This is a genomic window from uncultured Pseudoteredinibacter sp. (assembly GCF_947500695.1).
GTDB lineage: Bacteria > Pseudomonadota > Gammaproteobacteria > Pseudomonadales > Cellvibrionaceae > Pseudoteredinibacter.
Map to the genome: position 1 here is coordinate 1 of NZ_CANMSS010000016.1, position 57671 is coordinate 57671.

Sequence of the window (57671 nt, forward strand, 5' to 3'; positions counted from 1 at the left end):
AACGAGCCTAAGCCATCCGGAGCACTGATCGTAAATGTATTGCCAGTTGCCGTACCATCTTCTTGAACGCTTTCATCACCTGTAGCGCCAGCATTATTGTCATCAATGGTAACAGTTGGCGCACCGTCACTTGTTCCAGTGACAGTAATCGTTACGGTGGTAGTCGAGAAGCTTCCGTCGTTATCTTTTAAGGTGTAGCTGAATGTATCGGTGGCTGCTGCGCCTTCAGCAAGTGCTGCCGCACCTGCACCTGGGGTGTAAGTATAAGAGCCATCCGCTTGAAGTGTTAACGAACCAAGCGAGCCTGCAATTGAAGTATTAACACCACCAGAGATATCGCCGGTTTGTGTACCGGCAACTACGCCGGTAATCGCTGCTGGATCAGCGCCATCTACATCGGCACCACCAACATCGGTACGAACATTACCAGTTGCATTAGTTACAGCGTTGGTTGAATCCGAATCGGCATTAGCAACAGGCGCGGTATCTGTAACTAAAATATCCAACACGCCTGAAGCCGTGCTGCCCGCTAAGTCTTCAATGGTAACCGCAAAAGCGTCAGTAATTTCTCCACCTGCATGGTCTTTTGCTGTTCCGCTCGGATCGTAGTTGTAGGTCACTACGCCGCTAGGTGGATCGTAATTGGTGATAGTCAAAGTGCCTTCGCTGCCCGCAACATTAATGTTACTGGACGATGCATTCGCCAATGCTGCAGCACTAATAAGCTGCCCGGCAATGGTAAAGGTTGCCAAGCCATCTGGCGCACTGATAGTAAAAGTATTGGCGGCAATGTTCGAGTTTTCCGCCACACTTTCATCACCAGTAGCTGCGCCATTGTTGTCAGAGATAGTGACACTCGGATCACCATCATCTACAGGGTTAATGGTTATTTGTAACTGAGAGTTAACTGTGGCGACTCCATCAGTGACCTGATAATCCACCGTAGGGCCTGCACCGTTATAGTTTGGTGCAGGACTAAATGTATAACTGCCGTCACTGTTTAAAGTGAAATCACCAATGGCTACACCAGCCTGAGTAACAGGAACTGTTGTGCCTACTGCGTAGCTTGTGCCACCGATACTAAAGCCAGTTACAGTAGCTGGGCTTGGCCCATCTGGGTTGCTGCTATTATCTAGAACATTGCCACTGGTAGGAGTGTCTTCGTTGGTACTGACACTTTCGTCGCCATCCGTTAAATCGTTTACCGCTCCTACACTCAAATTCAAAGTTGAGTTTACCGACGATGCACCATCACTTACCGTGTAGTTAACAGCCGGAACAGGGCCGGCATAGTTGCTGGCAGGATTAAAGATAAAGCTGCCATCACTGTTAAGCGTAAGCTCGCCTACGGTTACACCACCATCAACAATAGTAGCAGTATCACCGGCCACATAATTTGTACCGCCGACCGTAAAGCCTGTAACTTCAGCTGGCCCAGGGCCATCTGGGTTTACGCTATTAGTAAGGACGTTATCTGACAAAGGTGTGTCTTCGGGTGTAGAAAGAATTTCGTCGTCATCACTTAAATCATTCACCGCACCAACGGAGATAGTTAAAGTAGAAGAGACCGTATCAACTCCATCGGTTACGGAGTAACTGACCACAGGAACCGGGCCGTTATAATTTGGCTCTGGTGTGAAGGTAAACGAGCCATCGGTATCAATAAATAAACTACCAACACCGTTTATCGTGGCTGTTTGACCAGGAGTATAGCTGCTGCCATCAACAGTGAAGCCCAGCAAAGTTTCGGAAGGTCCATCTGGGTTGACAAGATTTGCCAAGATATTTCCGGTACCCACAGTATCTTCAGGTACCGTCACAACTTCGCTGCCGTCGCTTAGAATATTGGGCGCAATAACCGTGATATTTAAGGTAGAGGTAACCTCGTTAACGCCATCACTAACTGTGTATTGAACTGCTGGCACTGTGCCCGCAAAACCAGAGCTAGCACCAAAACTGTAACTGCCGTCGGCGCTAATTGTAAGCGAGCCTACTCCTGCAATAGTGACCGACTCACCGGCCTGATATTCTGTTCCGTTAAAAACAAAACTAGTCACCACCGCCGGATCCGGACCGTCTGGGTTATCGGTATTCGCTAGAACGTTACCCAAATTAGTTTCGCCAGATAAAAGCGTAGCGGTTTCGTTACCGTCATCCAAAATATTGGCCGCATCTACATTGATGATCAACGTCGCAACATCAGTAGAGCCGTCCGCGTCTTGCATTGTGTAAGAGAATGTATCTTCCCCAAACGCACCAGGGTTAGCAGTGTATTGATAACTGCCATCAGCATTTAAGACCAATGTTCCCTTGTCAGAAACAATTGTTTGCCCTACTCCGGTATTGCTCTGTTCAGCGCCGTCGCCACTGACAACACCTACTACAACTGCGGCGCCCGCGCCATCGGCGCCAAGCTGATCAGCCACACCATCAGTATTGTTTGCATCACCAGCTGCTACATCCTGAGCTGTAATTACATTGCCCGTAGCCTGTAAACTCACATCAACAGCATCGTTCTGGTCTTGCGCTATCGGGGTATCATCAATAATCTCGATAGTTAAAGTCGAGCTGATATCGTCAGCTGTATTGCCATCACTGTCACTGATCAATACGGAAAAGTTTTCTTGTACCGTTCCTAGACTATGATCTGCAGCCTGATCAAGTTCGTAACGGTAATTAATACTATTAGCGTCGACTGATGTGATTATTAGTCGCCCGAATTGGCCTTGCACTTCGGATACTTGCAACTCGCCATTGACGATAATATTAATACCAGAAATTTGCACAGTGGCAGCACCATCACCAGCGAAGTATTGAATCGCACCTGCTGTGATGTTCGAACCATCTCCCGCCGATGTGCCGCTGGGCAAACCAGCTTCGCTAACTGTATTCTGATTCGCACCTGAGCCATCAGGGCCCGGAGGTGCAATGTCTAAACTTGGAATTGCATCGATATTGATCGTGAGGGTTGCTGTGGATAGATCACCATCCGCATCACTGACTGTGTAACTGAATACGTCTTGGCCAGTTGCCTCTCTAAATGGCGTGTATTGGTAGGAGCCATCAGCATTTAAAATCAAAGTACCTTTATCAGAGCTAAAGGCTTGACCGACATTGCTGCCATCGCTGACCTCAGCGCCCGCTCCGGTCGCAACACCCACAACAACGGAAGCGGCAAAGCCGTTTATCCCTCCGTCATCAGCATTGCCATCCTCGGTATTGCTATCGCCATTGGCGGTATCAATACCTGTCACCACATTACCTGTAGCTACTCCTAGACTGTTTACAGAGTCGGTATCATCAGTAGCCTCAGGTACGGAATCAAAGGCATCGGACTGCTGATTGGGGTCAGTAAACTCAGTGCCAGGAGCATTAGTTTCAAAGCCGGCCAAAGGGATTGTTTCTTCGCCAGTAAGCACGAAGCGCACACCCGCACCTGCTGCGCTACCTGATCCTGAAGAGGTAGGAGCCGTGCCAGCCGCCGTTGCTGGCAGCAAATCCTCTAGGTTTAGCCCTTCTTCTAGGGCCTGCTCCAAACGGTCGAAATCCACGCCTTCATCAATTGAATCATCAACTTTGTTTGACTTAATCAGGTCCAATAAACGCTGATTAATATCGATTTGTTGCTCATGACCTAGCACCAACATTCCGCCAGCAAACTTTACCAATACCGCTGAATCTGGGCCGGTATGCAGAATTTGCCCCTTCGTGACGCTGTCGCCCACAGAGATGGAATTGCCATTTTGATCTACGGTTTTGCCCTTTACTGCAAAAACAACCCCCTTTTGATCACTTATTGGCAAATTTTGAACATCTTTAGGTGCAATACTAGTCACTGCAATTCCCTCTAAAACAGGTCAGAACTCTCAAAAACACTTCAGCTAGATAACAAGGCGACATAACAAGCAATTGTTGTTATAGCAATATACATTTTATAGCCAAAATGTGATGCACGCCACAAAGTGGTAGTCCGTCCATCCGCTCACTAAACCAAATGTACGTTTTTATAAGAACTTTAGTGTTAACGAGGGTTCGAGTAGCCAGAGTATACTTGGTGCCTGATAATATGATGCACTTCCAAGAAGCAAAGCTCCTGTTGAACAGCCAAAGGGCCTTATCAGCCCCCAGCCACTCGCTAACCTGCAGCTAACAACATCTGCATAGATTGCCACTTCGCTTCACCTAATCTTATCAGCTACTGCAAGGCTCTAATCCCGCACAGAACCTAATCTCAAAGCAATTTCACGATCCAAATCAACAAAACGCTATATAAAACTCAGCGTAACTGGAATTCCCAACACCATAGCCGAAACTACCCCAAGCCCCCTTTAACCTGGAGTATCACAATGCCCAAACAGCAGAGCGGCACAGCACAGACGTTGCAGAACAAGGAAGTGATGCTTGATGACGATGAATTTATTGTCAGCAAAACCGATACCAGCGGTAAAGTCACCTATGTGAACCGCACCTTTATGTTTGTATCGGGATACCTTGATACAGACATTGTTGGTAAACAACACAATCTGGTCCGCCACCCAGATATGCCGCGCGGCGTGTATCGCCAAATGTGGGCCGAGCTTAAAGCCGGAAATGAATTTTTTGGTTTTGTGAAAAATCGCTGCAAAGACGGCTCGTTTTATTGGGTTTTTGCCAACATCACACCCGACCATGACGAAACAGGAGCTCTTCGCGGATACTATTCTGTAAGACGAAAAGCTAACCCTAAAGGCATTGCTTTTATGGAGCCGATCTATCAAGCCATGCTTGAAGAAGAAACAAAAGCTGACAAGAAAAGTGCGCCTGATAGATCCTGGCAAATAGTTGAAGATTATTTAAAGGAAAAAAACCTTAGCTACAATCAGCTGGTGCTATCACTGGATGAATAGAAAACGAAGGTAGGAGAAAAACACTCGAAGGTAGAGAACCCACCTTCGAGTTAAGCTGTGTTTAGCTCACAGCTTGTGAGTAAGAATCTATCGCACTCACCACTTCACTCGAAGCAGTTTGAATCTTATTAATAACCTCACCCGTCTCTTGGGCCAATTCAACACCGTGTAGAGCTTGCTCTAAGGTTTTACCCATACTGGTCGATGCTGAAGATGTATCCTCTTGGATGGAGTGAATCATTGTTGATATTTCAGAGGTAGATTGTGAGGTTCTCGCCGCCAATTGCCTTACCTCATCAGCAACTACCGCAAAGCCCCTACCCTGCTCACCTGCACGGGCCGCTTCAATAGCAGCGTTTAATGCTAGCAAATTAGTTTGATCTGCAATCTCTTGGATGGTGCTAATAATAGAGTTAATTTGAGTAGAGCGTGCGTTTAGACTTTCGATATGCTCAGATGATTGCTTCACGGAACCCGCAATATTATTCATCTCTTGGGCGGCGTTTTCGATAACAGTGCCGCCTTGCTTGGCGATATCTAAAGTTTCACCAGAAATCTTTCTGGCGATTGACGCGCTCTCTTCAGTGCGGTGCGCCATCTCAGTTTGCTTTGTAATATCAGAAGCAAACTTCACTACACGGAATAAACGCCCCTTGGTATCGTAAACCGGATTATAAGAAGCCTCTAACCACAATACACGACCGCTAGCATCAACACGTTTGAATTGCCCAGCGGCAAACTGGCCATTATTTAGCTGCTGCCACATCTGCTTATATTCATCGCTAGCAACCAATTCGGCATCGCAAAACATACTGTGGTGCTTACCCACAATCTGTTCTTTGCTGTAGCCCACTGTGCTTAAAAAGTTCTCGTTACAATCGATAATAGTACCGTCGGGTTCGAATTCGATAATGGCAGAAGATCGGCTAAGAGCATCCACTTTGGCCTTAATTGACTGCTGCTCCATCACGCGAGCTGTAATATCAGCAGCGAATTTCACTACCCGTTCGACCTGACCGTTATGACCACGAATTGGATTATAAGTCGCCTCAAGCCAGACCACTTCACCCTCTTTATTTACCCGATCGAAACGTCCGGATACCAGCTGACCTTTGCGCAGATCTTCCCAGAATTGACGATACTCTTCGCTCTGAGCATAGTCTGGCGCGCAAAACATACGATGATGCTTACCCAAAATTTCATTGAGCGAGTAGCCGGTTGTTTTTAGAAAATTATCGTTAGCCTTCAATACATTACCGGCAGGATCAAACTCGATCACCGCCATAGATTGATCAAGCATTCCCAGCACAGATTTGCAGGCTCGCAGCTCTTCCTTTAGCTGGTTGTTTTCTCTCTCTAACTCTGCAGAACCAAATCCAAACATTGTCGAACACCCATATTATTAAAACGTGATATTAAGTTATCGCTTAAATCCACCATAACTTTAGGTTATTTGCTTAATTATTGCGCACCATAACCGTGCATATACCCAAGCAGCCAGAAGCGGAGCGCCCTTCAGTAAGATTTCACTTTGTGCCATTGCGTCTAAAGCAACTTTTAATGGCCTATATATTCACTCTAGCAGTTTCTGGGACAAGTATTTGCCGTTCGTCAAGTGGTCGTTCTAATTTGAATGCGTTATGCATTACCACCAGAAACAGGCAATTTGATAGCACATTGGGCATGTGCCAAGGGTGTTGTAGGGCAGCAGCTATTCAGCCTTAGATGGCATAACTGATACAACTGCACTAGGAGTGATTAGCGGGCACGATCAGAAAAACAAGCTAGGGGCTTAACCTGTCTTGCAACACATAACCCAAGGTGCGAACCGATTCCATTTGCCATGTTTTAAAAATTGTCTAGCTCACTAAAGGCAACAACTTTTGCTCTAAACAAGTTGCCATTAAAAAACTCAAACACATGAGTCATGAGCCACATTGTTAAAAACGATTTTCATTCTCAACAACTTTTAGTAATTTGAACGTCTGCCTACTAATACTAGTAATGCAAGCACTACAGCCCTCGTTAGATAATTACATTTTTACCTTTTAGACCTGCAGCCCAATTTGTGGAAATCCCATATTTTGCGGTAACAGCCTGTAATCGCCTTAGCCTAGAAAAACAGAATAAGGTTCGCCAATTATTTAAGTAGAACAATTTAGGGAAAGCAACATTATGTTTAGCCAGGGGTCATTAAATAGCAAGATTCTTCATCTGTTACTATTTCTTGGGGTAGGGCTTTTCAGTTCTGTTTCTAAGGCCGAGGATTATCAGGTTACAGGAACTACCATAAGTGGCGGCACCAGCAAAGTGATTGGTTCCACCATGACCTTTGAAGTGACTGTGGAAGAAGTGCCAAGCGGAAACTCCCCTAGCAGCGTGCCAGTTTCCCTAAGCAACACAGGAGGTTCAAGTTTGGGATGGAATGCCGGCCCCAATTGTACTCCAGACCTTACTCCTCCAACTACAGGCTTTACTTGTACCGCTCCGGTCGGCGTAGGCAATCCCATTACTTATACTTTTACCTCCGCAGAAATTGCACTTGCAGATAGTTATAACGTTTCTGCAGACATTAGTGGACCTAACTGTTCTTCAGGCTGTACTGGCAGCAGCGCATTTACAGTCTATGAACCAACAATAACAATTGCCCTCGCAAGCGGCGGCAGCAGTGTAGTAGAAACTGATTCAGGCAGTTCTAGCGTAGTAGTTGACTTTACACTTAGCGAGCTTCCCGCAGGAACAGGCTTTGTTACCAGTGCTTACGAAGTGCTTATTACAAACACACCGTTTGCCAGTAATCCAGCAGCAACTCAGACGAGTGATTACACACTGCCGAGTACGCCACCTTATCTCAGCTGGGACTCTAGTAGCTCACTTACGCAATCAATGACTATCGATATTGTTGGTGACACAATTCCGGAAACAAGCGAATCAATCTATATCGTACCGGGGGATATTTTTGGCATTCAATTCACAGGCCCAACGCCTCGCTTCGAGCTAGAAATACTTGATAATGATTCACCACCAGGTACTCCCGAGGTTAGTGTTACCTCTGCTAATAGTATCAATGAAGGAGCCGGCCCCCTCGTAGCTACCGTTAGCATCGATCAACTTCCTATTAGCCTTACCAATGTAGATTTGGTTTCTACATCTGGCACATCACCAGCCGCCAGTAACGATGACTTCGAGGAGAAAACGGTAACGATTCTTTTTGATGGCCCAGGCCCAATTTCTAGCCCGAATTACACTATTATCAACCCAACCACTGTACAGGTTAACTTTGGCATTACGGATGATAGCGACGTTGAAGGTAATGAAAATTTCGATATCTTTCTTAATCAAGCAACAGGGCTAACAATCAGCAGCACCGATGGCTTTCAAAATATCAGCATCATAGATAACGACGCTGTTGCTGCGCCGCCGCAAATTAATGCCAGTAGCCAAAGAAGCTTTGCGGAAAACTCTGGCCAAGCCAGTATTACTTTTACTCGCACTGGAAGTACGACAGGCGCCCTGAGTTTTGACTTTGCCACAGTGGATGCCAGCCCAATTATAAAATCGGCAGCTACCAGCAGCGGCATTGCAACTTCCGGAGCAGACTATACTAGCACCAGCACTACGGTTAGCTGGTCTGCCGGTGAGGCCGGCAACAAAACCGTTAACATTCCAATTATTAACGATAACTTATTTGAAGGTGATGAGACCTTCCAAGCTCTAGCAAGCAACCTAACAGGTTCCGCAAGTTTTAACTTCGACCCTGCAATGGTGCTCACTATCGAGGAAGATGATGTTGAACCTGGCGGAGAATTTAATTTTAGCGCTGCAAGCTATGACGCAAATGAGGATGCTGGCACAGCCACTATTACGGTAAGCCGCATTGGCGGCAGCAATGGAGCCGTCAGCGTAAACTACGCGACCAGCGATGACAGCGCCAGCGCCTCTAGTGATTACAACTCAAGCGCAGGCACTTTAAACTGGGCAGCTGGCGACACCGCAGATAAAACCTTTAGCATTGCTATCAACACGGATATTCTGAACGAGCCCACCGAAAAAGTAATACTTTCATTAAGCAGCCCTACTGGCTCGGCCACCCTTGGTAGTCAAGCCAGCGCCGTTTTAAACATTCTTAATATCAACGAACCTGGCTCCCCTGAAATTAGCAAGGAAGATATCAGTGTTACCGATTTTGATGGCGATGGTTTAGTCGAAGTGGTATTGGACGCTACCGGTAAAATTGTCAGTGACAACCCGATCAACGACGTCAACTGGATCAAAGATGGCGATACTATCGCCACAGGAATGACAACCAGTGCGAAACTTCCCATTGGTACTCACCCCCTACGAGTTGTAGCTACCGATAACAACGGCAAGATGGCGGCGGTAGATTTTATTGCTGAGGTGAAAGAGCTCGATCCAGAAACAACCCGCATGCTAAGTGACACCTCTGGCCTGAATACCGAGCAAGGCACAGTGGCCGGCGCCCTAGATGATCTTTGCCCACGCCTGTCTGAGCTAGGTCAGCAGAACGGTTTAACGACAGGGCAAAACAATCTCCGTAATCGCTGTGAGCAACTACGTGATCCTGACCTGGATGATGCTGATATTGTTGATGCTTTAGATCAAATAGCCGGTGAAGAAGCCGAAGCCATAATTATCACCGCGGCACGCTTTACTAATATGCATCAAAGCAATCTGCGCAACCGCTTTACCCAGCTACGTCGTGGCGGCAAGACATTGATTGATGTCAGCGGCTTAAATATGCGCCTTGATGGCGGCAGCTTAAACGGCAATATGTTTGCAGCCGTAGGGCGTAACTTAATTGGCGGCGGCGCTGCAAGTGGCGACGAAGCTGAGCCTGAAATTTATAGTGACTCACGCTTTGGCCTATTCATGAACGGCAATATTTCTTATGGCGAGCGAGACCCGACCAAAAACAACAGCGGCTTCAAGCTAGATATTGAGGGCATTACCGCAGGTATGGATTATCGCTTTACCGATAAATTTATTGGCGGTATTGCAATCGGCTACTCAAGCAGCGATCTCGATTACGCTAACGATGGCGGCGTTTTGGAAGGCAGCAGCACATTCTACTCAGCGTACACCTCCTACTATAGCGATAAGAATTATTATATCGACAGCAGCCTCACCTATGCGGATTCCGATTTTGATGTCACCCGTCACATCAAATATCGAGATATGTCTGGCTTAGTAGACTTACGACGTGGCGGCAGCACGAGCGGCGAACAATTGCTGGCCACTTTGGATTTTGGCTGGGATTATAACAACGGCCCTTGGACATTCGGCCCCAACGGTAGCTTCAGCTATAGCGACACTAGTATTGACGGCTATGCGGAACAAGGCGACTCGGGCTTAGAACTACAATACAGCGGGCAAGATAACGTCACAGGTACTCTAGGCTTAGGCTTCCATGGATCTCGTGTATTCTTGATGGACTGGGGCGTACTTATCGCAAACCTAAACGGCAACTACTACCGCGAGTTTAAAAACCAAAACGGTATTATTCGTGCTAGTTTTGTACATGATCCATTTAGATTAGATAGCACAAACCCAACTCAAGAAATGCTAATTGTTTCAGATATTCCAGACCGCAATTATTTTAGCTTAGGTCTCGGCTTAGCTGCACAATTTAAATATGGCTTATCAGGGTTTATTGACTACCAATCCCTTCTTAAAGCCGACAATATAGAATCAAGAGAGCTGGCCTTCGGCCTGCGCTATGAAGCAAAATTTTAAAACATCTTAGCCTCAAACAAAAAAAGGCCAGCAATTGCTGGCCTTTTTCATGGATAATGACTCAGCTTCGACGGTGATACCAATTTACAGGTTTAGAATATTTATCAACCTGGTCAGCGACATCCAGCACTAAGGCGAAAAGCGCCATGCGCACAAGCACACCGTTATCAGCCTGCCTAAAGATGGCCAAGTTTGGATTCTGGTTTAAATCATTATCCAATTCATTTGCACTTTCACGAGAGTCTCGCGGCAATGGGTGCATAATAACGGTATTGGGTTTACAAAACTGAGTGTAAACCGCTTGGTTCAGTCGAAAGCGCCCACGATAAAGATCGGCCTCTTCCTGACTAGAAAAGCGCTCTTCTTGGATACGCGTTGCGTAGGCAATATCTTGATCACCTAAACTTGCCGCCAAATCATCGGAGATAAGCACCGAATGCCCGGCTTCACGCAATTGCTCAATGATCGCCTCAGGCATAGCTAGCTCCGGTGGTGAAACCATGGTCAGCTGCACATTCTTATAAAGCATTAGTAACTTACATAGCGAATGCACTGTACGGCCATGCTTTAAATCGCCGATCATAGCGATACGCAAACCATCGATATCCCGATTGTTGGCCGCAAGCTCTTTCTTAATGGTATACAAATCCAGCAAGGCCTGGCTTGGATGCTCATTTGGGCCGTCACCACCGTTAATCACTGGCACTCGGCTAGCAGCGGCGAACTCACCCACAGAACCTGCTGCTGGGTGGCGCATACAGATCACATCACTGTAACCCGATAGAACCCTTGCGGTATCGTATAGCGATTCACCTTTTGCGATGGCCGATGATTCAAAGCCCGTAGTTTCACGCACCTCACCCCCAAGTAGGTTAAAGGCGCAGCCAAAACTTACCCTGGTGCGAGTACTGGGTTCAAAGAACATATTGCCCAGAATGGCCCCCTCCAGCACACGGGTTACCTTATGGCGCAATGCATAAGGCTCCATTTGGTCGGCTACTGAGAATACTCTTTCGATGTCGGCTCGTTCGAACTGACCGATTGAAACGATATTGGCGCCTTTAAAATCCACATAACCCCCTAAATTAGCCAAAACGCTGCCCTACAGGAGATCTATGCAACGATGCAGGCAGCGAAAAAGAAACCGGCGTATTGTAGCTTGTTGTAGCCACCTTCAACAGCATCCTATGGAAATGGCCGCTTCCACGCACTAACTGCGGAGCTTTGATTACTAAAGAGTCTAATGTTTTCGCTAAAGGCTAGTTTTATATGACCGATATACCCTACACAACTTTAATTTTTAAGAATCGTGACCTACAGTTATAGAGTAAAACAGCCTGTAGGCTGGGCCGAAAAGGGAATGCCCCATCTATGCGGCCCGCGCAGTATCGTTGAAAGGAACCAAAGTGGCTTTAAACCAAGAAAACCTCATCAAATTTTGCAGTGCCGGCTGCGCTGGAAGAGTTCTGAATAATCAGGAGCTGCGCTGGAGTGCGCCCAGCCTGTTTGATGACATTTTCGAGCTTTCATCAAGCTCTCAACTCACCTTTACCCATGGTGAGCTGCTAAAAGCCACTATTCAAATGGCCTCGTCAATGATTTTCGCCAAAGACGACCCAAAGGGGGTTTCCCCGCTCGCCAAGGCAATTCGCCGCTGGCGCGATGAAGAACGCTTCGACACCCCAGAAGAGGCCGAAGAGGTTCTCAGCGAACTATTAGTGCAAATGGTAGACCAGCGCTATAACGAGATCCAAACCATCATACAAGACTGGCGTGAGTACTCCCGCTCGGTGAGAATTTGCAGCTTCAGCGCTAAAGCAGAGAACATGAGCGCTTGGGAGCACTATGGCGCAGCGCACACTGGGGCCGCACTAAAATTTCGCGGTAGCGATCATGACGATAGTGACTTTAACTACCCAGAAAAGGTTAACTACAAGGGTATTTGCCCAGAAATTACCACGCTTAAGCAACAGCTCAACAACATTGTGACCGCCAATGCGGAAGATCACAAAGATGAGTTTAGGGGCAAGCTTCTACAAAAAGCTCCGCATCAAAAAGACGTCGCAGAATGGCGCTGCTTTCGCTACCAAGAAACCGAAAAAAACAGCGACCCTAAAACTTGGTTTGAAGATGTTCACTTTGAAACCGAAGACCTTGCCGCTGTTTATTTTGGCGCCTTTATGGACGAAAAGGCCAAGGATGTCCTAATGCGTCTTTTGCAAAAGCGTTATCGCCGAACCAAAATATTTCAAGCAAAGATCGTCACCGGTAAGTTCGAGCTAGAGTTCGAGCGCATTATGACAGTGTAGGTGATGGCTATGCCAGCAAGCCATCACCATAGGCTTCCAGCTGATCCAGCAGAGCCGCCTGTTTTTCACTAAGACCAGCTTGCTCTCGCCACCAAGCAATTCTCTCAAAAAAATCTTCTAAAGTAATGGATGCCCCAGCTTCTGACTCAGTCAAGCGAGCAAAGCGAAAGGCCTCCCACTCTTCGGCTTCCTCAGCCGTTAAACTGTTTGGAAAGTGCCTAGCCTTATAGCGAAACAAGAGCGCTTGCAAACGTTGATCTTGAAACTGGATACCGCTATCGGCTAGCTGATTTTCATCGGCCTTGCGCACCCGCTCCATCACGGCCTTATCGCCATCAGCAAAAAAGCCCTCGTAAAGCATTCGCTCGGGATCTGTCTGCGGAGAAAATTCATTATGGGAATATACGTTTTGTAGCGTTGCCAGCAAGCCACCTTGCAAAATAGCTTTATTAATCTTGCTCCAGTTTTGACGGCACTGTGCCAAATTGATTTGCAAGCGCTCTTCTTCGGCGTCTTTTACCATCGCAGCGGTAACCAACATTGGGCTTTTGTTCAAATGAACAAGTTTTAAAGCTATGCGATCGATACCTTCAGGCAGCTCTGCACTTGGCGCATACAAACGCTGAATTATTTCCTCGGCTGGCAAATTGAGCAAAGGCTCCGGATCAACCATAAGATCGTAGCAGATTACCGCGTTCTTATTTTTAGGATGCATCGCGATAGGCATTACCAGTGCAGAACAGAATCGTTCCGCAGGAAACATAGAAGAAATATGCAGCAGAGGCTTTCGGCTCTGTAAATCAATAAGCTCCATAACCTTGCGTTTATCTCGCAAGCCATAAGCATAGTTGTACAAGCCTGCCTGTTTTTCCTTCAATAATTTCGCCAATGCGATCGTGGCGTAAACATCACTTAAGGCATCATGAGCGGCCTCATGAGCAAGACCATTGGCGGCCGATAGATGCTCTAGTTTAAAGCTTGGTTTGCCATCCTCATGTTTTGGCCATTCAATGCCTTCCGGTCGCAGTGCGCAACACAGGCGCACGACATCGATTAAATCCCAGCGAGAATTACCGTTTTTCCATTCACGCTCATAGGGGTCGTAGAAGTTACGGTAAAAACCATAGCGGCTCACCTCGTCATCAAAGCGAATACTGTTATAACCCACACCGCAAGTACCTGGAGCGGCCAATTCTGCTGCAATAGCCGCCATAAACTCAGGCTCAGACAAGCCCTCTGCCAGAGCTTTTTGTGGGCTAATACCCGTGATTAAGCAGGCATCAGGCTTTGGCAGCGTATCGCTACTGGGTTTGCAATACACCATCAGGGGCTCACCAATGATGTTTAGATCTTCATCGGTCCTAATGCCTGCAAATTGGCTGGGCTTATCTAGGCTCGGCACTTCACCCCAGGTTTCATAGTCATGCCAATATAGTGTATTCAAGTGCTGCTCCCCTCGCTTAAAGCGGCAAATAGTTCATCGCTGTATTTTGCCATGACTAGATCGTTAAAGTGCAGACCTTTTACAAAGTGAGTGTGCCAGCGTATTTCGATTTGCCGATAACTAAAGTGGATTTCTGGGTGATGATCGCAATGCTCCGCCGCCACTGCTAAATACTGAACAAACTCCAAGCCACTTAAATAGTCACTTGGGCTATAACTACGACAGATTTCCAGATTATCCACAACACGCCATGCATGTTTCGATAGCTTTAGATCGTGAAATAGATCATCCACCTCTTTGACGTTGAGCGCCTTGGAGTTTTTGCTATAAGACTTTAACTTGGGCAGCTGAAGCCCGGGGAAGGGAGAGTAAAGATTGGGATCAACAGACATGGGGATAAGCTCGTTGTTCAGGCTAGCCCATAATGGCCCAGCACTATGCTGGGCCGATCAAAGCCAGGACTTAGATTGACTTACCCAACATGCGGCGTAAAGTGCCGTCTTTATCGATCACATGGTGCTTAACGGCTCCAATTACATGTAGGGCAATAGCTACAATTAAGATATCACCACCCCAGCCATGCAAGCTGTGAGCAAGACCCGCCAATGACTCATTGATCGGTGCAATTTTAGTAGGGTCAACAGCATCGAAGTTTTTACCAAATAACTCCAGGCCAAAGACATAGACACCACGACCACCCATAGCAGACATTAACACACCTGAAATAGGCATCAATAGCGTACCAACAATCAATAAATAGTGAGTAATTCTAGAAAGAATATTCTCAATCGCTGTGTACTGGCTAGCAGGCTCTGGCCAGCCATTGCGCATACGGTTAATAACTCGAGGCAACACCACCAAAAGAATCAGGACGCCTAAAGACTTATGAATAGGGTAAAGAGAATAAACCTCGTTCTCTTCCATATAAACGCCAACGGCCAGCAAGCCGATCATCATCAGGCCCACTACCCAATGTAAGGCAACTGTGGTTTTGCTTAGTTTTTGTGCGGTATCAGACATAGCTACTTCTCTTATCAAAGGTCTTATCTAAGGCTTTAAATCTATTGCGTTAAAACACTATTTTTAGAGGGGCATTATATGGCAAGAATGTGAAGTAAGTGTGCATTAGGCCTTATTTGACCTTACGAGACGAACAACCCATCGCATTCATACCCACCTCCACAGCAACACTATCGCCATATTTGATCATATTTGCAGCGCAAACTGGCCATTTTTGGGATTTAAATTAAGCAAAACAACAAAATTGACCCAAACTCTCAGGCTAAGACATGTTCAAATCACCCAGCTTTAAACTCATTCTGATGCTCTTTCTATTTTTGCTACTTGTTATTCCCATCACCATGGTGCAACTCAAAACCGAGGATAGGGCCAGTAGTCAAAACCAAGCTCAATACGCAGTGGCGCGACACTGGACCGGGAAACAGTGGCTCGGCAGCCCGGTGATAGCCATCCCATATCAAAGCAAAGCTATCGTCCAAGACAATGGCTATAGCTCGGCCCCACGCCAATTGTGGACATTGATACCCGCTCGAGAAGCCTCTCTTGAGGCAGAGTTATCGGTAGAGAATCGTAAAAAAGGTATTTATGAAATCCCTGTGTATCGCAGCAGCTTTCAATTAAACGGCAGCTTTCAAACAGAAGATATAAATGCCGCGTTAAATAAGCTCGCTAGCGATCCTACTGTTGGCCACATAGGCCAAGCAATTTTAAGTTTGAGTTTTGCTGACATGCGAGGCCTCGAACAACAAAGCCTGAAAGTTAATGAACTAAAGAGAGATTTTGAAGTAGGCAGCAAACTAAAGAACCTCCCTCAAGGCTTACACTACCCACTTAATGAACTAATCGATAATTCCAAGAACGAGACATTACGTTTTGAGCTTAGCCTGCAGCTAAAAGGCATGAGCGAGCTTTACTACCTCCCCCTGGCACAGAACAATCAATTTTCTCTGCAAGCTAATTGGCCTCACCCAAAGTTTATGGGGGCACAACTACCCAATGACTATCAGATTGAAGATGACTCCTTCTCTGCCAATTGGCAAAGCAACTACTTTGCTCTGGACAACATTAGCTATATCGAAAGCTGTTTAAAGCAAAATACCTGCGCAGTTATAGAGAGCAAAAACCGTTTATTGTTGGGTGTGGATTTTATTAACCCTGTCGACATTTATTTAAAAACCGAACGCGCAATCAAGTATGCTTTTCTTCTGATTGGCTTAAGCTTTATGGTGTTCTACATAATTGAACATATTAAAACGCTTTCCATGCACCCTATTCAATATGCTTTTGTCGGCCTAGCGATTGCTATATTTTATTTATTGCTACTCGCCTTGGCTGAGCATATTGGCTTTGCCTTAGCCTATTTTGTGTCCGTAACAGCTTGTTCAATATTGTTATACGGCTATCTGAGGAAGGTTCTAAACAGCAAACCATTAACACTTTCGTTTACCATTGGCATTATCAGCTTGTGGGCCTTGTTGTACATAATTATTCAAGCTGAAGACTTTGCCTTGCTTATGGGTAGTGTTTTAGTCTTTGTATTACTGTCGGCATTAATGTTGGGCACGAGAAACATCGACTGGTATAAACTAGGTCAAAATGCAAAAACAAAAGTGGACGAAAGCCTAAGCTAAGCAATACAAGAAGACAAAACAGAACCATCAAATCGCCAGGGGCTCTGCAAATACTTTTGCAGAGACTCTGGCTTAGAAAGAAAATAGCCTTGCAAGTGCTCGCAACCCAAATCCTTCAACAGCAAATACTGACCATGAGTTTCTACGCCTTCGGCAACCACTTCCACATTAAGGCCTTTAGCCATTGAAATGATAGCCTCTACAATGGCTAAATCTTCTTGATTTTCTGGAAGATTAGTAATGAAGCTACGGTCAACCTTTAAAACATCGATCGGCAACTTACTTAAGTAACTCAATGAAGAGTAGCCCGTACCAAAGTCGTCAATAGCAAATCGTGCTCCCATTTTTTTAAGGGCCTTAATAACTGACAAACTGGCTTCTACATCATCCATTACCACACTTTCTGTCACCTCAAACTCAAAGCAGGCCGGATCCACATCGTAGTAGTTAAGAATTACCGCGATATCATTAAGTAAGTGCCTATCATGTAACTGTCTAGCCGATAGGTTGACAGCCACTGATATATCAGCATTATTGTGCTTTTTCCAGCTAGCCACAAACTCAGCAGACATCGCTAGAACCTGGCGACCAAGATCTAAAATTTGGCCAGACTCTTCCGCTAGGGGGATAAACTTGTCGGGTGGTATAAAACCTTTTGTCGGGTGGGGCCAGCGAACCAATGCCTCCACAGAAAAGACTGCAGTGTCGAGGAGATTCAGTTTCGGCTGAACAGCTAAACTTAAATCCCTTTGTTGCAGAGCTTTAGCCAAATCCGATGTAATTTGTAGCTTCTGCCTTAGCAACCTACCTACGCTATCACTATAGTGCTCAAAGCCATTCTTACCATTAGCTTTGGCTTCATACATAGCTTGGTCAGCTTTTTTATCAACTCTAATGGCTCTCGACCATCTTTAGGACAACAAGCTATACCCACACTAGCACTTATGCCAACACTAAACTCAGAAAATTCTTTGCGTAATTGCAGTCGGCGAATAACTTTACGTGCTAATATTTCTACGTCGTCAACAGTAGAAAAATCACAAACTATAGCAAATTCATCACCACCGAGTCGCGAGATTAGAGCCCGATCAGGAACACAATGACGCAACTGCTCAGCAACCTCGGATAAAAGTTCATCACCGGCGCTATGTCCTTGACTATCATTAATTTGCTTGAAGCCATCCAAATCGATATATAAAACATACAAACTAGATTCGCCTTCAAAACTGCCGTTTGCTTTGGCGGTCAATTCACGTAGCAACAAGGTTCGGTTTGGCAAGCGGGTCAACTGATCATAGTGAGCTAGAAACTCCAATTGAGCTTCGTTCATTTTAATTTTGGAAATATCAGTGACCGTTATAATCACTCCATCATTATCACCCTGCGCATTTTTTATAACAGCAACCGATGCCACAACAGGTACATTGGGAGCGTTCTTTACAAGCAGCTCTGCCTCCCCCCTCCAACTGCCTTCTTTAACCACTCTTTCTTGCAGCTTACGAACGAGTTCTTCCCTGGCGTACTGGGGTGCCAAGGTCATTAAGTGCTGTCCCAACATCTGATCGGCAGAGCTCTCGCACAGCTCCTCGACCTTTGGATTTACAGAAATAATATTAAAATCAGCATCAGTAGCGACAATGCCATCATTGGCATTTTCAAAAATGGTTTGAGATAGCTGAAGCTGTCGAGTTCGCTCGTACTCTTGAGTGACGTCCTGAGCGGTCCCCAACATACGTACAACTTCACCATCTGCATTTAGAAAAGCTTCACCGTTTTGTCGAATATGGCATATAGATCCATCAGCCTTAGCGACGCGATGCTCGAATACAAAGGTAGAACCTTGCCGGCCACCTTCAATTAAGCTCTCTTTAAATATCTGAACATCATCGGGTAAAACAAGATCATATACCGTTTGAATACCATGAATTTCAAAATCGGTAGGCAGCCCAAGAATAGAGTAGATTTCCTCTGACCAAGTAACCCGATCCTCAGGCAGGTTCCAATCCCAAGTTCCAATCTTCGCAATAGCCTGCGAGCGTCTTAGGCGCTCTTCGTTTTCACGCAGTAACTTTTGCTGGTCGGCCTCATAGGCTAATTTTGTTTCTCTACATCGCAATACCGCAGAGACACAAGCTTGGCCGTGCCAATTTAACGGCGCCAGCTCAATATCAATAGCTACCTTACTGCCATCTTTAGCTAAAGCAAAAAGCTCAGCAGCATTGCCCATTGGTCGGCGAGTAGGCGCCTTTACATATTGCTCACGATGACGCTTATGCACATTACGCATCGAACCGGGCAATAGAACCTCTACCGGCTGCCCCTGCAACTCTTCTTTTCCGTAGCCCAATAACTCCTGAATGGATTTGTTACACCAAAGAATCTCTCCTTGATGGTTGCAAACAATCAAACTATCGGGGATAGCATCCAAAAGGGTGGAATCTGCCAAGGCGAGAGACTCAGTCGGCACAGGCATACTCCAAGCAAGGCAAACTGATTCGTAGCGCACACGGCAAGGCAAAGACCACACGCAAAGAGGGGGCAAAATTCAGGTCTTGATGGACACCTGAGGGTATTATTTCGTAACAACTCATATACGAATACTTCGGCCGAAATTGAGCTGACTTTATAGTGAGGCTAATTTAGCCAGCATTGCATTAGCCCCTATTAATTTAGGGTTATATTAATCTTTGCCCAGTGCCTTAATCAAGCGAATTAATTAGAACTTTGGCCTTTAAGTTGTCAGCTTATGATGATCGGCCCAGCTTAGCGTACACACTTCATTTATTGTCCAAATTGATCATAAAGAAATTGCCTGAAATTTGCTTAAACAACCATATACCGCTAGTCGATGAGGCATCGAAAGTGAACTGTATTAACTGACTATCAATGCCTGAACTGGCTTTCCATCTGCAAAGCTACAAATCACTCCTATACTCAAAAATGAACGCTGTTTTTTGCTTATACGCAAGTAGCGCTTGCCCAATGCATTATCGAAGGAACTGCAATTATGACTAATAATAAGGTGCTTATCTGCGATGATTCGCGATCTATTCGCCTGATGACAAAACGCTTGCTACAGGGAAACGGCTACCAAGTGGTTGGTGAAGCGAGCAACGGTACAGAAGCAACAGAGGCCTATAAAACACACAATCCAGATTTAGTCTTGCTCGATCTAGTGATGCCAGAGACCGATGGAAAAACGGCACTGCGCCAAATCGTCCAACACAACCCTTCAGCAAAAGTCGTCATTTTGAGCTCACTCGGTTCTGAATCTGATGTTGAGGAATGCTTACGCAATGGAGCATCTTCCTATATTCAAAAGCCTTTTGAAGAAGACATTTTACTTAGCACATTGAGCGAGCTGTAAAAAGCAGGAGAAGATGATGGCGACTAAGTTTTTCGGTCAATTTTTATTAGAGCACCGCTTGATTAATAAAGATCAACTACTAGAAGCTCTAGCCTTCCAAAGAGCAAATAACCCTTTACTGGGTGAAATTGCCGTAGAACATGGCTTTCTAAGTATGGAGCAGGCTAGGAAGGTTAATCAACGACAACAAGCCGAAGACGCTCGTTTTGGTGATATCGCTGTCAACATGAAATTTATTAGTGTTGAACAGTTACAACAACTTATTGGCCTACAAAAGCAAGGGCGAAAGTTTTTCGGCGAAGTACTAGTTGAGCTCGGGCACTTAAGTAGCGATGAACTACGTGAGCAGTTAGAAGCTCACCACAATGAACAAACTTTAGCGCTCGCCCAAATTCAATCTGCTATTAAACAACATGGCAACACCTACAATATCAATGCCTTAGCAGGGATTGCATGCCGACTTAGTCAGCGAGCCTTAGCGACTCAGGCCCACTTTCAAGGGCTAATATCAATCAGCGAGCTACCCTATACTCCTGAAGAATATTTTTTAAGTAGCATCACGATCGAAAGTGTTAGAGATCTCACCATCACCCTAGGCTGCAAAGAGCAAGTAATGACAGATATCGCTTGCCGACTGATCAAAATCCCAACAGATGAAGTCGATAGCGAGTTAGCTTGGGATGCCAGCGGAGAATTTTTAAACTTGGTGGCAGGCTACTTTGCCAAGGAAACCATTCCCGACGATTGCAGCTATAAAGCCAAGCCCCCTGTCTTTAGCCGAGACATCTCTAGCTTGAGCACCATATTTGAACAGGTCGCGATACTACGTGTAGAAACTGACATTGGCAGCTTAGCAATCTGTTTGAGCTCCTAGGTCATACAGATTGCCAGGTGGCGACTTGCCGTAATATAAACTTCGGCCCTAATTAATGTTAACAACCCCCCCCCACTTGAGGGGTGGTACTTTCGACCTACACATGTAATCCTTTAAGGTTAAATTAACCATAAAACTTTAGGGGTTATAATGCTTAGGGCCGCCACATTTTCTACAATCTGTCTTGTTGCTTCATTAGGAAGCTCTTTTTCAATTGCCGACCAAACAGTTTTCGATGACCACATTATCGTAGGTAATCAGTGTGTCGGTGTAGATTGCTCGATCAATATCAACTTTGGTTTTGATGGCCTTGTTTTAAAGCAAAACAATACCCGAATACTATTTCAAGATACTAGTAACTCAGCGTCATTTCCAACTAATGATTGGCGACTAGTGGCAAATGACAGCACTAACGGCGGCCGTAACTTTTTTGCTATTGAGGATGTCAACACCAGCAGAATTCCATTTATGGTAATGGCCGGTGCACCAGAAAATGCGCTCAACATCAGCAATGAGGGTTTCTTGGGGCTAGGGACCGACGACGCCCAAAAGTCTCTGCACATTAATAGCAACAACCTGCCCAGTATTCGATTACAACAAAACAGCAGCGGTGGTTTTCCAGCGAGCTTCTGGGATATCTCAGCCAATGAACTTGGCCTTAGTTTTACTCAGGACAATCAAAGCAAACTTGCCATTTTACCTAACGGTGACTTAAACATTGCCGGGGATATCACCACCAGCGTTGCAGAAGCCGACTTCCCCGATTATGTATTTGCTAACGACTACAGCCTTATGCCTTTGCAACAATTAGGAGAATTCGTTCAAAAAAATCATCACCTCCCCGAGATCCCGCCTGCCGCCGAGGTGGCTAAAGATGGCCTCAATATGAGCCAATTGCAGCTTAAGCTATTACAAAAGGTAGAAGAGCTGACTCTTTATACTGTTAAGCAACAACAGGAACTGGAACAGCTGAAAGCTGAGCTTGCCTCGGTACGTAAACAGAACCAACAACCTTAAAGCAGGCACAGTATGAAACGTTTATTACTTGGCTTGCTTACAAGCTTAGGGGTGAGCACGGCCTACGCTCAGGTGAACTTTAATTTAAGTAGCTCACCCAATAATATTGAAGCTGGCGATATTAGCACACTGACTTTTGACATTTATTCCGTCGATCCTTTAGAGAATATAGACTTTGCAGTAACTCTCCCTGCAGGAATGGAGTTAATTCCAGACAGCGGGAACGGTGATTGCGGTGTTATCAATCCAATTCCAGCCGGGGGAACTGTTGTCGAATTTAGCGCTCGCCGCTTAGCAAAAGATACCCTATGCAGACCATCAGTAAAGGTGACATCACCGACTGTAGGGACTCATTTCATTACAACTTCAGATTTAAACAGTCTAGGGCAAATTATACCCATAGCAAACCCTGCATCAGGAAACCTGACAGTATCTCTAAGCGATCCCGACATTAACCACCGATTGGAGATATCAAAAAACAACCTCGTTCCTGGCGAAGTAGCTACACTTTCAGCGGTAATAGAAAAAATAGGTCCCACTATAGTAAGCAGTGGAGGTTTAAAAGGAAGGCTATCGGACAATCTATATTTCGCCAGCCCTGTAGATATTAGCTCAAACTGCAATGGCCTTTCTGCGACTATAGATGAGTCTCGCCGCGAATTTAGCATCTCTTCTTTTGGAACGCTTTTTAGCGAGTGTAGAATCGATGCGGATGTTGTAGCAGTTTCGGAAGGCACAGCATCGGCTTATGTAGAGTCAAATTACTTCAGTGGTGTCAGCAGCAAAGTACGCAGCAAAAATTTGCTAATCGAAAATGATTCAGCCGACATTCTTGTACTAAGTGAGAGTTCTGGCCAAGCGACTCCGGGCGGCAGCGATCTGGTAACCCTAAGAATTAAAAACCTCAAGCGTAGCACTCTTGAAGACATTAATTTTCTACGTGACTATGGTGCAAATATTAGCGGCGCTAATTTAAGCCCAGCAGCCAGCGTCAACTCCTGCCCGGGCGTGCAATTTAACGGTGGAGAAGTCAGTGCAAATATAAACAATTTATTGAGCAATGAAGAATGTACCATCGCCTTTAATTTGGAGATTCCGGCGGGAGCAGTTGCTGGAAAATTTCAGAACATCACTACAACTGCAGATGCACTAATCAATAGTAGTCGCACAGCACTTAGCGTCGCGGCAGGCTCCTTCAATATCAGTGAAGCCGTCGATGCCAGTTTGAGTTTTTCAAGCTCGGCAATTAGTGCTGGCGATGATACAACTTTAAGCCTAGAGATAAGAAATTCAAGCACAACAAGTACCGCTTCAGATATAGCAGCTTCTTTAACACTTCCTCCGGAGCTCAATGTCAAAACACTACCAGCTGACAATTCCTGCGGCCCTGGATCCCTCATAAGCCAAACAATTAACAACAATGAACGTCAACTGCTTGTTCGAGGCGGAATTCTCAGTGCTGGTGGCAATTGCCAGCTGGACTTCATTTTAAGCAGCCCAAATAGCAACTTCTCTCGACAGTTAGAGATTCCCAGCTTCCTGGTAGTGAGTTCCGTGTCAGGTGAACAGTATAGTCGAGAGGTTCCTGCAACTGCTGTAGAACTTGTTGGTGGACCAAAGATATTTATTGAACACCTGCTAAGCGTGGGCGAATCGCCTTATTTGCAAGCCTCGAACACGTCTAGATTCCAACTTTATATCGATAATGGCAGCCCCTTGCTGTCTATTGACCCACCAAGTGCCAAAAACGATATTCAACTTGAATTAAATCAGGGCAGCACAACCATTGGCGTTATCAGTAACCTTAGCAGCGATACAAGCTGCCAAGGTGCAAGCATCGATAATAATGGTACACGCATACAGATTAGCGATTTGGATCTTGCATCAGGGCAGCGTTGCGGTATCACTTTCGATATTGTAAATGATGCTAACCTCGCCCCTGGAGCCTACTCTCTCGAGCTAGAAAACACACAGTTTACAGCCGTCGAAACAGGACTTATCACCGCTATCCCAAGCAGTTCTTTGAACTTACAAAGTAGCCCGGTAATAGCCAGCTTAGCTTTTTCTAAAGATCATATTGAAGCGAACGAATCCGTTAGCCTAACACTGCGCCTTGAAAACACGTCTAATTTCGAGGCAACAAATGGAATACTTGACGTTATCCGGGACTTCCCTGGAAATTTTGTAGCCAGCAATGCTACCGACATCTGCGGTGTAGGCTCTACTCTTAGCGTCAACGTAACAACTATGTTTCTGAGAGATTTTTCAATCCCTGCTAACGGCTATTGTGAAGTGACGGTAGACCTTACTAGCAACCTAGGCGCTTCGCCCGGGCATTTTGCTGCAAGAAGCCTAATTGGTGGAATAAGCTTAAACTCCAATGCCACACAATTCCCAGCCTCCGTAGGAATTCTACAGATAGTCGCAGATAATCAGTTTGCCGATGCATCAAGCTCAGAGCTAAGCACAGCTCCTGCTGATCGCGACGGTGACGGGGTAAGCGATGATGAAGAATTTAACTCTGGCTTCGATCTAAACTCAGATGGAATAGCCGATTTTACTCAATCTAATGTCGCCACTCTTCGTGGTAGCTCCGTGGGCAATATTCTTTTTGAAGTTAGCGGCGGCTGCAACCAAGTAGAGCAGTTAGCATTAAGTAATGTAGACAGCTCTAGCTTTAACCTCTGGGGCTCCGCAATTTCATTCGAGCTACCTTGTAATCAGGCCGATATCCGCCTAGTTTACGATAGCTTGCCTGATGCAGCGGCAGGACAGTTAGTTGAAGTACAGAAATTTGGCCACCAGGCACCGAATTTTTCTGGGAGTAAAAGCTGGTACACACTCAACTCAGCTGTAATCGATAAAAACAACAATGAAATTCGCTACTCGCTTACAGATGGTGGGCTTGGTGATGATACACCTGTCGACGGCCGCATTGTCGACCCAATAGCTGTAGTTGTAAGAGCGCTAGGTAATCCTACCGGCGTACCCAGCACTCCTCTTGCTGTTCTTGCACTACTATTTGTTAGTTTGATCGGACTAGGGAGCCGTCATATTAGGCGCAGACAGCTACAGCCAGATAAATAGCAAAGCTATGCAACACTTTGACTAGCACCCATTGTGCGCTGAGAAATCAAAGGGGTGAGCTTCATAAGAAGCTCGCCTCTTTTTCCATCCAGCAGGCCTTGATCCTGACTCGCTAACAATAACATCCCGCGACGCTGTCCAGCCTCCCCGAGAGGAATACCCAAAATTGAATGGGCATGAGTATTGCGCATAAGCTCACGCATCAAGCGACTATCTTTGATTTTTACTGCAAAGCTATCGATGTCCTTTTCGGTCCAAAGTCTCTTCGCAATGATATGCCTAGCGATAAATTCAGCTAAATTACCGTCTTCTATCGTTGCTGATTTAGCAAACCAACGTTTCATGCTGCTGGCAGGGCTTGCGGCCTGCAAACGTAATTCAGCTTCCTGTAAAGAAATAATCCCTGCCCAATCAACATTAAAATAATCACCACAAATATCGAGAACGGCATCCACTGTCTGCTGTTCACTGGCGCCCTCTTCAAGTTGATCCAGCAGCTTAAGAATAAGATCGATCCGGATGGACAATGAATTAAACGCTGTTGTTACTTCGGAAACCTCGTCTTTACCCTTAGCCGCCAATTGTAAACCAAAATTACCCTCTGCTACTTTATTGGTTGTTTCTGCCAAACGCTTAACGGGTTTAACTACCGCCATAAAAAACCAAAAGCTGAAAACCAAGCTGGCGACAATAACAGCCAATGCCAAACTTAAAGCGAATTGCTGCTGTTTTCTTTGACGCTCCTGATTATACAGCTCTGCTTTTTCAACCAGTAGCTTCGCTAAGGAAGTCAAACCTGGCCCTTGCTCGCGGATTTTTTGCGCCGCCCACTCCAGCCTAGGTTCATCCTTGTTATCACCAATAGCTTCGTTATAACTTCGAATAAAATTAGTTAGGGCAAGCTGCCATTGCTGATGGCTTTGAGTCAGCCCTGCTGTACTAAGTTGCAATATGAGAGAGCCGCCATCGATATCCGCTAAACGTTCACCCAAATGCAAATCATCTTGCTGCAGCGAACTGACGGCAGCTTCAAACTCTTTGTAATACAAAGCTACATCACGAAAATACGATTGGTAATCCCTGGGCGCATTCGCCCCATAGGCGGCAGCTTTGGCCTCTAAGGTTTTAATGTCGCGCTCTAGTGTCTCTGAAGAAGAAAGCAACAAGGTAGACTGTTGCTCTAAACGAGCACTCTGATTATGAAAGATTAGATTGAGCAGGGCGATCAATATTAGCAATGCACTAAATATGGCCGTTTTCGCAGCAAGCTTCATGGGCTTCTCCAGCATTTTTATGTGTGCAAATGCTAAAAGCCATCTCATCTTGAATTATCACAAATCTATGGCGGCAAGCTCATTAGTTTGTTAAAGCTTTATACCGGCCAATTAAAAACAAAGCTCTAGCGCTATTTAGGGCAAGCTCACTGGCAACTTCTACTTATGGTGTGGGCAGATCGAACAGCAGCGCCTGGCAAGGTTTATTTATAGCCTCCAGGGAAAAGCCTTCGCCTGATATAGCCATGGCATCCCCCGCTTTCAGGAATTCACCAGCTAAGCGGGCCGACCCCGCAATCAGGTGTACATAACAGGCTCGCTCTCTAGCTTGATGGCTCCACTTCTCGCCTGTTTTAAGACGTAGCATTTTAAGCTCTACATCTTGTTTTACTTTTAATGAGCCGTCTTGCCCCCTAGGGCTAAGCAATAGTTCTTCAGTTAAATGTTGCTGTAGGCTTTTTTGTTGGTAAGTTGGCTGCCCGCCAAGGCTATTGGGCTCTATCCAGATCTGTAAAAAACGTAAACGCTCATTTTTGGAGTGGTTATATTCAGAATGGCGTATACCGCGGCCTGCACTCATTAACTGAATATCTCCGGCTGGCAAAATAAAGCTATTACCCTCGCTATCTCGGTGCTCCATCGCTCCTTCTACAACATAGGATAGAATCTCCATATCTTGGTGGCTATGGGCACCAAAACCTGCCCCAGCAATGACCAGATCATCATTTAAAACTTGCAGAGATGAGAAGCCCATAAACTTTGGGTCATAGTAGTTTGCAAAAGAGAAAGAATGTCGACTTTGCAGCCAGCCATAATTAGCTGTGCCTCTTTGTGAACCTCGACGAATATACTTCATACCGCCCTCGATTACGCTAACTCAGGGTTCTTTAGATCATAACTACACATACGAAGGGCGCCCATAAATTCTCGGGCAGCAGGGCCAAGCTTGTCGCGATCTTGGTAATTCAAGTAAAAACTCTGACTGCGCCTTGCTCCTTCTGCCAAGGGGATCAATTTTAACTCGCCACTTTGCAATAAGCTGGAGACCGCTGGTAGTGGCAGCCAAGCAAAGCCCATACCTTGTTGCAACAACGCTATGGAAGCCTGCATATGACTCACCGTCCAGCGCTGTTCTGCACCTAGCCAACCCACATCGACACTTTGATGCTCGGCTGAATCACGCACTACAATTTGACGATGAGATTTAATATTTTCATAGCTGAGCTCTGCACCATTTGAAAACAATGCATGCTGATTATGCGCCACTGCTACAAATTCAATATTACAAATTTCTTCGTTCAAACCCTCGGGCATTGGCAGAGGTGAAAGAGCAATATCTACTCGCGCTGCTGCGGTTAATTCATTGGCGCCAGAAAGCGCTGTCTCCATGATATCGATGCGCAACTGGGGGTAGATAAGCGAAACCTGATCTAGTGCTTTGTAGAGCAGATTTTTCGGGAAGGCGCTATCAACAGCTAGCCTTAACTCTGTTTCAACTCCTGCCTGAAGCGATTTGGCTACGGCTTCTATGCGTGCACTCTCTTCTAATAAATATTCCGCGCGCCGTAGCATCAGCCGCCCGGCTTCGGTCAAAAGAGAGCGACGCCCTACTACAGTCAGCAGTTTGATACCCAGAGATTCTTCTAACTTATTTACCGCATGGTGAATCGTCGACTGGCTTTTATGTACAACGAGTGCAGCCTGATTAAAACCGCCAGCATCCGCAACGGATCTAAACATTCGCCATTGTTCAAGAGTTGCTTTTTGCATTACTCAAAACGTCCTCTATCGTGTGGACGGAAGTAATCAATATCTGGGCCTGCAGGAACAACGCGGCTAGGGTTGATCATATCGTGGCTGTAATAGTAGTGCCGTTTAATATGATAAAAATCGACAGTCTCGGCTATTCCAGGCCATTGATATAATTCGCGCACATAATTGCTGATATTGGGGAAATCTTCTAAACGCTGGCGATTACATTTGAAGTGGCCATGGTACACCGCATCAAAACGAATCAGTGTTGTAAATAATCGCCAATCAGCCTCGCTAATTTGTTTGCCCACTAAATATCGCTGCGCCGATAGAATTTCTTCTACCCCATCCAAAGCAGAGAATAGGCGATCGTAAGACTCTTGATAGGCTTTTTGAGAGGTAGCAAAGCCGCTACGATATACACCGTTGTTGATATCTTGGTATACCCAACTATTAATCTCATCAATTTCGGCGGCAAGTTCTTTCGGATAATAGTCATCTTGATTACCGCTTAACTCATTAAAGGCCGAGTTAAACATGCGGATAATTTCAGAGGATTCATTGCTGACTACCGAACCTGTTAATTTATCCCACAATAGCGGCACAGTGACTCGACCACTGTAATCCGATTTATTACGGGTGTAGATCTCATGCAGCTGCTTTGCGCCAAATAAATCATCACCACTGCTGCCCTCGGCACTATTGAAACTCCAACCTTGATCCAACATATCGGGGCTAACAACTGAAACCGAGACATATTCTTCAAGGTTTTTAAGCTTTCTAAAGATCAAGGTACGGTGCGCCCAAGGGCAGGCTAAGGAGACATACAAATGATAACGGCCAGCCTCAGCTTTAAAACCCAATGCACCATTGGGGCCTTCTTGGCCATCAGCGGTAATCCAATTCCTTAACTGGGCCTCTTCACGTTGAAAATGGCCATCGTTACCCTCGGTGTCATACCAGCGGTCGTGCCACTGTCCTTCGATTAGTAGGCCCATTGCCTTGCTCCTGTTATTTAAAACGCCCTTGATGGAGGTTTAAGTTAGGAGAAAGTTTAATGTTCTATGGAGTGTATGAATAACGGAATTTATTGAAAGGTTTGTTCTATGGATTCGAATAATTAGATTTGGGGTGGAGAAGAGTGTTTCGATCGAGCATGAATTTGGGGTCAGAACCCGAGGGTTCTGACCCCGTTGGCGGTGCTGCTTAATAGGTAGGTTTATATTTTGGCTGGGCTGAATCCTTGGGGCGGGATTGGATTCGCGCTCCTGCGCTCACCCCTTCGGGGTTGCGGCTGGGCGCCGCAATCCAAAATCGCTCCGGGCGATTTTGTGAACCCGGGGCGTGGTCATTCACACGCCGGCTCCACCAATACCAAAAAAGGCCTACCCCGCGAGGGATAGGCCTTTTTTGGTATTGGTGGAGCCGGCGGGATTTGAACCCGCGTCCGTCAGCACTCCGCCTTAGGGTCTACATGTTTAGTTCCGCCTGTTAATTTAGCGCCTTACAGCCCGGCGGGCGTGACGTAATTTGCGATCTCAGTTAAATGTTTAGCAGCGCCACCCTGAGCAAATATTGCTGCGATCCTATTCTGAATGACAGTCAGTAACGCGGTATAGGCACCTTGTTAAGGACCGCTAGGGGCGTACCCCTAGGTGGTACAGCAAAAAGCTACTTACGCAGCTAGTTGAGCACCGTAGTTGTCATCATTGGCAACTAATAATGTGCAGCTTTGGATTAACGTGATTGGCTACCATCACGACATGCACCTAAGGTTTTGTCACCGGCGTCGAATCCTAATCGGCCCCGGAGTTTCAAGCTTTGGCAGCAGCCAGACCTGAAACCCTCGCAATGCGAACCGTGATTATAGCCTGAAACGGGGAACTATTTCACCTAAGATCTTCTAAGTTCTCATTAAAGAAAGGCTAAGCTTGCGCCTGCTTTCAGGCTTTGGCTAAACGGTATACACTTTGGCCTTTTATTGAGACCTGTAGATCTTGGAGATAAGTATGAAGCGTTTTACCGCTCTTTTGGCCAGCCTTACACTGGCGCTGTTTAGCTCGCTGGCAAGCGCCCAGGCTAAGTTTCAGGAGCACAAGCACTATGAGGACGTTGCTCCCCAGATTTCTGCGAAGGGCCTTCCGAAATTTGTAGCGGGCTTCTTCTGGTATGGCTGCGGCCATTGTTACGCCTTTGAGCCAACCTTAGAAAGCTGGCTAGAGCATAAGCCTGCCGATATCGCCTTTAGCCGCATACCAGCCGTTTTAGGTCGCAACTGGATCCCCCATGCCCAAGCCTTCTATGCCACTGAGCAATTGGGTATTAGCGATAAGACTCACCAAGCACTATTTGATGCCATTCATAAAGATCGTAAGAAGTTGTTTGCGCCAACAGATATTGCCGAGTTTTTAGCAGAAGTTAGCGGTGAAGATGCCGCCAAGATTTTAATGCATATGAATGCCCAAGATACCCACAAAGCTATTGCTGATTCTATCGATACGGCACAGAAGTATCGCCTACGCGGCGTGCCATCTATTTTGGTTGGCGGCAAATACTTGGTAGATCCCGGCGCGGTTGGCCAAGAATTAGGGGCGGTTATTGATTTCCTATTGAACCAATAAACAGCAGCTTGAAGCCATAAAAAACCGGAGCATGCTCCGGTTTTTTATGGCTAGTGTATAAACGTTTCACTGCATTCCGCAGTTCTTATTGGTACAAATCAGTTTTCTTGCACATCACCCGCCACTTCAATGCGGGTATCTTGCCTAGCCTCTCTAAGCTGATCACCTTGGCGGCGCACAATATGTTGAATCAAGATCTCTTGGTCATGCTCACTCATATTGGCAAAATCCATACGGATGTAGAATTTTTGCTTTTCTTCATCCATTCCACATGAAACGACGCTGGCATAGCACTGCACCAAATGATTGCCGGGTTTTAATGACATTTCTAAACTAATCGTCGCACCTTCTGGTATCGACTCATCGGTGAATAGAGCCATACCACAAGCACTGATATTCACCTCATGAACTTTATAAGCCACGCGGCGAACCAAGCGGCTATCCAGCTCTAGTTGATTAATTACCGCGCTTAATTTGGCGTTTAAGGTTTCCATCAGCTCCGCAACCAAGGGATCGCGAGTCTGCAATTGGCCACATAGATTAGCTATTTTATTATCGTATGAAGCGATCAAGTTCATTGAATCGACAGGCTTAATCTCTCCATCTAACTGATCAGCCAGCTCTTCATCGCTCAGTAGGCGATAGGCAACACCTATGCTGTCGTCAATACGAAAAAAACGGCGGCGTTCATGGCTCATAGTGTCTTCCAGTCATTGCAGTGGCAATACCACTGCTGATTTAAAATATTTCGTTTGGTTTTAGTTCAAACTGATAATTTGGTGGTTCTAGGTCTAGGTTGCGCAACAAGTCCTGCCCTTCCTGATTTTGCAGCAACTTCTTATCATCTTCATTCAGTTCATCATCCAAGCCTTGACTGATCATGATCTCAACTCGGCGATTTTTGGCTCGGTTTTTACGATTGGTGTTTTCCACTAAGGGCTTGGTTGCCGCATAGCCGGCCACTTCGAAACGGTTCTCTGCCACCCGCTTGCCCACCATCAAGGCATGTGCAACCGATACCGCCCGCGCTGTAGAGAGCTCCCAGTTCGATCTAAATCGTTTAGTCCGAATTGGCAAATCATCAGTATGCCCTTGCACCTGAATCCTACCAGGCTGCTTTGCCAGTACCGCTGAAACCTCTTCTAAAACCTGAAAATATTTTTCGCTTAGTGTTGCCGAGCCAGATTTAAAAGAACCTTTCTCGCGAATTCGAATAATGATTTTTCGGCCAATGGTCTCAATTTCAATTTCACCAGTGACAATTTGCGCCTGCAAAGCTTGCGCTAGAACAGCTGCATCGCGCTCCGTTTCTTTTACTAGCTCTTCGAGTTTTTCTTCAAGCCTTTCTTGCAGCTCTTTATCGCTGGCCTTCTCGACACCGGCCTCTAGATTTTCTTCACCCTTTTCGATATCAAACTCATTGGCTTGATCGAATTCCAAACTGGACTGGGTGATATCTTCGGTCTTCTGCCAAATCTCATTGATCGGTGTTGGCTCTGGGATAGCAGGACTAAATTCACGGGCGATAATACTGGTGCCCTTTGGCGGATCTGTCACCGCCAGTTTGGTTTGCACACCAAAAGCCTGAGAAAGAGAACCCGCTAAGCGTTTAAATTTTTGTGCGTCCATCTCCGAGAATGACAATAGCAATACGAAGAAACACATCAATAGAGACATCAAGTCCGCAAAGGTACCCATCCACGGGGGGAGGCCTTCAACGCAATCACAACTTTGCTCTTCTTCATCACTCATCTGTCACCCCCACTACTCAGATGCTTCGCGCTGGCCTTCCGGCAAATAGGTGCGCAACATAGATTCGATAACACGAGGGTTTTGCCCGCCTTGAATGGCCAGCAAAGCATCGATCACTAAGCTTTTGATCATCGCTTCTTCGGCGGCACGCAATTTGAGTTTGTCGGCCATTGGCTCACAGAAGGCGTTCGCCATTACCGCACCATAAAGTGTGGTCAATAGTGCTACCGCCATCGCCGGACCAATCGACTTTGGGTCATCCATATTTGCCAACATCGCCACCAGACCAATCAGGGTTCCGATCATCCCCATTGCTGGTGCCATACTGGACATAGACATCATGATGTTGGAGCCGATTTTGTGGCGCTCTTCGGCGAGCTTTTTATCGTTGCTCAGCAACTGCTTAACGACATCGGCATCATGACCATCCACCAAGAGCTGAATGCCCTTTTGAAGAAAGTCGCTGCTAACCTCTTTACCTTCGAGTGATAGCAAACCGCCTTTACGCGCTGCATCAGCCAACTCTACAATTTCATCAATTAATGGGCCAGGCTGCTCGAGCTTATTGGTCATACCTTTACCAATAATCTTGCCCACGCCTAAAAACTGGCCGAGGCCAAATTTGGCCATCACCGCAAAAATACTACCGCCGACTACGATTACCAGCGACGGTATGTTTACAAACATACCTAAGTCGCCACTCATTAGCATGGTGACGATGATAAGACCAAAGGCGCCGATAATACCGACTATGGTTGCTAAATCCACAGATTGCTCCTTAGCGTGCACTCATCATGAAGAATGAGTGGTTTATAGGTTTCGCTATGGCTTATATCGGCCATTCCCAAGACAAGTTAACCCCTTATCTTTAAAATGTAGTACAGCCAGCAGCTTAAGCTCACAATTTGGCGCCTGCATTCACATTGGCGTGACATAAGGGCCGCCGTTTTTTGCAGCTAAAGGCGCATTGACCAAGCTGTTAGCGTCAGGTAGGGTGGCGCCATTCTTTTCATAGCGTTGAGTACACCATGACAAAAGAGAAAAAACCGAGTTTTGAGACCTCTTTAGCCGAGCTCGAGTCACTAGTAGAAGCCATGGAGGCCGGCGACATGAGCCTTGAAGACTCTCTCGCTGCATTTGAAAAAGGCGTGAAGCTAACCCGCCAATGCCAGCAAGAGCTCAGCGCTGCCGAGCAGAAGGTTGAGCTATTAATGGAACAGCAAGGTCAGTTAGTAAGCCAACCCTTTGACACTCAGGATACCGGCGAAAGCTGATCCACCATTAAAAGGTAAGCACCTCCGTGAGTTTCGATTTTTCCGCCTATGTACAGCAGTGCCGAGAGCGCGCTGATCTAGCCATTAGCCAAGCGCTAAGCCGAGCAAAATGCCCGCAAGCTACACTGCTCGCCGCCATGCAATACAGCGCAACTAACGGTGGTAAAAGAGTGCGGCCTTTATTGGTAATGGCCGGTGCTGAAGCTTGCGGCAATAGCCAAAATCCTGCTGTGAATAGCGCTGCAGCCGCTATCGAAATGATGCACGCCTACAGTTTGATCCATGACGACTTACCAGCGATGGATGACGATAAGCTGCGACGCGGCTTACCAACCTGTCATATAGCTTTTGATGAAGCCACCGCCATTTTGGCGGGAGATGCCCTGCAAACCCAAGCTTTTAGCGAGCTGAGCAATATCGCCAACTGCCCCGATCGAATCAAACTGCGACTGGTTCAAGAATTGGCCTCCGCCTCTGGCGCAGCGGGTATGGTTGCCGGCCAAGCCATTGATTTGGCTTCGGTTAATCAACGCATTAGCCTTGCGCAACTTGAGCAAATGCACCAGCTAAAAACAGGTCGTATTATTAGAGCTGCTATCCGCATGGGAGCCATCGCTTCTGGCAATAGCAACGCAGCCCAGCTGCAAGCTCTAGATAAATACTCAGACGCCATTGGCCTAGCCTTTCAAGTACAGGATGACATCTTAGACGTCACCGCTGATACCGATACCCTTGGCAAGCAACAAGGTGCTGATGAACAGCTTAACAAGCCTACCTATGTGTCGCTGCTAGGACTGCCCGCAGCCCAAGCCAAGGCCGAGCAACTGCGCCAAGATGCCCAACAGGCCATAGCGGGTTTTGGCCCAGAAGCCCAGGCCTTACGTGCTTTGGCCGACTATATCGTCGAAAGATCACATTAATCGTCTAATATATAGGCCTGCTTATCCGCCAGTTCTTTGCGTTGGCGGGCCGGGCCGAATACAATGGACGATCCTCCGCGCCAGCTCAGATACAGCATGGCCGTGACAACCCTGATAGCTTGATGATGTGGTTGCCTAGCAACCTAGAGACCTAGTACTGAATGTTTAAAGAAATCCCCCTAGAGCGGCCATCGACGCCCCTATTGGATAGCATCGATTCGCCAGCACAATTACGTGAGCTGGAAGAAGAACAGCTGCCAGAATTAGCGCGCCAGCTGCGTGAGTTCCTGCTGTTCAGCGTGGGGAAAACCGGCGGCCACTTTGGTGCTGGGCTAGGTGTAGTGGAGCTCACCATTGCATTGCATTACATCTATCAAACTCCAGATGACCGCTTGGTATGGGATGTAGGCCACCAAACCTACCCCCATAAGATCCTTACTGGGCGCCGAGAAGAGTTGCAAAGCATACGTCAGCTAGACGGTTTAGCCGGCTTTCCAAAGCGCGAAGAGAGTGAATTCGACACCTTTGGAGTGGGCCATTCAAGTACCTCTATTAGCGCCGCATTAGGCATGGCTTTGGGTGCTGAGCAAGACGCTATTCAGCAAGAGCAAGACCCCGAGCAACGCCGCAAGGCTGTTGCAATTATCGGCGATGGCGCGATGACGGCGGGCATGGCTTTTGAAGCCTTAAACCACGCTGCCCATACCGAAACCGATATGCTGGTTGTTCTGAACGATAACAATATGTCGATCAGCAAAAATGTCGGCGGCCTAGCCACCTATTTCTCTAGAATTTGGGCCAGCAAAACTTATAACCAAATGCGCGAAGGCAGCAAAAAAGTGCTCAGCGCTATCCCGCAAGCTTGGGAATTTGCTCGCCGCACTGAAGAACATATGAAGGGCATGGTTTCTCCTGGCACTTTATTTGAAGAGCTGGGCTTTAACTATATCGGCCCAATTGATGGCCACGACCTGCCTCGCCTTGTCCACGACCTCAGAAATTTACGGGATATTAAAGGCCCGAAGTTGCTTCATATCGTGACTCAAAAAGGCAAAGGTTTTAGCCCCGCCGAAGAAGATCCGGTTGGCTATCACGCGCTTAATAAAATTGAAGCGCCCAATAGCACACCAGTAACGGCGGTACCAAAACCACCTAAATACCAAGACGTATTTGGCGCCTGGCTATGCGATCAAGCTGCGGCCGACAAACGATTAATCGGTATTACCCCAGCAATGTGCGAAGGCTCTGGCATGGTGAAATTTGCCGAGCAATATAGCGAACGCTTCCACGATGTTGCGATTGCCGAGCAACACGCGGTCACACTAGCAGCCGGCATGGCCTGTGAAGGACAAAAACCGGTAGTCGCTATTTATTCGACCTTTTTGCAACGCGCCTACGATCAATTAATTCATGACGTCGCTTTGCAAAACCTTGATGTCACCTTTGCCATTGACCGAGCCGGCTTGGTCGGTGAAGACGGCCCTACCCATGCCGGCAGCTTCGATCTTACCTTTATGCGCTGCATTCCCAATATGATCATCGCAGCACCTTCCGATGAGAATGAATGCCGCAAATTACTGAGCACTGCCTATCAATACAATGGGCCATCTGCTGTGCGATACCCTCGCGGCAACGGTGTTGGTGTCAGCATTGAAGAGACCCTTGATACGGTCATTATTGGCAAAGGCATTCAATTAAGCCAAAGCAAAAACAATCGCATTGCCATTTTAAATTTCGGCACGCGTTTGCAAGCGGCGAAAGAAGCCACGGCCGCAGTTGATGCCAGCCTATGCGATATGCGCTGGGTGAAACCTATCGACGAAGAGTTGATTTTAAAAATTGCTAGTAGCCATCAGCTGCTTGTCACCATAGAAGAAAATGCTATCGCCGGTGGCGCTGGAAGTGCTGTCAGCGAATTTTTAAATAGCCAAGGTATTTGCCTTCCGATGTTGCAACTGGGTTTGGATGATCGCTATGTAGATCACGGCAAGCCACAGCAATTGCTAGAAAAAGAGCAGCTGGACGCTAAAGGCATTCAGCAGGCGATTGAAAAACGCTGGGCAGAATTCAGCGCTGCACAACAGGATAGTAAACCACGCAATTTGGCCTAGCCAATTTCGCTGGCTAGCAGCTAGTAATACAATAAGAATCAAGAATAAGGATACACCTTGAGTAATCTGCATGCCCCGCCAAGCTTTGGCCGGGCCTCCCTACTTCATGCCAGCTATGATTTAAAACGAAACTTTAGCAGTTTCAAATGGCTATTGTTTGGCGGCAGCTTCCTTATCGCTTGGGGCCTCGTACTGCGCTACGTTATTTTGGCAAGCACACGCCTGATAGAAAGTGGTGAAGAAAGCGGCATCAGCCTGTTGATTCTCGACAAACTTCAATTGCTACAACGCTTTGATTGGCCAAGCTATGAACTGGCCATTTGCTGGTACCTGCTCGAGCTATGCTTACCTTTGCTAGTTATGTTGCTTAGCGCCGACTTATTGATTCAAGATCGCCAGGCTAGACGCTTACGCTTTTGGCAAGCTCGAAGCCATCGTTTAAGTGTTGTGCTTGGACGCTGCCTGGCGAAAGCCGCGATACTCGGTGGCATTCTCGCCATCGCCATTTTCAGTACGCTAGCGCTTAGTTTAAGCCGCCAAAGCGGCGGCTTTGAAGCCAGCCTTGGCGGCGCTATTGTCATGTGGCTATTATTATTTTTTCTGGGACTGCCCTACATTGCCTTAATGAGCTTAAGCAGTATTTTTGCTTCCAGCCCTATTCGATCATTACTGCTCGCATTTATCGGGCTGGTTATTATCGGCTGGCTATTCTCTTGGCTCGCGAATAGCATCGCACCATTTGCCTTGTTCAATAGCTTATTACCAGGCTCTCATAGTCAGTTACTGGAACAGTGTTCCGCCAGCGAATGCCTACCCGCAATTGGCCTGCCGATTCTGCAAAGTAGCTGGGTACTAGTGTTGTCTCTTTGGCTGTGGAAGAGGCAAGACATATGAGCTTATTGGAATGTCACAACCTAAGCAAAAGCTTTGGCACGGTCGAGGCTTTAGAGTCGACTAACTTACGCCTGGACAAAGGCAGCCCGATTGCCTTAATCGGACCCAATGGCGCTGGCAAAACCACTTTTTTTAGCCTGCTTTGTAATTACATACAAGCCAGCAGCGGTGATATCAAGCTACTCGGCGAACCCATCGACAGCGCGAAGATACAAGGGCGAATCGGCAGCCTGCCGCAGGATGCCCAGCTTGATAGAGAGCTAAGTATTGTGCAGCAGCTTAGCTTTCTTGCGCGCCTGCAAGGCTTTAGCAGCTCCGCTGCAACACAAGAGGCTTTGAGGGTTCTTGGCCTTGTTGACCTTGCTGAATCAGCCGACAAAAAACCACAGCAGCTCAGCCATGGTATGAATAAGCGAGTACTATTTGCGCAGGCCCTAATTGGCGATCCAGAGCTGGTGTTACTCGACGAGCCCACTGCGGGTGTAGACCCTAATAATGCACGTTTAATTCGAAACATTATTGAGCAACAGTCGCACAAACAGACCTTCATTATCAGCTCCCATAATATTGCTGAACTAGAAAAGCTCTGCCAACGAGTGCTGTATATTGAACATGGGGTTTTACAAGAGCACCAGAGTCATCAAAACAACACTGGCGACAGTGCCGTTATTGAAATCGAGCTCTGCCAGGAACAAGCTGAACAACTACGCCAACAACTTAGCCGCCTTCCTTCTTTTCAGCACGCCGGCAGCCGTAATGCAAGGCATCTATCGATTCGCTACAACGCTAAGGAAAAGGGTTTCGATCGCCAGCTGCTGGAATTGCTAGCCAACTCAGGCATAGAGTACCAGCAGCTTAAAAAGGGGCTTAGCCTGGAAGATCAATTGTTTTCTGATAGCAACTCTTGATTAAACTAGCTCGACAAGGATAGACCCCAGACATAAAAAACAGCTTAAGGCGTTCTGGCTAAACTCCACGAACACACTAAGCTGTTTTCTATTTTCCAAATTACACCTTAGCTACCTTTGTGAGATGCCGCCACACATGCAGCCTGATCGTACATACCCACCATTAAATTAAGAGCTTGAGTTGCGCCATTTAGCTTGCCTTCAAACTCAGCAATCGAGCCCGTTAAACTCAGCAATAACTCTTGGCGATACTTGGCATATCGATCGGTGACCTGCATACCAACTTCTGTGACTTGATAGGTCACGCCTTTTTTACTATCACCCTTCGCTTTTTCAATCAATCCAGCCTTGCTCATTTTGCGCAAACTGTATTGCAGGTTCGACAGATCATCGCGATTCAACAAACGAGCTAAATCAGAAATACTCTTAGGACGATCATGCATGCGAATCATATGCAACAGGGCATTGTCGGTGCCGCTAAAGTTGCCCTCTACACAACAGGCTAAGCAGTCTGACTGCCAGCGTTCGAAGGCTTCGGATATTCGAAATAAGGCAAACTCTAACTCAGTTAGTGCAACCTCATGAGTATCCGTTGCCAAGTGCCATTTTTTATCTAGAATTTCGTTGCTGTCTTGGCTAGTTACATTGTTATTGTTCATCGGCTTCCTTGGTATAAAAACTTCAAGCCTAGAATAACGAAAAAGCACAACAGAGGCACCCGCTGTTGTGCTTTTTTGTTTACCATTTAGCCTTTTATAAACAGACTAAATAAAGCTATGTAGAGCAAAGACGCTTTAGCTGTCAGCAGTGACCGGCATACGGATACCTTTACGCTCTAAACGTGGAACCACTTCTTGAATAAAGTAAGGCATCTCTTTTACGTAGTCGACAAAGCCTAAAACACTGCCGCCAAAACCAGCATTGTGAAGCGACTCTAGGCCATCCGCTACAGTATCTGGATCACCCACTAGCGGGAAGCCACCATGACCCGTAGCCATCGCTTGCTTCATTTGTAAAATTTGATCTTTCGGGAAAGACTCAGCATTCTCAAACATAATCCGGGTAATATTATCCACCGCACCCCAATCGGCATTCTCTTCGGCGTAGTAGCGGTGATACTCCTCGGCCTCTTTCTTAGTTGGACGACACACTGAGAATGACAACGTTAGCACACCAATATCACGACCAACGTTTTTACCAGCCGCTTTAATATCTTTAATGTCCTGCGACGTCTTCTCCAAATCCATTGCTGGTGTAAATAAAAAATCAGCATTATTGACAGCAAACTCACGCCCTTGAGCAGAGCCCGCTGCATTAAAGATGGGTACATTGTTTTGCACCGGGTGTGGTAGCGAGTAAGTTTGCTTTAGCTTGTGCCAAGCCCCCTCATAATCGAAAGCCTCATTTTCTTTCCATAGACGTTTCACAATATCAAACCACTCTTGGCCATAAGCATAACGGGTCTCATGATCATCAGGCAATTCCTGGCCCAGCGCCTCATACTCAGGACGGTTCCAGCCACACACCACATTCAAACCTGCACGGCCGCCACCGATATGATCCATGGTAGCAATCTGCTTAGCCAGTACCACAGGGTGGTTGCAGGAGGTGTGGATGGTCGAGAAGACATGAATATTTTTGGTGTGAGCCAACAAAGCTGTTGCCCAGGTGATGGTTTCCAAAACATTGCCGTGGAAATTGGTATCGCCACCATAACCAATCCAGCGAGCAATAGGCAGTAAGAAGTCAAAGCCCGCTTCATCGGCCATCTTTGCCATCTGCAGATTATTCTCCCAACTATTATCCCAGCGCTCAGGCACCTTGGTGACTGCCAAGCCGCCGGAACAGTTAGCCGAGAATGTACCTAACTTAAAGTGGTCGCGATGAAAGTAGTGGTTTGCGCTCATGATTCACCTCATTATTTTTATCTGGCGTTAATTTAAGGTTAATTTAACCTTTAAATTAATACCTTACAAGTAAATCAATGCATTTTTTGAAGCTTTAGGTAGTCGTTTTTCTGGAGCTATATCAGACAAGCCTTAAAGGCATAGTTAGCGCTAACATACCCACTATAACAAGCTTGATTTGCGGGCTTAATGATCAATATCTCAACAAATTACCCTGCTTACGGAGGCAAAGGCTCTGCTTTTCGTTTAGTAATACAAAGCTTTTGCAGCAAAGGCCTGCTCTGAGCGATTACAACAATAAGGCTCCCAGAGAGCTGAGGAATGATTATGAATTCAACCGGCCCACTGATTACCAATGATGCTGTAAGCTTCGGCCTGCTAGCACTTATCCTTGCGTTAATCATGCATACCGCCAACAATGCCGGCCCTCGGTGGAAGCGCTTTTACAGCATTGTTCCAATGCTATTGATTTGCTACCTAATACCTTCGCTATTAAACACCTTTGGTGTTATTTCTTCTAAGGGCTCCGGCCTTTGGACCATCGCGAAAAACTACTTTTTGCCAGCAGCCCTAGTGTTGATGACGTTAAGCATCGACTTAAAGGCCATTATGCGACTTGGCGATAAAGCCATTATTATGTTTCTAGTGGGCACCGTGGGCATCGTAATCGGCGGCCCCTTGGCAATCCTTATTATGTCTATGTTTAGCCCGGAAACAGTCGGTGGTGTCGGCCCAGAGGCGGTTTGGAGAGGCCTTGCAACGCTAGCTGGTAGCTGGATTGGTGGCGGCGCCAACCAAGCCGCCATGCTGGAGCTATACCAATATAACCCAGCCAATTATTCGGCCATGGTTACAGTCGATATTATCGTTGCCAATATTTGGATGGCCTTTCTACTTTGGGGAGCTGGTAACAATGCTAAAGTTGATCGCTGGCTTGGAGCGGATACCACTGCGATTGATGACGTGAAGCGTCGCTTAGAGGAGTACCACGGCCGGGAGAAGCTAGAGCTGGACCTACCTAGGCTTACAGCCATCTTCGCCATTGCTTTTGGCACCGTGGGGCTTTGTCACCTTCTTGGCGATGTGCTGGCGCCATTCTTTAAAGCCATTCCGGCAACTTCAGAAAGCATCCTGGCGAACCACTTTTTCTGGATCGTCATTGTTTCCACCACCATGGGGCTAGGACTAAGCTTTACACGCTTTAATAAACTCGAAGGCGCTGGCGCCTCTAAGTTTGGCAGCTTGTTTATTTATCTGTTGGTGGTGATCATCGGCACCAAGATGGATGTGATGAAAATTGTCGAGCAGCCAGGCCTGATACTAGTGGGCATCATTTGGATGAGTATTCATTCCGGGCTGCTGATTATTGTAGCCAAGATAATACGCGCACCTTTCTTTTTCTTAGCCGTTGGCAGTAAAGCTAATGTTGGAGGCGCCGCATCAGCACCCATCATTGCAGCGGCCTTTCACCCCTCCTTAGCACCAGTAGGGGTGTTACTTGCCGTACTGGGTTATGCACTTGGAACCTACGGCGCAATGCTTTGCGCTTGGCTAATGTCGTTAGCAGCGCCGGTTTAGCTTTTAACGTTAAATGGCGTAAGTCAATCGCCCTCTTTTTAGAGGGCGATTGACTTTAGGTGTGGCGGTAGGCACTCAGTTGCTCTGATAAGCCTAAGGATATCTCTGAAACCACTTCACTGGCCTTTGACGAACCTTCAGCTAAGCCAGCGGTTTGCAGACTGAGATCAGACAGTTTTGCAGCCTGAGCACTTAACGATTTAGATAAATCAATCTGCTGTTTTGAACTGCTTGAAATGCCACCACTTTGCGTTGCTATCAAAGTGATGGCCCGAAGAATTTGCTCAATAATTTCGCTGGTAGCTTCAGCCTGCTCAACACTTTTACTGGCCGCCTGCACACTGTCACTTAAAGAATTTGATACTTCCTGGCTGCTGGCTTGTATGGCCTCCACCATGGCCTGAATTTCATTTGTTGAACTGGCGGTCCGTTGCGCTAGCTGCCTAACTTCATCAGCCACTACGGCAAAACCTCGACCTTGATCTCCAGCTCGTGCCGCTTCAATGGCAGCATTGAGCGCTAATAAATTTGTTTGCTCCGCAATTTCGCTGATAACCGACAGCACACCACCAATGGCTTCACTACTACTGGATAGCTTTGCCATATCATTCGAGGAACGCTGCACGATGTTAGCTAATTGGTTTATGGCATCAATCGTCCTTGCTAATCTCTCAGAGCCGATCGCCGCGGCATCTGTCGCAGATTTCGTTTCCTCGCTGCTAGCTTCTGCGGTACTTAAGACATCTTGTCCTGCTTTAAACACACTATCGACAGACTGCTGAACAGCAAGCAGCTCCTGATTTTGGAGCTCTACTTGAACATCAACCTTCTTTGCCCCACTGACCAAATCACCGGCAGAATCCTGCAACTGTTTTGTAATAGGACGCAGCGAAGCTAACAACTGATCCAAGACGCCAATCATTTGATTCACGTCTTGCCCTAGCTCGCCAATCTCGCATTTTGAATTCACTGCAACACGGCCAGAAAAGTCCATACTCTGAATTATTCCCGCCACTGACGCTCGAATACTTTCCAGTGGCCGCAATATACTACGGCTAAGCCAAAGGCTCAGTGCCAATTGAAAAATAGTTAACACAGATAATAAAATTAAAATTTGATTGGTAGTCTCCGCGAGTCGTTGATCGGCGGCAATTTGTTCGGCCTGTGCCAATTGAGTTTGCTGCTCGATCAGCTGATCGAGAGATTTAAACAGCGGCTGTAATCCAGGATACATTTTCATGTCTACAAACTGGCCAAGCTCGTAGGTAGATTTAGATTTTATCTTTGATTCGAGCTCTTTAATGGTCGACAGCGATTGCTCAACAGCCGGGGCAATCTCTAAAAGCAGTTTTTCTTCTTCAGCAGTTAGAGAACGCTCGCTGAATTTTTCCCAAAGCTCTCTAATATGCTGATCTGCATTCAGAATTGTTTTCTCACCCTCACCCCAAAAAATCATCTGGGCGCGCAGCTGGTGAGCAGTGTCACTAACCTCATGACTGTAAACTCGAGACAGCTCTTCTAGAATCCAAACAGGTTCCAAACGTTGCTGACTGAGGTTTTTTGCAAATGAGACTTCAGAGCGTATCTTAGTCCAAGCCATAAACGACACAAAGATACATACACCGATAGACATTGTGACTAGAATTCCAAGCCTATGGCTAATACGCAAAGTCATGTTTGCCTCCTTGGCAATTGCTGCGGTACCCATTCAAGTGTCGGCGATAGTCTCGATTAGTAAACAGTGTCATAAAAATTTAATCTAACTGACCAAATTTGATTATTTAACCATTAAATATGCAATTTAATTTAAAAGGCAAAACTCCATATTCATAAAATTTAGGCATAAAAAAACCGGCATCCTCTATGAGATATGCCGGTTTCTTTAGAAACGTTTGCTTACTCTTCTTCAGCAGCCGCTTCAACTTGAGGGCGATCTACCAACTCAACGTAGGCCATTGGAGCCTTATCGCCAGTACGGAAACCACACTTCAAGATACGTATGTAACCACCTGGACGATCCTGATAACGAGGACCTAATACAGAAAATAGTTTACCTACAGCTTCTTTGTTACGTAGACGGTCGAAAGCTAAACGACGGTTAGCTACGCTGTCTTCCTTGGCCAAAGTGATCAAAGGCTCAGCGTGACGACGCAGTTCCTTCGCTTTAGGCAAGGTTGTTTTAATCAACTCATGCTCAACCAATGAAGAAACCATGTTCTTGAACATAGCCTTACGGTGTGAGCTGTTGCGATTCAGTTGACGGCCACTATGACGATGACGCATGACTCTAAATCCTTCATTTGGGCCTTCAATTTACATCGAAGGCGCTATTAACGTTGGCATTGGCTGGGCCAAATGCCAACCATATTACTTTAAGCGTTGAATTTGGCTTAGTCGTCAGCACGTAGGCTGGCTGGTGGCCAATTCTCCAAGCGCATACCCAAAGACAAACCGCGAGAAGCTAGGATGTCTTTAATTTCGGTAAGCGACTTCTTACCCAGGTTCGGCGTCTTCAACAACTCTACTTCGGTGCGCTGAATCAGGTCACCAATGTAGTAGATGTTCTCAGCTTTCAAGCAGTTAGCAGAGCGAACAGTTAGTTCTAAGTCGTCCACAGGACGCAATAGAACAGGATCGATCTCTTCTTCTTTCTGCTCTGGCTCAGCTTCTTTCTCGCCTTCAAGGTCGACAAATACGGCTAGCTGCTGCTGAAGAATAGTAGCTGCACGACGAATCGCTTCTTCTGGGTCAATAGTACCGTTGGTTTCTAAATCCAAAACCAGCTTATCCAGGTCAGTACGCTGCTCAACACGGGCACTCTCTACAGAGTACGCCAAGCGACGAACTGGGCTGAAAGAAGCATCCAACTGCAGACGGCCAATAGCGCGAGTTTCCTCGTCATCGCTACGACGTGCATCAGCAGGCTGGTAACCACGGCCGCGAGCAACACTTAACTTCATGCTCAACTCGACATCGCCAGTAATGTTAGCGATAACGTGGTCTGGGTTTTTGATCTCTACTTCATGATCAACTTGGATATCACCAGCAGTAACTACGCCTGGGCCTTTTTTGCTCAGGGTCAAAACCGCTTGATCTTTACCGTGCATAACCACGGCAACACCTTTTAGGTTCAACAGGATTTCGATAACGTCTTCCTGGATACCTTCAATTGCACTGTACTCGTGCAATACACCGTCGATTTCAACTTCAGTGACAGCACAACCTGGCATTGAAGACAACAAAATACGACGTAGGGCGTTGCCAAGGGTATGACCAAAACCACGCTCTAAAGGCTCTAATACAACCTTGGCGCGAGTTGGGCCGGTGTCGGTAACATCAATGTGACGCGGGGTCAAAAATTCGTTTACAGCACTCTGCATAGCCATACCTTAGGTTAGTCCGTTACTTGGAGTAAAGTTCAACAATTAGGTTCTCGTTGATCTCAGCAGGTAAATCTGCACGATCTGGAACGCGCTTGAAAGTGCCTTCCTTTTTGTCCGAGTTCACATCAACCCACTCTACTTCAGAGCGCTGAGCAGCAATTGCCAATGCATTCTGGATACGTAGTTGAGTTTTAGACTTCTCACGAACAGCTACAACGTCACCTTCTTTCACTTGGTAAGAAGCAATGTTTACTACTTGACCATTTACAGTGATTGACTTGTGAGATACCAACTGACGAGATTCAGCGCGAGTAGCACCGTAACCCATGCGGTATACAACGTTATCTAAACGAGATTCCAACAGCTTAAGCAGGTTTTCACCAGTAGCACCCTTACGACGGGCAGCTTCTTTGTAATAACCGCGGAACTGCTTTTCTAGTACGCCGTAAATGCGACGAACTTTTTGCTTTTCACGCAACTGAACACCGTAGTCAGATAGACGACCACGACGAGCACCGTGTACACCTGGTGCAGTTTCAGCTTTACATTTTGAATCTAATGGGCGAGCGCCAGACTTAAGGAACAAATCAGTTCCTTCGCGGCGAGCCAATTTACAAGTTGGTCCGATATAACGTGCCATCTTCTTTAAGCCCCCTTATACGCGACGTTTCTTAGGAGGACGACAACCATTGTGCGGAATGGGTGTTACGTCCGTAATGTTGGAGATTTTATATCCAACGTTATTTAAGGCACGAACAGCAGACTCACGGCCTGGTCCTGGACCTTTTACTTCAACGTCTAGGTTCTTTAAACCATAGTCCTTTGCAGCTTCACCAGCGCGCTCTGCAGCAACCTGGGCAGCGAAAGGGGTAGACTTACGTGAACCACGGAAACCGGAACCACCTGCGGTAGCCCAGCTCAGGGTGTTGCCCTGGCGATCTGTGATAGTCACGATTGTGTTGTTAAAAGAGGCGTGGATATGGGCGATGCCATCAACGACCGTCTTTTTTACCTTTTTACGGGTAGTTTTGCTTGGCTTAGCCATAACGATCTTCCTAACCTTTATTTCTTAATTGGCTTACGCGGGCCCTTACGGGTGCGAGCGTTAGTCTTAGTACGCTGACCACGTAGCGGCAAGCTGCGACGATGACGCAGACCACGGTAGCAACCCAAGTCCATCAAACGTTTGATGTTCATGGAAATTTCACGACGTAGGTCACCTTCTACAGTGATTTTACCCACTTCGGCGCGAATCGCGTCCATTTCTGTTTCAGACAATTCGCCGATTTTAGTCGTTTCTGCAATACCGGTAGCAGCAAGAATCTGCTGTGCGGTGGTCTTACCTACACCAAAAACATAGGTCAGAGAGATAACGGCGTGTTTGTTATCTGGTATGTTTACACCAGCTATACGAGCCATCTAGATACTCCACATATCATATAAATTGTAGCGCTGACAGCAATTAACAGCTCCCTCAGCACCAAAAGGCGCGAAAGGATACCGATAAAGCCGCACAAATGCAATAGCCCGGAGGTTTCCCCCCGGGCGACAGTCAACGCCCCCAAATCAGAAGGCAGTGATGAACTGCTTTCTGTTAGCCTTGACGCTGCTTGTGACGTGGCTCGGCGCTGCAGATTACTCGAACAACACCATTGCGACGTACAACTTTGCAGTTACGGCACATCTTTTTAACTGAAGCACGAACTTTCATGTTTCAACCTCTTTCAGAAGCTAGGCCCTTCCCTTAGCGGGAATTGCCGTAGCCTTTTAAGTTAGCCTTCTTCATCAGTGAGTCGTACTGATGAGACATCAAGTGTGATTGCACCTGGGCCATGAAGTCCATGACCACCACTACTACGATCAGTAGTGAAGTACCACCTAGATAGAAGGGCACATTAGCCGCTACTACCAAGAACTGAGGTAACAAACACACCGCGGCAATATAAACAGCGCCAACTACCGTTAGGCGAGTCAAAACACTGTCAATATATTTTGCGGACTGTTCACCTGGACGAATACCAGGAATGAACGCGCCGGATTTCTTCAAGTTATCTGCTACTTCTTGCGGGTTGAACATCAACGCCGTATAGAAGAAACAGAAGAAGATGATCATCGCGGTGAACAAAATAAAGTTCAGCGGCTGACCAGGCCCTAACCAAAGGGCAACTTCTTGTAAAACTTCGGCAGCAACACCTTCTGAGCCCTGACCAAACCACTGAGCTACAGAGGCTGGGAACAACAGAATACTGCTGGCGAAAATGGCAGGAATAACACCAGCCATATTAATTTTCAGTGGCAGGTGACTGCTTTGCGCACCACGACCAGGCTGACGTTTGGCATAGTTCACTGTAATACGGCGTTGACCGCGCTCCATTCGAACTACAAACCAGATCAGCGCAATTGCCAAAAAGGTAATTGCCAGCAACATCAAGATATTGATATCGCCCTGCTTCGCGCCTTCAAAGGACTGACCAATCGCTGCTGGCAAACCAGCAACAATGCCCGCAAAGATCAACATGGAGATACCGTTACCGATACCGCGCTCTGTCACTTGCTCGCCTAGCCACATCATAAATACAGCACCGGTTACCAAAGAGGTAATCGCTACGATGTAGAAAGACATTCCACCGCCGCCGTAGGCTAAGCCTTGGCTCGCCATACCAACTGTCATGCCGGTGCCTTGTACAAGGGCCAGCGCTACGGTCAGATAGCGGGTGTATTGACTGATCTTGCGACGTCCTGCATCGCCTTCTTTCTTCAGCTGTTCAAGGCTGGGCGATACTGCAGACATCAACTGCATAATAATCGAGGCAGAGATATATGGCATGATACCCAATGCCAGGATACTCATACGCTCTAGTGCACCACCCGAGAACATATTAAACAGGCCAAGGATAGTATCCTTGCCCTGATTAAAGAGGTTCGCAACCTGATCTGGGTCGATGCCCGGAACAGGAATATGGGTGCCGATACGATAAACCAGAATCGCTAAAAACAGAAAACGAAGGCGAGCCCAAAGCTCGCCTAGTCCTTTCTGATTCGCTAATGGCATCTTTGCCGTTGCCATCGCTACCTCACTTAGCCGTAAGCGTTAACAAAGTTATTCTTCGACCTTGCCGCCAGCCGCTTCAATCGCAGCCTTGGCACCCTTAGTTACTGCAAGACCTTTAACGGTCACAGCTTTGGTCAGCTCACCAGACAAGAACACTTTCGCGCGCTTCATGTTTTGCTTAACCAAATCAGCAGCCTTTAGAGCTTCCAGATCGATAACTTCTGCTTCAACTTTGTTTAGCTCAGCCAAACGAACTTCAGCGGTTACACGACCAATACGGGAAGTAAAACCGTATTTTGGAAGGCGCTTCTGCAAAGGCATTTGACCACCCTCGAAACCTGGACGAACACTACCGCCAGAACGAGACTTCAAACCTTTGTGACCGCGACCACCAGTTTTACCTACACCGCTACCGATACCGCGACCAACGCGCTTACGATCTTTAACGCGGCCAGGAGCGGGGCTTAGAGTATTTAAACGCATTGTCTTACTCTCCCTCTACCTTAACCAAATAGTTTACCTTGTTGATCATACCGCGAGTTGAAGGCGTATCTTCAACTTCAACAGTGTGACCAATACGGCGTAAACCCAAGCCTGCAACACAGGCTTTATGGGACTGCAGGCGTCCATTGGTGGACTTAACCTGAGTAACTTTAACTGTTTTCTTAGCCATGGTTATTTACCAGCTCTTCAATTTGAACTAAGCGTAAAGCTTAGTTCAAGATATCTTCAACACTCTTGCCGCGCTTGGCTGCAACAGACTCTGGAGAAGCCATTGCTTTCAAGCCTTCAAAAGTAGCTCGCACAACGTTTACAGGGTTGGTAGAACCGTAGCACTTAGCTAGTACGTTCTGAACACCGGCAATTTCTAAAACGGCACGCATCGCACCGCCAGCAATTACACCAGTACCCTGAGAGGCTGGCTGCATGTATACCTTAGAGGCACCATGACGACCTTTGGTTGGGTATTGAATGGTATCGCCATTCAATTCAACCTGGATCATGTTGCGACGCGCAGCTTCCATTGCTTTTTGAATAGCAACAGGCACTTCACGAGCCTTACCACGACCGAAGCCTACTTTACCGTTACCGTCACCAACAACAGTTAGTGCAGTGAAGCCGAAGATACGACCACCTTTTACAGTCTTAGCAACACGGTTAACCTGAACCAGCTTTTCCTGCAGGCCTTCTGTGTTGGCGTCTTCTTTTTTACCGTTAGCCATATCTCAACCTTTAAAATTCTAAGCCAGCTTCACGAGCAGCGTCAGCCAAAGCTTTAACGCGACCGTGATATTTAAAACCGCTACGGTCGAAAGCTACTTTTTCAACGCCAGCGGCTTTTGCACGCTCAGCGATTAAAGTGCCAACAGCTGCAGCTGATTCAGCATTACCAGTTTTACCACCGCGCAAGCTCTTATCAAGAGTTGAGGCGCTGGCCAAAACCTGGCCACCGTCACCGGCGATGATTTGTGCATAAATATGACGTGGTGAGCGGTTAACACACAAACGTGTTTCACCTAGCTCACGAATTTTAGCGCGGGTGCGGCGTGCACGACGCAAACGAGATTGCTTTTTATCGCTCATGACCTATGCCCTACTTTTTCTTAGCTTCTTTACGACGCACATACTCATCGGCATAACGAACACCCTTACCTTTATAAGGCTCTGGTGGACGGAAGGCGCGAATTTCTGCGGCCGCCTGACCAAGCAATTGCTTGTCAGCGCTTTTCAGAACAATTTCTGTCTGACTTGGGGTCTCAGCTTTTACACCTTCAGGTAAGGTGTAAACAACAGGATGAGAAAAACCCAAAGTCAGGTCTACAGTGTTACCCGCTGCTTTTGCACGATAACCAACACCGTTAAGAATCAGCTTCTTCTCGAAGCCCTGGCTTGCGCCAATAACCATGTTGTTAATCAATGCACGGGTAGTGCCCGCTAATGCGCGGGACTGCTTGGCGCTGTCACGACCAGCGAAGGTTAACTTGGAATCATCCAATTTAACTTCAACTTTATCGTGAACGTTTAGCGCCAAAGTACCGTTGCTGCCTTTAACAGTGATGTCTTGACCTTTAAGGTCGACAGTCACGCCAGCAGGTACTTCAACCGGACTATTTGCAACTCGTGACATTACGATTTCCTATAAAACTTTTAAAAAAAGTTAAATTAAAATACGGTGCAAAGAACTTCACCACCAATGCCTTGGGCACGGGCAGCGCGATCGCTCATAACACCTTTACTGGTAGAAACAATAGCGACACCCAAGCCACCGCGTACGGTTGGCAGGCCATCTTTACCAGCGTAGTTACGTAAACCTGGACGGCTTACACGGTCAAGCTCAGCAATTACTGGCTTGCCCTCAAAGTACTTCAGCTCAACAGTAAGCTCAGGCTTAGCGCCTTCTGCAACACTGTAACCGCTGATGTAACCTTCGTTTTCTAAAACTTGTGCAACACTAACCTTCAACTTAGAAGAAGGCATGGTTACCTCAGTTTTTGCAGCTTGCTGACCGTTACGAATGCGGGTCAACATATCTGCTAAAGGATCTTGCATGCTCATCGGAATCTGCTCCTAGGTTCAGCGATCTAAATTACCAGCTGGCCTTAACCAAGCCAGGTACATCACCGCGCATGGCAGCTTCACGTAACTTGTTACGACACAGGCCAAACTTGCGGTAAACCGCGTGTGGGCGACCGGTTACGCGACAGCGACGTTGCTGACGAGCTGGGCTCGCATCACGCGGCAATTTCTGCAGCTTAACCTGGGCTTCCCAAAGCTCTTCTTCAGAGCTCTCTGGGTTGGCGATGATCGCTTTTAGCTCAGCACGCTTAGCTGCGTACTTTGCCACTGTAGCTGCACGCTTAGCTTCACGTGCAATCATAGATTTCTTAGCCATGACTCTACCCTAGCCTTTGAAAGGAAAGTTGAAGGCTTTCAACAGCGCGCGACCTTCTTCGTCGGTGCGAGCACTGGTGGTGATACAAATATCTAAACCACGTAGCTTGTCTACTTTATCGTAGTCAATCTCTGGGAAGATAATTTGCTCGTTCACGCCCATGGAAAAATTACCACGACCATCAAACTGTTTAGGACTGATGCCGCGGAAGTCACGGATACGTGGGATAGCAATAGAAACCAAGCGCTCTAGGAATTCGTACATACGATCCTGACGCAAGGTTACTTTACAGCCTACCGGCCATCCTTCACGAACCTTGAAACCAGCAATAGATTTACGAGCTTTGGTAACAACAACTTTCTGACCAGAGATTTTCTCTAAATCAGCAACTGCGTTTTCCAAAACCTTTTTGTCGCCAATAGCTTCACCAACACCCATATTGACGGTGATTTTGGTGATGCGCGGCACTTCCATCACGTTTGCCAAACCTAGCTCTTCTTTAAGCTGGGCAGCAATTTCGCTCTGGTAAAGTTCTTTCAACTTAGCCATTTTACTCTTACCGTTTTACCGTCTGCTTTATGCGTCTACGGCTTCGCCGTTGGATTTGAAGATGCGAATTTTATTTCCATCTTCAAGGATTTTAAAACCAACCCGATCAGCTTTCTGGGTAGCTGGGTTGAATATCGCTACGTTAGAAGCCTGAATAGGGGCTTCCTTCTCAACGATACCGCCAGCAACACCTGCCTGTGGGTTTGGCTTTTGGTGCTTCTTAACAATCTGCACACCGGATACGATTAGGCGATCGTCTTGCAAAACCTTAACGACTTTGCCTCGCTTGCCTTTGTCGCGGCCAGCGATAACAATCACTTCATCTTCACGTTTAATCTTACGCATTACCCTGTCCTCAATACCTAGCTTGTCGTACCGTTACAGTACTTCAGGAGCCAGAGAGATGATTTTCATGAACTTCTCACCACGGAGCTCGCGAGTTACAGGGCCGAAGATACGAGTACCCACTGGAGCATCACTTGCATTAAGCAATACAGCAGCATTGTCATCGAACTTGATCAGAGAACCGTCAGGGCGACGAACACCTTTTTTGGTGCGTACCACAACAGCCTTCATGACCTGGCCTTTCTTTACCTTACCGCGAGGTATGGCTTCTTTTACCGTTACCTTAATGATATCGCCAACAGACGCGTAACGACGGTGAGAACCGCCCAACACTTTGATGCACATTACACGGCGAGCACCACTGTTATCAGCGACATCTAAGTAAGATTCTGTTTGAATCATCGTTCGTCTCCGAAACTCTAATGCACACTACTGAATTAAATTTCAGCAGCGCGCTCTTCGATTTTAACCAGAGCCCAAGACTTAGTCTTTGACAAAGGACGAGACTCAGAGATGGTTACAACATCACCCATCTTGCACTCGTTCTGTTCGTCGTGGGCCTTCAGCTTAGATGACTTACTAACATACTTGCCGTAAATCGGGTGCTTAACGCGGCGCTCAATAAGAACAGTAATGGTTTTATCCATCTTGTTACTTACAACTTTACCAGTCAGCGTGCGTACCAACTTTTCTGCTTCTGCCATAGTTAGTTACCTGCCTTTTCGTTCAGCACTGTCTTGATGCGAGCAATGTCTTTACGAGTCTGGCGAATCAAATGAGTCTGATTCAACTGACCAGTAGAGGCTTGCATACGCAGTTTAAATTGCGCTTGCAGTTGAGAAAGCAACTCTTGGTTCAGCTCTTCAACTGATTTTTCGCGGAGTTCTTGAGCTTTCATTACATCACCGAACGTTTAACGAAGGTTGTACTTACTGGCAGCTTACGAGCAGCCAACTCAAATGCTTCGCGGGCCAATTCTTCAGAAACGCCTTCCATTTCATAAAGAACTTTACCCGGCTGGATCTGAGCTACCCAGTATTCAACATTACCCTTACCTTTACCTTGACGAACTTCCAAAGGCTTTTCAGTAATAGGCTTGTCTGGGAATACTCGGATCCAAATTTTACCGCCACGTTTAATGTGACGAGTCATCGCACGACGAGCCGCTTCAATCTGACGGGCTGTGATACGACCACGGCCTACAGCTTTCAGAGCGAATTCGCCGAAGCTCACTTTAGAACCGCGATGCGCTAAACCGCGATTGCGGCCTTTTTGCATTTTGCGGAACTTTGTACGCTTTGGTTGCAACATGTGGCGTACCCCTTACTTAGAATTTTTCTTCTTCGGTGCAGGCTTTTTGGCTTCAGCTTGCGCTTCTTCCATATCGCCAATCACTTCACCTTTGAAGATCCAAACTTTGACACCAATGATGCCGTAAGTTGTGGCCGCTTCAGCAGTTGCGTAGTCGATGTCAGCACGTAAAGTGTGTAGAGGTACACGACCTTCACGATACCACTCGCTACGAGCGATCTCAGCACCACCAAGACGACCACCAACCTGGATCTTGATACCTTCAGCACCCTGGCGCATGGCGTTTTGTACAGCACGCTTCATAGCGCGACGGAACATCACACGACGCTCCAACTGCTGTGCAACACCTTGGGCTACCAGAGTCGCATCCAGATCAGGCTTGCGAATCTCTTCGATGTTAATGTGGACAGGAACACCCATCTCTTTGCTAACAGCTGTGCGAAGCTTTTCAACGTCTTCACCTTTCTTACCGATCACGATGCCTGGACGGGCAGTGTGAATAGTAATGCGAGCTGTGTTAGCAGGACGCTCAATGTCTACACGGCTAACAGATGCGTTTGCCAATTCTTTTTGAATGTACGCACGTACTTTCAAGTCGGTATTCAGCTTGTCTGCATACTCATCGCTGCCAGCATACCAAGTAGAGGTGTGCTTCTTAACGATGCCCAGACGAATACCTGTCGGATGTACTTTCTGACCCATAACGTCTGTTCTCTTAACTGTCGGCGACTTTAACGGTGATGTGACAAGAACGCTTTAAAATGCGATCTGCACGACCTTTCGCACGTGGCTTGATACGCTTCATTGTTAAGCCTTCGTCTACAAAGATTGTAGAAACTTTCAGCTCATCAACATCCGCACCTTCGTTGTGCTCAGCGTTTGCAATTGCAGACTCAAGCACTTTCTTGATAATTTCGGCACCTTTCTTCGGGCTGAAAGCCAAGATGTCTAGCGCTTCTTCAACGTGCTTACCACGAATCTGATTTGCTACTAGACGCGCTTTCTGAGCCGACAAACGAGCACCGCGCAATTTTGCTGCTACTTCCATTGTCATTTACCTCTTAGCGCTTCTTGGCTTTCTTGTCTGCGATGTGTCCGCGGTAAGTGCGGCTCGCAGCGAATTCGCCCAGCTTGTGACCAACCATTTCTTCGTTAACAAGAACTGGCACATGCTGACGACCGTTATGCACAGCGATGGTTAAACCAACCATTTCCGGCATGATCATTGAACGGCGAGACCAGGTTTTAATTGGACGCCGATCATTTTTTTCGATCGCTGTTTCGACCTTCTTAATCAAGTGAAGATCGATGAAAGGACCTTTTTTCAGTGAACGTGGCACTGTTCTTTCCTCTTTCAGCTACTTACTTAGACAAGATTATTTCTTGCCACGACGGCGTACAATCATCTTATCGGTACGCTTGTTCTTACGGGTCTTATAACCCTTAGTAGGCGTACCCCAAGGTGACACCGGATGACGACCGCCAGAAGTACGACCTTCACCACCACCGTGCGGGTGATCTACCGGGTTCATCGCCACACCGCGAACGGTAGGACGAACACCACGCCAGCGAGAAGCACCTGCTTTACCCAGAGAGCGCAAGCTGTGCTCACTGTTAGATACTTCACCCAAGGTAGCGCGACACTCAGATAGAACCTTACGCATTTCACCACTACGTAAACGTAGAGTTGCATAAGCGCCATCACGAGCAACCAGCTGAGCCGAAGTACCTGCAGAACGAGCTATTTGAGCACCTTTACCAGGCTTCAACTCGATGCAGTGAACAACAGAACCTACTGGGATATTACGCAGTGGCAAAGTGTTACCAGGCTTGATTGGCGCCGCGTCACCAGACACGATTTCAGCACCAGCGCTTACACCTTTAGGAGCGATAATGTAGCGACGCTCACCGTCAGCGTAACAAACCAAAGCGATATTAGCGCTGCGATTTGGATCGTATTCAAGACGCTCAACTTTGGCTGGAATGCCATCTTTGTTGCGCTTGAAGTCGATCAAACGATAGTGTTGCTTGTGACCACCACCAATATGACGAGTCGTAATACGACCGTTATTGTTGCGACCACCAGACTTAGACTTCTTCTCTAGCAGAGGCGCGTAAGGAGCACCTTTGTGCAGCTCAGGATTGACGACACTAACAACGTGACGACGACCTGGAGAAGTAGGCTTACGTTTTACAATAGCCATCTCAACGTCTCCCTTACTCTGCTACGGCAAAGTCAATATCTTGACCTTGCTCTAGACGAACGTAAGCTTTTTTCCAATCGCTACGCTTGCCCATACCGTGACGGGTACGCTTAGTTTTGCCCTTTACGTTCAAAACACGTACACCTTCAACTTTAACTTCAAAAAGCTGCTCAACTGCGGCTTTGATTTCAGCTTTAGTGGCGCAAGTAGTTACTTTGAAAACTACCTGGTTGGCGGCATCGCCAGCCATCGCCGCTTTTTCAGAAATCACTGGACCTAGCAGCACTTTATAAATGCGTTCCTGGCTCATCCCAATGTCTCCTCAAGCTTTTTCAGTGCAGCAACAGTTACTACAACCTTGTCAAAGCGGATCAAAGCTACTGGATCAACAGCCTGTGCATCGCGAACGTCAACTTTGTGCAAGTTGCGAGACGCTAAGTACAAGTTGGAATCGATCTCTTCAGTAACAATCAACGCTTCAGTCAAGTCGAACTGCTTCATTTTCGCTACCAGCTCTTTAGTCTTTGGCGCTTCAACAGCGAAAGACTCAACAACTACTAGGCGATCCTGACGATTCAACTCAGACAAGATGCAGCGCATCGCAGCGCGGTACATTTTCTTGTTCAGCTTTTGCTCGTGGTTACGAGGCTGAGCAGCAAATGTAACACCACCAGAGCGCCAGATTGGGCTACGGCTGGTACCAGCACGTGCACGACCTGTGCCCTTTTGACGCCAAGGTTTGGCGCCGCCACCAGAAACCGCAGAACGGTTCTTCTGGGCCTTAGTACCCTGACGAGCACCAGCCATAAAGGCTACTACCGCCTGGTGTACCAGGTCTTGATTAAATTCACGACCGAAAGCAACATCAGATACAGAAACTGTACCCTTAGCGCCTTCAGGTGTTGCAATATTTAATTCCATGGTCATCCCCCTAGGAAGCCTTAACCGTTGCTCTGCAGTTTCACAGCAGGACGTACAATCACGTCACCACCTGGAGCACCTGGAATAGCACCCTTAACTAACAGCAGATTGCGCTCAGCATCAATGCGAACCACTTCTAGGTTCTGAACAGTTACCTGCTCGGAGCCCATGTGACCAGCCATTTTTTTGCCTTTGAACACACGTCCTGGGGTCTGACATTGACCAATTGAACCAGGAGCACGGTGGGAAATTGAGTTACCGTGAGTAGCATCTTGCATATGGAAATTCCAACGCTTAACGCCACCTTGAAAGCCTTTACCTTTAGAGGTACCGGTAACATCGATTTTTTGACCAGCTTCGAAAGTTTCAACGGTGATTTCACCGCCAACCTCGAAAGCTTCTTCATTGTCGTTACGAAGCTCCCACAAACCACGACCCGCTTCAGCGTTAGCTTTAGCGAAGTGACCTGCAGCAGACTTAGCGACACGGGAGGCACGACGAGACCCTACGGTTACTTGTACAGCGTTGTAACCGTCGGTTTCCACGTTCTTAACCTGGGTGATGCGATTAGGATCAACCTCAATCACAGAAACAGGGATGGAAACACCATCTTCAGTAAAAATGCGAGTCATA

60 protein-coding genes and 1 other RNA gene (1 of these 61 running past the window's edge) are annotated in these 57671 nt (G+C 46.9%); 15 read left to right on the plus strand and 46 right to left on the minus strand.

The features are described 5' to 3' along the window. On the minus strand, window positions 1–3836 hold a 3836-nt coding region (locus tag Q1A08_RS20210; protein WP_299776216.1), incomplete at its 3' end, for a retention module-containing protein. Between the two features lie 510 nt (window positions 3837–4346). Here Q1A08_RS20210 and Q1A08_RS20215 point away from each other — a divergent pair. Then, entirely contained in the window at window positions 4347–4886 is a 540-nt protein-coding gene (locus tag Q1A08_RS20215; RefSeq protein ID WP_299776217.1) for a PAS domain-containing protein, read from the plus strand. Between the two features lie 61 nt (window positions 4887–4947). On the opposite strand, the gene Q1A08_RS20220 is transcribed toward Q1A08_RS20215, so the two are convergent. Beyond that, a complete protein-coding gene (locus Q1A08_RS20220; RefSeq protein ID WP_299776218.1) occupies window positions 4948–6270 on the minus strand; it encodes a PAS domain-containing methyl-accepting chemotaxis protein in 1323 nt (440 codons plus the stop codon). A 791-nt stretch (window positions 6271–7061) separates the two neighbouring features. On the opposite strand from Q1A08_RS20220, the gene Q1A08_RS20225 reads away from it, so the two are divergent. Beyond that, entirely contained in the window at window positions 7062–10640 is a 3579-nt protein-coding gene (locus tag Q1A08_RS20225) for an autotransporter domain-containing protein (RefSeq protein ID WP_299776219.1), read from the plus strand. Between the two features lie 61 nt (window positions 10641–10701). Here the strand turns inward: Q1A08_RS20225 and Q1A08_RS20230 are convergent, their stop codons facing one another. Then, window positions 10702–11712, minus strand: a complete 1011-nt coding sequence (locus Q1A08_RS20230) for an aspartate carbamoyltransferase (protein WP_299776220.1) — start codon at window positions 11710–11712, stop codon at window positions 10702–10704. Window positions 11713–12046: 334 nt separating this feature from the next. Between Q1A08_RS20230 and Q1A08_RS20235 the strand changes: the two genes are divergently transcribed. After that, window positions 12047–12949 (plus strand): DUF2971 domain-containing protein, encoded by a 903-nt coding sequence (locus tag Q1A08_RS20235; protein ID WP_299776221.1) that lies wholly within the window; start codon window positions 12047–12049, stop codon window positions 12947–12949. A 7-nt stretch (window positions 12950–12956) separates the two neighbouring features. Here the strand turns inward: Q1A08_RS20235 and sbcB are convergent, their stop codons facing one another. The 3 genes from sbcB to Q1A08_RS20250 all read right to left on the minus strand — a co-directional run bounded on the left by sbcB (window position 12957) and on the right by Q1A08_RS20250 (window position 15413). Further along, complete coding sequence (gene sbcB / locus Q1A08_RS20240; protein ID WP_299776222.1) at window positions 12957–14393, minus strand: exodeoxyribonuclease I; 1437 nt, start codon at window positions 14391–14393, stop codon at window positions 12957–12959. Next, complete coding sequence (locus tag Q1A08_RS20245) at window positions 14390–14785, minus strand: 4a-hydroxytetrahydrobiopterin dehydratase (protein ID WP_299776223.1); 396 nt, start codon at window positions 14783–14785, stop codon at window positions 14390–14392. The genes sbcB and Q1A08_RS20245 overlap by 4 nt, the downstream gene beginning before the upstream one ends. A gap of 70 nt (window positions 14786–14855) precedes the next feature. Beyond that, the gene (locus tag Q1A08_RS20250) at window positions 14856–15413 is read right to left on the minus strand and encodes a cytochrome b (protein ID WP_299776224.1); all 558 of its coding nucleotides are present in this window, start codon (window positions 15411–15413) and stop codon (window positions 14856–14858) included. Window positions 15414–15682: 269 nt separating this feature from the next. Here Q1A08_RS20250 and creD point away from each other — a divergent pair, with 269 nt between their 5' ends. Then, window positions 15683–17044, plus strand: a complete 1362-nt coding sequence (gene creD, locus Q1A08_RS20255; RefSeq protein WP_299776225.1) for a cell envelope integrity protein CreD — start codon at window positions 15683–15685, stop codon at window positions 17042–17044. On the opposite strand, the gene Q1A08_RS20260 is transcribed toward creD, so the two are convergent. Together Q1A08_RS20260 and Q1A08_RS20265 are read right to left on the minus strand one after the other, a co-directional pair. Further along, a complete protein-coding gene (locus Q1A08_RS20260) occupies window positions 17041–17910 on the minus strand; it encodes an EAL domain-containing protein (protein WP_299776226.1) in 870 nt (289 codons plus the stop codon). The genes creD and Q1A08_RS20260 overlap by 4 nt on opposite strands. Then, window positions 17853–19511, minus strand: a complete 1659-nt coding sequence (locus tag Q1A08_RS20265; RefSeq protein ID WP_299776227.1) for a sensor domain-containing diguanylate cyclase — start codon at window positions 19509–19511, stop codon at window positions 17853–17855. Before Q1A08_RS20265 ends, Q1A08_RS20260 begins: the two co-directional genes overlap by 58 nt. Before the next feature lie 540 nt (window positions 19512–20051). On the opposite strand from Q1A08_RS20265, the gene Q1A08_RS20270 reads away from it, so the two are divergent. The 4 genes from Q1A08_RS20270 to Q1A08_RS20285 all read left to right on the plus strand — a co-directional run bounded on the left by Q1A08_RS20270 (window position 20052) and on the right by Q1A08_RS20285 (window position 25389). Continuing rightward, a complete protein-coding gene (locus tag Q1A08_RS20270) occupies window positions 20052–20411 on the plus strand; it encodes a response regulator (RefSeq protein ID WP_299776228.1) in 360 nt (119 codons plus the stop codon). A gap of 16 nt (window positions 20412–20427) precedes the next feature. Further along, window positions 20428–21285 (plus strand): hypothetical protein, encoded by an 858-nt coding sequence (locus Q1A08_RS20275; RefSeq protein WP_299776229.1) that lies wholly within the window; start codon window positions 20428–20430, stop codon window positions 21283–21285. Between the two features lie 150 nt (window positions 21286–21435). Further along, on the plus strand, window positions 21436–22302 hold the full coding sequence (locus tag Q1A08_RS20280; protein ID WP_299776230.1) for a hypothetical protein: 867 nt from the start codon (window positions 21436–21438) through the stop codon (window positions 22300–22302). A 12-nt stretch (window positions 22303–22314) separates the two neighbouring features. Beyond that, the gene (locus tag Q1A08_RS20285) at window positions 22315–25389 is read left to right on the plus strand and encodes a choice-of-anchor U domain-containing protein (RefSeq protein ID WP_299776231.1); all 3075 of its coding nucleotides are present in this window, start codon (window positions 22315–22317) and stop codon (window positions 25387–25389) included. 5 nt (window positions 25390–25394) lie between these two features. On the opposite strand, the gene Q1A08_RS20290 is transcribed toward Q1A08_RS20285, so the two are convergent. From Q1A08_RS20290 to ssrA, 5 genes are all read right to left on the minus strand, one after another. After that, the gene (locus tag Q1A08_RS20290; protein ID WP_299776232.1) at window positions 25395–26663 is read right to left on the minus strand and encodes a HAMP domain-containing protein; all 1269 of its coding nucleotides are present in this window, start codon (window positions 26661–26663) and stop codon (window positions 25395–25397) included. A 163-nt stretch (window positions 26664–26826) separates the two neighbouring features. Beyond that, complete coding sequence (locus Q1A08_RS20295) at window positions 26827–27519, minus strand: pirin family protein (protein ID WP_299776233.1); 693 nt, start codon at window positions 27517–27519, stop codon at window positions 26827–26829. Between the two features lie 11 nt (window positions 27520–27530). Next, window positions 27531–28433: a LysR family transcriptional regulator gene (locus Q1A08_RS20300; protein ID WP_299776234.1), complete on the minus strand. Its 903-nt coding sequence runs from the start codon at window positions 28431–28433 to the stop codon at window positions 27531–27533. Beyond that, window positions 28433–29413 (minus strand): glutathione S-transferase family protein, encoded by a 981-nt coding sequence (locus Q1A08_RS20305; RefSeq protein ID WP_299776235.1) that lies wholly within the window; start codon window positions 29411–29413, stop codon window positions 28433–28435. The genes Q1A08_RS20300 and Q1A08_RS20305 overlap by 1 nt, the downstream gene beginning before the upstream one ends. 419 nt (window positions 29414–29832) lie before the next feature. Then, window positions 29833–30223: a transfer-messenger RNA gene (ssrA, locus tag Q1A08_RS20310) on the minus strand. A gap of 201 nt (window positions 30224–30424) precedes the next feature. Between ssrA and Q1A08_RS20315 the strand changes: the two genes are divergently transcribed. Continuing rightward, complete coding sequence (locus Q1A08_RS20315) at window positions 30425–31036, plus strand: thiol:disulfide interchange protein DsbA/DsbL (RefSeq protein WP_299776236.1); 612 nt, start codon at window positions 30425–30427, stop codon at window positions 31034–31036. A 98-nt stretch (window positions 31037–31134) separates the two neighbouring features. Here the strand turns inward: Q1A08_RS20315 and Q1A08_RS20320 are convergent, their stop codons facing one another. From Q1A08_RS20320 to pomA, 3 genes are read right to left on the minus strand one after another with little or no spacing between them, the layout of a single operon-like run. Next, window positions 31135–31734 (minus strand): PilZ domain-containing protein, encoded by a 600-nt coding sequence (locus Q1A08_RS20320; RefSeq protein ID WP_299776237.1) that lies wholly within the window; start codon window positions 31732–31734, stop codon window positions 31135–31137. A gap of 40 nt (window positions 31735–31774) precedes the next feature. Beyond that, entirely contained in the window at window positions 31775–32788 is a 1014-nt protein-coding gene (locus Q1A08_RS20325) for a MotB family protein (protein ID WP_299776238.1), read from the minus strand. 12 nt (window positions 32789–32800) lie between these two features. Continuing rightward, on the minus strand, window positions 32801–33556 hold the full coding sequence (gene pomA, locus Q1A08_RS20330; RefSeq protein WP_299776239.1) for a flagellar motor protein PomA: 756 nt from the start codon (window positions 33554–33556) through the stop codon (window positions 32801–32803). Between the two features lie 260 nt (window positions 33557–33816). On the opposite strand from pomA, the gene Q1A08_RS20335 reads away from it, so the two are divergent. From Q1A08_RS20335 to Q1A08_RS20355, 5 genes are all read left to right on the plus strand, one after another. Continuing rightward, a complete protein-coding gene (locus Q1A08_RS20335) occupies window positions 33817–34062 on the plus strand; it encodes an exodeoxyribonuclease VII small subunit (RefSeq protein ID WP_299776240.1) in 246 nt (81 codons plus the stop codon). A 26-nt stretch (window positions 34063–34088) separates the two neighbouring features. Next, window positions 34089–34982 carry a (2E,6E)-farnesyl diphosphate synthase gene (gene ispA / locus Q1A08_RS20340; protein ID WP_299776241.1) on the plus strand — a complete coding sequence of 298 codons (894 nt, stop codon included), beginning with the start codon at window positions 34089–34091 and terminating at the stop codon, window positions 34980–34982. A 161-nt stretch (window positions 34983–35143) separates the two neighbouring features. Further along, window positions 35144–37093 (plus strand): 1-deoxy-D-xylulose-5-phosphate synthase, encoded by a 1950-nt coding sequence (gene dxs, locus Q1A08_RS20345; protein WP_299776242.1) that lies wholly within the window; start codon window positions 35144–35146, stop codon window positions 37091–37093. A gap of 57 nt (window positions 37094–37150) precedes the next feature. Continuing rightward, the gene (locus Q1A08_RS20350) at window positions 37151–37987 is read left to right on the plus strand and encodes a hypothetical protein (RefSeq protein ID WP_299776243.1); all 837 of its coding nucleotides are present in this window, start codon (window positions 37151–37153) and stop codon (window positions 37985–37987) included. Continuing rightward, the gene (locus Q1A08_RS20355) at window positions 37984–38895 is read left to right on the plus strand and encodes an ABC transporter ATP-binding protein (protein ID WP_299776244.1); all 912 of its coding nucleotides are present in this window, start codon (window positions 37984–37986) and stop codon (window positions 38893–38895) included. Before Q1A08_RS20350 ends, Q1A08_RS20355 begins: the two co-directional genes overlap by 4 nt. Window positions 38896–39002: 107 nt before the next feature. Here Q1A08_RS20355 and Q1A08_RS20360 read toward each other — a convergent pair whose 3' ends face one another. Continuing rightward, entirely contained in the window at window positions 39003–39554 is a 552-nt protein-coding gene (locus Q1A08_RS20360; RefSeq protein ID WP_299776245.1) for a winged helix DNA-binding protein, read from the minus strand. 135 nt (window positions 39555–39689) lie between these two features. Beyond that, window positions 39690–40802, minus strand: coding sequence for an LLM class flavin-dependent oxidoreductase (locus tag Q1A08_RS20365; RefSeq protein WP_299776246.1), 1113 nt, complete (start codon window positions 40800–40802; stop codon window positions 39690–39692). Window positions 40803–41129: 327 nt separating this feature from the next. Between Q1A08_RS20365 and Q1A08_RS20370 the strand changes: the two genes are divergently transcribed. After that, window positions 41130–42380, plus strand: a complete 1251-nt coding sequence (locus Q1A08_RS20370; RefSeq protein ID WP_299776247.1) for a DUF819 family protein — start codon at window positions 41130–41132, stop codon at window positions 42378–42380. A gap of 55 nt (window positions 42381–42435) precedes the next feature. On the opposite strand, the gene Q1A08_RS20375 is transcribed toward Q1A08_RS20370, so the two are convergent. The 28 genes from Q1A08_RS20375 to rplC form a co-directional block, all read right to left on the minus strand. Next, window positions 42436–44055: a methyl-accepting chemotaxis protein gene (locus tag Q1A08_RS20375; protein WP_299776248.1), complete on the minus strand. Its 1620-nt coding sequence runs from the start codon at window positions 44053–44055 to the stop codon at window positions 42436–42438. Window positions 44056–44276: 221 nt separating this feature from the next. After that, complete coding sequence (gene rplQ, locus Q1A08_RS20380) at window positions 44277–44663, minus strand: 50S ribosomal protein L17 (protein ID WP_299776249.1); 387 nt, start codon at window positions 44661–44663, stop codon at window positions 44277–44279. Between the two features lie 107 nt (window positions 44664–44770). Then, the gene (gene rpoA / locus Q1A08_RS20385) at window positions 44771–45760 is read right to left on the minus strand and encodes a DNA-directed RNA polymerase subunit alpha (protein WP_166843513.1); all 990 of its coding nucleotides are present in this window, start codon (window positions 45758–45760) and stop codon (window positions 44771–44773) included. A gap of 22 nt (window positions 45761–45782) precedes the next feature. Further along, window positions 45783–46403, minus strand: a complete 621-nt coding sequence (rpsD, locus tag Q1A08_RS20390; RefSeq protein ID WP_299776250.1) for a 30S ribosomal protein S4 — start codon at window positions 46401–46403, stop codon at window positions 45783–45785. A 15-nt stretch (window positions 46404–46418) separates the two neighbouring features. After that, window positions 46419–46808, minus strand: a complete 390-nt coding sequence (gene rpsK / locus Q1A08_RS20395) for a 30S ribosomal protein S11 (protein WP_166843511.1) — start codon at window positions 46806–46808, stop codon at window positions 46419–46421. Window positions 46809–46825: 17 nt separating this feature from the next. Beyond that, window positions 46826–47182, minus strand: a complete 357-nt coding sequence (rpsM, locus tag Q1A08_RS20400; RefSeq protein WP_299776251.1) for a 30S ribosomal protein S13 — start codon at window positions 47180–47182, stop codon at window positions 46826–46828. A gap of 175 nt (window positions 47183–47357) precedes the next feature. Continuing rightward, entirely contained in the window at window positions 47358–47474 is a 117-nt protein-coding gene (gene rpmJ, locus Q1A08_RS20405; protein ID WP_166843509.1) for a 50S ribosomal protein L36, read from the minus strand. Between the two features lie 33 nt (window positions 47475–47507). Further along, window positions 47508–48830 carry a preprotein translocase subunit SecY gene (gene secY, locus Q1A08_RS20410; RefSeq protein WP_299776252.1) on the minus strand — a complete coding sequence of 441 codons (1323 nt, stop codon included), beginning with the start codon at window positions 48828–48830 and terminating at the stop codon, window positions 47508–47510. A gap of 33 nt (window positions 48831–48863) precedes the next feature. After that, window positions 48864–49298, minus strand: coding sequence for a 50S ribosomal protein L15 (gene rplO, locus Q1A08_RS20415; RefSeq protein ID WP_299776253.1), 435 nt, complete (start codon window positions 49296–49298; stop codon window positions 48864–48866). 4 nt (window positions 49299–49302) lie between these two features. Continuing rightward, a complete protein-coding gene (gene rpmD / locus Q1A08_RS20420) occupies window positions 49303–49488 on the minus strand; it encodes a 50S ribosomal protein L30 (RefSeq protein WP_299776254.1) in 186 nt (61 codons plus the stop codon). 40 nt (window positions 49489–49528) lie between these two features. Beyond that, entirely contained in the window at window positions 49529–50038 is a 510-nt protein-coding gene (rpsE, locus tag Q1A08_RS20425) for a 30S ribosomal protein S5 (protein WP_299776255.1), read from the minus strand. A gap of 10 nt (window positions 50039–50048) precedes the next feature. Further along, on the minus strand, window positions 50049–50399 hold the full coding sequence (gene rplR, locus Q1A08_RS20430) for a 50S ribosomal protein L18 (RefSeq protein ID WP_299776256.1): 351 nt from the start codon (window positions 50397–50399) through the stop codon (window positions 50049–50051). A 10-nt stretch (window positions 50400–50409) separates the two neighbouring features. Next, window positions 50410–50943: a 50S ribosomal protein L6 gene (rplF, locus tag Q1A08_RS20435; protein WP_299776257.1), complete on the minus strand. Its 534-nt coding sequence runs from the start codon at window positions 50941–50943 to the stop codon at window positions 50410–50412. A gap of 35 nt (window positions 50944–50978) precedes the next feature. Beyond that, window positions 50979–51371, minus strand: a complete 393-nt coding sequence (gene rpsH, locus Q1A08_RS20440; protein ID WP_299776258.1) for a 30S ribosomal protein S8 — start codon at window positions 51369–51371, stop codon at window positions 50979–50981. 31 nt (window positions 51372–51402) lie between these two features. Beyond that, complete coding sequence (gene rpsN / locus Q1A08_RS20445) at window positions 51403–51708, minus strand: 30S ribosomal protein S14 (protein WP_299776259.1); 306 nt, start codon at window positions 51706–51708, stop codon at window positions 51403–51405. A gap of 9 nt (window positions 51709–51717) precedes the next feature. After that, entirely contained in the window at window positions 51718–52257 is a 540-nt protein-coding gene (gene rplE / locus Q1A08_RS20450; protein ID WP_299776260.1) for a 50S ribosomal protein L5, read from the minus strand. Between the two features lie 27 nt (window positions 52258–52284). Then, window positions 52285–52602: a 50S ribosomal protein L24 gene (gene rplX, locus Q1A08_RS20455; RefSeq protein ID WP_299776261.1), complete on the minus strand. Its 318-nt coding sequence runs from the start codon at window positions 52600–52602 to the stop codon at window positions 52285–52287. A 33-nt stretch (window positions 52603–52635) separates the two neighbouring features. Next, the gene (rplN, locus tag Q1A08_RS20460) at window positions 52636–53004 is read right to left on the minus strand and encodes a 50S ribosomal protein L14 (protein WP_166843498.1); all 369 of its coding nucleotides are present in this window, start codon (window positions 53002–53004) and stop codon (window positions 52636–52638) included. Between the two features lie 35 nt (window positions 53005–53039). Next, window positions 53040–53306: a 30S ribosomal protein S17 gene (gene rpsQ, locus Q1A08_RS20465; RefSeq protein ID WP_299776262.1), complete on the minus strand. Its 267-nt coding sequence runs from the start codon at window positions 53304–53306 to the stop codon at window positions 53040–53042. A 2-nt stretch (window positions 53307–53308) separates the two neighbouring features. After that, window positions 53309–53500 (minus strand): 50S ribosomal protein L29, encoded by a 192-nt coding sequence (rpmC, locus tag Q1A08_RS20470; protein WP_166843496.1) that lies wholly within the window; start codon window positions 53498–53500, stop codon window positions 53309–53311. Continuing rightward, window positions 53500–53913: a 50S ribosomal protein L16 gene (gene rplP / locus Q1A08_RS20475; protein WP_166843495.1), complete on the minus strand. Its 414-nt coding sequence runs from the start codon at window positions 53911–53913 to the stop codon at window positions 53500–53502. The genes rpmC and rplP overlap by 1 nt, the downstream gene beginning before the upstream one ends. Before the next feature lie 12 nt (window positions 53914–53925). Next, window positions 53926–54615, minus strand: coding sequence for a 30S ribosomal protein S3 (gene rpsC, locus Q1A08_RS20480; RefSeq protein ID WP_299776263.1), 690 nt, complete (start codon window positions 54613–54615; stop codon window positions 53926–53928). A gap of 13 nt (window positions 54616–54628) precedes the next feature. Then, a complete protein-coding gene (gene rplV, locus Q1A08_RS20485; RefSeq protein ID WP_166843493.1) occupies window positions 54629–54961 on the minus strand; it encodes a 50S ribosomal protein L22 in 333 nt (110 codons plus the stop codon). A 13-nt stretch (window positions 54962–54974) separates the two neighbouring features. Beyond that, window positions 54975–55253 carry a 30S ribosomal protein S19 gene (gene rpsS / locus Q1A08_RS20490; protein WP_166843492.1) on the minus strand — a complete coding sequence of 93 codons (279 nt, stop codon included), beginning with the start codon at window positions 55251–55253 and terminating at the stop codon, window positions 54975–54977. A gap of 36 nt (window positions 55254–55289) precedes the next feature. After that, on the minus strand, window positions 55290–56117 hold the full coding sequence (gene rplB, locus Q1A08_RS20495) for a 50S ribosomal protein L2 (RefSeq protein ID WP_299776264.1): 828 nt from the start codon (window positions 56115–56117) through the stop codon (window positions 55290–55292). Between the two features lie 13 nt (window positions 56118–56130). Further along, the gene (gene rplW / locus Q1A08_RS20500) at window positions 56131–56427 is read right to left on the minus strand and encodes a 50S ribosomal protein L23 (RefSeq protein WP_299776265.1); all 297 of its coding nucleotides are present in this window, start codon (window positions 56425–56427) and stop codon (window positions 56131–56133) included. Beyond that, entirely contained in the window at window positions 56424–57038 is a 615-nt protein-coding gene (rplD, locus tag Q1A08_RS20505) for a 50S ribosomal protein L4 (RefSeq protein ID WP_299776266.1), read from the minus strand. Before rplD ends, rplW begins: the two co-directional genes overlap by 4 nt. A gap of 20 nt (window positions 57039–57058) precedes the next feature. Further along, window positions 57059–57671, minus strand: the 3' portion of a protein-coding gene (gene rplC / locus Q1A08_RS20510; RefSeq protein WP_299776267.1) for a 50S ribosomal protein L3. 32 nt of this gene lie beyond the right edge of the window; only the last 613 of its 645 coding nucleotides appear in the window; its start codon lies beyond the right edge, outside the window; its stop codon occupies window positions 57059–57061.

What these genes read in the sequence shown, in the direction of transcription:
- Q1A08_RS20215 (WP_299776217.1), top strand. Translation starts at nt 4,347, where the DNA reads ATGCCCAAACAGCAGAGCGGCACAGCACAGACGTTGCAGAACAAGGAA.
- Q1A08_RS20220 (WP_299776218.1), bottom strand. Translation starts at nt 6,270, where the DNA reads ATGTTTGGATTTGGTTCTGCAGAGTTAGAGAGAGAAAACAACCAGCTA.
- Q1A08_RS20225 (WP_299776219.1), top strand. Translation starts at nt 7,062, where the DNA reads ATGTTTAGCCAGGGGTCATTAAATAGCAAGATTCTTCATCTGTTACTA.
- Q1A08_RS20245 (WP_299776223.1), bottom strand. Translation starts at nt 14,785, where the DNA reads ATGTCTGTTGATCCCAATCTTTACTCTCCCTTCCCCGGGCTTCAGCTG.
- Q1A08_RS20250 (WP_299776224.1), bottom strand. Translation starts at nt 15,413, where the DNA reads ATGTCTGATACCGCACAAAAACTAAGCAAAACCACAGTTGCCTTACAT.
- creD (WP_299776225.1), top strand. Translation starts at nt 15,683, where the DNA reads ATGTTCAAATCACCCAGCTTTAAACTCATTCTGATGCTCTTTCTATTT.
- Q1A08_RS20260 (WP_299776226.1), bottom strand. Translation starts at nt 17,910, where the DNA reads ATGTATGAAGCCAAAGCTAATGGTAAGAATGGCTTTGAGCACTATAGT.
- Q1A08_RS20270 (WP_299776228.1), top strand. Translation starts at nt 20,052, where the DNA reads ATGACTAATAATAAGGTGCTTATCTGCGATGATTCGCGATCTATTCGC.
- Q1A08_RS20275 (WP_299776229.1), top strand. Translation starts at nt 20,428, where the DNA reads ATGGCGACTAAGTTTTTCGGTCAATTTTTATTAGAGCACCGCTTGATT.
- Q1A08_RS20280 (WP_299776230.1), top strand. Translation starts at nt 21,436, where the DNA reads ATGCTTAGGGCCGCCACATTTTCTACAATCTGTCTTGTTGCTTCATTA.
- Q1A08_RS20285 (WP_299776231.1), top strand. Translation starts at nt 22,315, where the DNA reads ATGAAACGTTTATTACTTGGCTTGCTTACAAGCTTAGGGGTGAGCACG.
- Q1A08_RS20290 (WP_299776232.1), bottom strand. Translation starts at nt 26,663, where the DNA reads ATGAAGCTTGCTGCGAAAACGGCCATATTTAGTGCATTGCTAATATTG.
- Q1A08_RS20295 (WP_299776233.1), bottom strand. Translation starts at nt 27,519, where the DNA reads ATGAAGTATATTCGTCGAGGTTCACAAAGAGGCACAGCTAATTATGGC.
- Q1A08_RS20300 (WP_299776234.1), bottom strand. Translation starts at nt 28,433, where the DNA reads ATGCAAAAAGCAACTCTTGAACAATGGCGAATGTTTAGATCCGTTGCG.
- Q1A08_RS20305 (WP_299776235.1), bottom strand. Translation starts at nt 29,413, where the DNA reads ATGGGCCTACTAATCGAAGGACAGTGGCACGACCGCTGGTATGACACC.
- Q1A08_RS20315 (WP_299776236.1), top strand. Translation starts at nt 30,425, where the DNA reads ATGAAGCGTTTTACCGCTCTTTTGGCCAGCCTTACACTGGCGCTGTTT.
- Q1A08_RS20320 (WP_299776237.1), bottom strand. Translation starts at nt 31,734, where the DNA reads ATGAGCCATGAACGCCGCCGTTTTTTTCGTATTGACGACAGCATAGGT.
- Q1A08_RS20325 (WP_299776238.1), bottom strand. Translation starts at nt 32,788, where the DNA reads ATGAGTGATGAAGAAGAGCAAAGTTGTGATTGCGTTGAAGGCCTCCCC.
- Q1A08_RS20335 (WP_299776240.1), top strand. Translation starts at nt 33,817, where the DNA reads ATGACAAAAGAGAAAAAACCGAGTTTTGAGACCTCTTTAGCCGAGCTC.
- dxs (WP_299776242.1), top strand. Translation starts at nt 35,144, where the DNA reads ATGTTTAAAGAAATCCCCCTAGAGCGGCCATCGACGCCCCTATTGGAT.
- Q1A08_RS20355 (WP_299776244.1), top strand. Translation starts at nt 37,984, where the DNA reads ATGAGCTTATTGGAATGTCACAACCTAAGCAAAAGCTTTGGCACGGTC.
- Q1A08_RS20360 (WP_299776245.1), bottom strand. Translation starts at nt 39,554, where the DNA reads ATGAACAATAACAATGTAACTAGCCAAGACAGCAACGAAATTCTAGAT.
- Q1A08_RS20365 (WP_299776246.1), bottom strand. Translation starts at nt 40,802, where the DNA reads ATGAGCGCAAACCACTACTTTCATCGCGACCACTTTAAGTTAGGTACA.
- Q1A08_RS20370 (WP_299776247.1), top strand. Translation starts at nt 41,130, where the DNA reads ATGAATTCAACCGGCCCACTGATTACCAATGATGCTGTAAGCTTCGGC.
- Q1A08_RS20375 (WP_299776248.1), bottom strand. Translation starts at nt 44,055, where the DNA reads ATGACTTTGCGTATTAGCCATAGGCTTGGAATTCTAGTCACAATGTCT.
- rplQ (WP_299776249.1), bottom strand. Translation starts at nt 44,663, where the DNA reads ATGCGTCATCGTCATAGTGGCCGTCAACTGAATCGCAACAGCTCACAC.
- rpoA (WP_166843513.1), bottom strand. Translation starts at nt 45,760, where the DNA reads ATGCAGAGTGCTGTAAACGAATTTTTGACCCCGCGTCACATTGATGTT.
- rpsD (WP_299776250.1), bottom strand. Translation starts at nt 46,403, where the DNA reads ATGGCACGTTATATCGGACCAACTTGTAAATTGGCTCGCCGCGAAGGA.
- rpsK (WP_166843511.1), bottom strand. Translation starts at nt 46,808, where the DNA reads ATGGCTAAGCCAAGCAAAACTACCCGTAAAAAGGTAAAAAAGACGGTC.
- rpsM (WP_299776251.1), bottom strand. Translation starts at nt 47,182, where the DNA reads ATGGCTCGTATAGCTGGTGTAAACATACCAGATAACAAACACGCCGTT.
- rpmJ (WP_166843509.1), bottom strand. Translation starts at nt 47,474, where the DNA reads ATGAAAGTTCGTGCTTCAGTTAAAAAGATGTGCCGTAACTGCAAAGTT.
- secY (WP_299776252.1), bottom strand. Translation starts at nt 48,830, where the DNA reads ATGGCAACGGCAAAGATGCCATTAGCGAATCAGAAAGGACTAGGCGAG.
- rplO (WP_299776253.1), bottom strand. Translation starts at nt 49,298, where the DNA reads ATGCGTTTAAATACTCTAAGCCCCGCTCCTGGCCGCGTTAAAGATCGT.
- rpmD (WP_299776254.1), bottom strand. Translation starts at nt 49,488, where the DNA reads ATGGCTAAGAAAACAGTTAAAGTTACTCAGGTTAAGTCCACCAATGGA.
- rpsE (WP_299776255.1), bottom strand. Translation starts at nt 50,038, where the DNA reads ATGGCTAACGGTAAAAAAGAAGACGCCAACACAGAAGGCCTGCAGGAA.
- rplR (WP_299776256.1), bottom strand. Translation starts at nt 50,399, where the DNA reads ATGAGCGATAAAAAGCAATCTCGTTTGCGTCGTGCACGCCGCACCCGC.
- rplF (WP_299776257.1), bottom strand. Translation starts at nt 50,943, where the DNA reads ATGTCACGAGTTGCAAATAGTCCGGTTGAAGTACCTGCTGGCGTGACT.
- rpsH (WP_299776258.1), bottom strand. Translation starts at nt 51,371, where the DNA reads ATGAGCATGCAAGATCCTTTAGCAGATATGTTGACCCGCATTCGTAAC.
- rpsN (WP_299776259.1), bottom strand. Translation starts at nt 51,708, where the DNA reads ATGGCTAAGAAATCTATGATTGCACGTGAAGCTAAGCGTGCAGCTACA.
- rplE (WP_299776260.1), bottom strand. Translation starts at nt 52,257, where the DNA reads ATGGCTAAGTTGAAAGAACTTTACCAGAGCGAAATTGCTGCCCAGCTT.
- rplX (WP_299776261.1), bottom strand. Translation starts at nt 52,602, where the DNA reads ATGCGTAAGATTAAACGTGAAGATGAAGTGATTGTTATCGCTGGCCGC.
- rplN (WP_166843498.1), bottom strand. Translation starts at nt 53,004, where the DNA reads ATGATTCAAACAGAATCTTACTTAGATGTCGCTGATAACAGTGGTGCT.
- rpsQ (WP_299776262.1), bottom strand. Translation starts at nt 53,306, where the DNA reads ATGGCAGAAGCAGAAAAGTTGGTACGCACGCTGACTGGTAAAGTTGTA.
- rpmC (WP_166843496.1), bottom strand. Translation starts at nt 53,500, where the DNA reads ATGAAAGCTCAAGAACTCCGCGAAAAATCAGTTGAAGAGCTGAACCAA.
- rplP (WP_166843495.1), bottom strand. Translation starts at nt 53,913, where the DNA reads ATGTTGCAACCAAAGCGTACAAAGTTCCGCAAAATGCAAAAAGGCCGC.
- rpsC (WP_299776263.1), bottom strand. Translation starts at nt 54,615, where the DNA reads ATGGGTCAGAAAGTACATCCGACAGGTATTCGTCTGGGCATCGTTAAG.
- rplV (WP_166843493.1), bottom strand. Translation starts at nt 54,961, where the DNA reads ATGGAAGTAGCAGCAAAATTGCGCGGTGCTCGTTTGTCGGCTCAGAAA.
- rplB (WP_299776264.1), bottom strand. Translation starts at nt 56,117, where the DNA reads ATGGCTATTGTAAAACGTAAGCCTACTTCTCCAGGTCGTCGTCACGTT.
- rplW (WP_299776265.1), bottom strand. Translation starts at nt 56,427, where the DNA reads ATGAGCCAGGAACGCATTTATAAAGTGCTGCTAGGTCCAGTGATTTCT.
- rplD (WP_299776266.1), bottom strand. Translation starts at nt 57,038, where the DNA reads ATGGAATTAAATATTGCAACACCTGAAGGCGCTAAGGGTACAGTTTCT.